Origin of the sequence: Castellaniella sp. (assembly GCF_041675725.1) — a bacterium.
In the GTDB taxonomy this organism is placed as follows: Bacteria; Pseudomonadota; Gammaproteobacteria; order Burkholderiales; family Burkholderiaceae_B; genus Castellaniella.
Genome location: NZ_JBAYTI010000025.1, coordinates 1 through 40,410, shown reverse-complemented (window position 1 = coordinate 40,410; position 40,410 = coordinate 1). Strand labels below are relative to the sequence as shown.

Below are 40,410 nucleotides of genomic sequence, written 5' to 3'. Positions count from 1 at the left end.
TCGTGGAAATCATTGGATGCAAGGCAGTCCAATTATTTCAAAGCCCCGGCCCAAGCCGCTGATATTGAAAGGATTAGAGTGTATACGATCCAATCCTTTCAAAGCTATGGTGCCGTCGGCGAGAGTCGAACTCGCACAGCTTTCGCCACTACCCCCTCAAGATAGCGTGTCTACCAATTCCACCACGACGGCGTGCTGCAGTGTTGTGCCGCACGAAAGACAGCGATTGTAGCACTGATCCGATCAGTTTTCAGCGGGCTGAGCCGCGCCGTCTGGCGCCGGCACCACGGGTACCGAAGCCTCTGTGGAGGCGCCAGCTGGCGCCGCCCCCAGCGACGGTACACTGGCATCCCCGCCGGCCGATGCGCCACCTTGGGTACCGGCGGCTTCGGGCACTGCAGGGACCGACGCCCCGAGATCAGGAACAGCGGCACCCGCAGGCACCGTATCGGCCGGCGCCGACGAGGTGAAGCCCTGCATGATGCCGGAATCCAATGGCGAGCCTGATGGATGGTGCGCGATCCAGGCCAGGCCGCCTGTTGTAACGAAAAAGATGATGGCTGCCCATTTGGTGGCACGCGACAGGAAATTGGCTGCGCCGGCCGCCCCGAACACGCTGCCGGCCGAACCACTGCCGAATGCGGCCCCCATGTCGGCGCCCTTGCCCTGCTGCAGCAGAACCAGCCCGATGACCAGCAGTGAAGACAGAACCTGCAGGGTTTGCAGTATCGTGGAAAACAAATGCATGAATGAATACTCCGCCGAATAGGTGGGTGCCCGGATCAGGACACGGCCGCCGCAATGCCAAGGAAACTGTCGGCCTGCAACGAGGCGCCACCGACCAGGGCCCCGTCGATGTCGCTCTGCGCGAACAGGGCTGCGGCATTGTCGGGCTTCACGCTGCCACCATACAAGATACGTGTGTCGGCCGCCCCATGCCGGCCCAGGCTGGCACGGATCAGCGCATGCACTTCTTGGGCCTGCTCGGGCGTCGCGCTGCGCCCGGTACCGATGGCCCAGACCGGCTCGTAGGCAATGACCAGGCGGGATAGCGCATCGGCCCCCAGGGCCAGAACGGGATCGAGCTGGTCGCCGATGACGCATTCGGTGTCACCGGCTTCGCGATCCGCCAGGGTTTCGCCCACGCAGACCACCGGCGTAAGCCCGGCTGCGAGCGCGCCCGCTGCCTTGGCCGCAACCAGGGCACTGCTTTCGCCATGCAGCGCCCGCCGCTCGGAATGCCCGCACAGCACCCACCGGCAGCCGAACTCTGCCAGCATGGCGGCGGAGACTTCGCCAGTATAGGCGCCGTGATCGTGGACGCTGAGATCTTGCGCCCCCCAGCCCACGGCTGAATCGGCCAAGACCGCCTGGACTTGCGCCAGATAGACATAAGGCACGCAGACTGCCAGCTCGGGCTGACCACGCAAGCTGGCCGCCCCCTGCCGAATGCCGGCCAGCAGCGCTGCGTTGCCGGCCAGGCTGCCATGCATTTTCCAGTTGCCCATGACCAAGGGCCGCCGCGTCGCCATGCCAATACCACCATGAGAAAATCGTGAACCCTGCATTGTAGCGTTTTTGAGGCGTATCATGAACCCAGACCCTGTTACTTATTTCAGGAGGAAAGACATGGCCATTTATACCGTCACACTCGCCGGGAAAAAACAGGTCGCCGAAGGCACCTTCGAATTTCTGCTGAGCAAGCCCGAAGGCTTCAAATACCGCGCCGGGCAGTTTTTCGACATTCTGCTCGAACCCGTGGCAAATGCCCCCAAAAGCAGCTATGTCCATGGATTCTCATTTGCCAGTGCACCTTTTGAACCCAATCTGGCGGCCGCCACCCGGATGCGCGATACGGCGTTCAAAAACGCCATACGGAACCTACCCGATGGCACAGAAGTCAAAATCGACGCCTGCTTTGGCAGCTTCACGCTGCCGAAGCAAACCGACACACCCGTGGCCTTCCTGATCGGCGGCATCGGCATCACGCCGGTACGCAGCATGATTGCGCAAGCCAGCCACGATCAATCCGCACAGGCGATCACCCTGCTTTATGCCAACAAGACGCCGGATCTTGCGGCCTTCACCCAAGACCTGCGCGCCTACTCGCAACACAACACACACTTCACGTTCGTACCCGTCTACACGGACCCTGGCCAGCAGGTGGACGGCGCCGAAAGTGGCGTGATCGACGCGGCCATGATTCGCCGCCACGTGACCCGCATCCCGGACACCCTCTTCTACCTGTCAGGGCCTGCCGGCATGGTGCGGGCCATGCGCGCCATCCTGATGGACGAATTGCACGTAGACGAGGACAATATCCGCACTGAAGAATTTGATGGTTATTGATACCCCGTGAGCGAGGACCCCCAGGATTTCAGCCTGCGAAAGATTGCTGTCGCCGCATTCGGGCCCTCGTTGCTGTTTGGCATCGGCGAAGGGGCGATATTTCCTGTGGTGGCGCTCAGTGCCCGCGACGTGGGCGCCTCGACCGCCTGGGCGGGTTTTATCGTCGCCCTGCTCGGTCTCGGGGCACTGGTCGCCAACATCCCCGCCGCTGCCCTGACCACCCGTTTCGGCGAGCGCCGGGCCATGGTCGGCGCCGCCGCTTTCAGCCTGGTGGGCCTGGCATTGTGCCTATTGGCTGTCGAACCGGTCGTACTGGCGCTCGGCGTGCTGATGGTCGGCATGGCCAGCGCCGTATTCCTGCTGGCCCGACAGACATGGCTGATCGAAGCGGTGCCCCTGCCGCTGCGCGCACGCGCCATGTCGACCTTGGGCGGTATCAGGCGGATCGGAATGTTCGCCGGGCCGTTCATCGCGGCGCTGTTCATCCAGCTGCTCGGCCTGCGCGGGGCCTATTGGGTGGCGACGGTGGCCATTCTGGCCGCCGGCCTGCTGTCGCTGCTGGTGCCGGACTTGCCCAGCAGCCAGCAGAAACGGGCCACTGGCCGGCGCCCATCGATGCGCGAGCTGCTGGGCCTGCACGCGCATGTCCTGCTGACGCTGGGGATCGCGTGCAGCCTGGTCTCGGCCCTGCGGGCCTGCCGCCAGATCGTGATCCCGCTGTGGGCCGACCAGATCGGCCTGGACGCCACCAGCACGGCCCTGATCTACGGCCTGATGGGTGGCGTGGACATGCTGCTGTTCTATCCCGCCGGGATGGTCATGGACAAACGGGGCCGGCTGTGGATCGCACTGCCCTCTATATTGATCATGGCCGGCAGCCTGACGCTCATGCCGCTGACCACCGGATTCGCCAGCCTGCTGCTGCTGAGCGTGGTCTTGGGCCTGGGCAACGGCATCGGTTCGGGCATTGTCATGACCATCGGCGCGGATGCCTCGCCCACCCAGGGCCGCACCCATTTTCTGGGCGCCTGGCGCACCATCGCCGACCTGGGCGGGGGCACCGGCCCCCTGCTGCTTTCCGGGATCACGGCGCTGGCCTCGCTGGCCTGGGGCATCGTCGCCATCAGCACCATCGGCTACCTGGCCGCCTGGATGTTCTGGCGCTGGCTGCCGCGCGGCGAACCCGTGGTGCAGGTGCGTTCATGAGTCGTCGTCGGCGCCCCGGTAGCGCCGATAGGGCATGTTGTTCCAGGTCCGCGCCTGCAGACGGTGATCGCTGACCGTCGGGGGCACGTCATCCAGGAGCCCGCGTGCCGCATCCAGCTCGCGCCCGACCTCGGCCCGGTCTTGGTACATGAACCCGTCCGACGCCTTTTCCGGTGCCTGGGCCAGCTTGCCCTCGAGATCACCGATCAGGTCTTGCTGATATCCGGCCAAAGCCCCACGGGCCTCTTCAATCCAACTGGGCTGCACGTTCCGGTTGCCATCGAGCAACGCACTGTATTCACGGTAAATATCGCCATAGAGGCGCGAGGCGTGATCACGGACGTCGCGCGTGGCGATCTCGAGATCGGCCACGTCCAGGTCTTCTTCCTTTAGGGGCGTGGCCCGGGCCTGCCCCCCGAGAGACGTGTATTTCATGTAGTACGGATACATTTTCCGGATGACCCCGCCCACATGCATGGTGCCGACGTTTCGTTCGTCCACCCCCTTGGGCTGCACCCCCTGCATGGCTGGAAGCGCCGACTCGGGCCGCACCACTTCTTTGGGCGGAATAATGCCAAAGCGCAGCATTTCCCGAATCGCCGTACCCGAGATGTTGAGATGATGGCGTTCGTCGTGCGGGCACGTGCGTTCGGTGGCATGGCTTGCGCAGCGCATGCAATAGAACACCTCGTGGAACAGCCGCACCGAAATCCCGAGTTCCTGCGGATCGTATTCATCGAAAATACTGTGTCCCGCGTATTTGTCATAAAAGCTGCCGATGCCCGCATGATCGCGCCCGATGAGCGCGTGCGTGCAGCCGTAGTTTTTCATGATCAGGGCGTGCAGAACCGCCTCGCGCGGGCCCGCAAAAATGTAAGTGACGCGCAGCGGCGAGAGAATGGCCCGCTCTTTGGGGTAATACGCGTTTAGCACGTTGCGGTAGGCCCGCACCCGATACTCGGGACGCACGAACTCGCGCTTGGCCATCTCGACCAGCGGCTGCAAAAAAACGCCATCCACTTCTTCGAGCGCATTGCGATGAATGTACTCATGCCCGCGATGCAAGGGGTTGGCGCCCGTGATGAACCCAGCCACCGACCTGAATTGACGCTCTTCGTAGAACAGGCGCCAGATGTCCCGGGGTTCGCGCCGCAGGGCCTCGAAAGGCCCCCAATCGACCCGATTGAGCAGGAACAGGTCGCCGCCGATGGACAGGTCGCCCATGCGGTCGAAAATAGACGCCACACCCGGGTGGCTTCGATCCGTGGTGCCGAACAAATGCTTTGCCCGGTGTTCACGGTCGTAGTCGAACAGGTCGTTGACCTCGAGCCGGGCCACGGGCTCGCCCTGGTGGTCGACCAGCGCCACGTGGTCGCCCACCGACAGTTTTCTGATGACCTCGGTGTTGCGCCGCCCAATCGGGGCAAAGCTCAGGGGGACCGGCCAAATGGTGCCATCTGCCAGCCGCCCGTTCTCGAGGCTGGACAGATAATCGGCGCGATTCATGAAACCTTTGTTGGGGGACAGCACACCCGTGCAAATCATCTCGATGGTGATGACGGCCTGCAAGTCGACCATGATGGCCGGAAGGCTGCGCGCCCGTTCGATTTCCGCGGCGCGCCGGTCGGGCGGCACCACCTGGTCGACCAGGTGCCCGCCGTGGGGTTTCTGTGGATAATTTTCAAATGGCAACTCGATCGGATCATGCATCGTTGTCTCCTGGTTTCTTTTGGCAATGCCGAGGCGAAGGATGCCCGAATGGTAGCAGATCGGCCCACCCGGAAGATTCGGTACACTGGCACTCGATCGAGCACCCCACTGTCCCCTTCATTTCCGCCGCGAGGCCTGCATGGACACACAAAAATGGCTCGTCGCCGTCGCGTTACCGCAAGAATTCGAGCATACGGCCCTGGCCCACGACATCCCGGTCGTCTATACCGGCGTGGGCAAATTGAACGCCGCCCTGGCGCTGATGGACGCCATCGAGCGCCATCAACCCGATTGCCTGATCAATTACGGCACGGCCGGTACGCTGGCGGGCCGGGCCAGCGGCCTGGTGGAGGTCGCCGAAGTCATCCAGCGGGACATGAACACCGAGCCCCTGTGCCCCCGCGGCGTCACGCCATTCGATGACACGCCCCCCCTGTTCCGTTCCGGCTCGGCCGGGCTGCGTTGCGCCACCGGCGACAGTTTCCTGCAGACCACCGACCCCTGGCTGCTCGAGCAGGGCGTGGATCTCGTCGACATGGAGCTGTTCGCGCTGGCGGCCGTCTGCCATCGCAAGCACCTGCGCTGGCGCGCATTCAAGTTCATCACGGACAACACGGACGGCCAGTCGGAAACGGACTGGACCGCGCGTGTGCACTTGGGGCAGGCCCTGTTTATGGCCCGGCTGGACGAGCTGCTGATGGGCCGCTGACAGTTGGTGCCCGAGACCGGAATCGAACCGGTACGATCAAAGATCGAGGGATTTTCTTACCACTACGGCTTTCGCCGCCAGCACATAGGCTGTTTGTAGTCTGGAGCACGCCTTCACCATAGTCTTGCGACCGTAGGTGCCCACCGTCTGCTCTCTACACCTTCCCGGTTTAAAAACCGGGCTTGGCTCGGCGTTGGCTCGGATATCGAAATATCCAGGGCGTTCGCCGAATTTGACGGGCTTCACATCGGGCGTTTCCCCCCGAAGGCTCAAATTGTTCAAGTCCCTTGTGTCTACCTATTCCACCACTCGGGCAATGCATTAAATCTGACCGTTTCTGCTGGTACCCACCTGGCTCCCAGCTGGTTGGCCACGCAACTGGATGCTATGGCCGGCCCCTATTTTAGCGTAAGTATCTGCCTGGTCAGCCACCCCCGTACGCCAGGCCCGACCGCATCGGACCCACGCCGAACTCATGCCGGCAGCATGCTCTGGCCCAATAGCCCGGCCAACGTCATCACCCCCAGCAGCACGAACGCCTCGATCGCGAGTATCCGGACGAAGCCGTGTCCGGCCACGCTATCGCCGGCGGCCAGGCGCGGCATCCAGAACCAGCGGTTGCGCAGGCCCAACGCAATGGCCAGAACCATGAGCCCGACCTTGACCAACAGGATCCACGCATAGGCCGTGCTACCCCAATGGGCCGCCGGGCCCAGGGTGCGCCAACCATCGAGCAGCCCGGTCAGGATCAACAAAGGAACGGCCACGGTGGCCGCCCGCGAAAGACGGTGCGCCTGGGCACTGGCCTCGGACGGCGTCAGATCCCCCCAGCCTGGATGCAATAGACGCGACACCCAGACGGGTCCCGCCCAGGCGCCGGCCGCAAGAATGTGTACCGCATGAACCCCGGCGGCCAGGCTGAACAGGCCGTGATCCGCGGCATGCCCTGTGGCGGCCCGGGTGTACGACAGCAGCAGAAGAAAGAAGACCGCGACCCCATGACCGGGCGACCGGCCCGCAGACGCATCAGCCGGCGGCACACTGCGGCGGCGCCCTGCCATCATCCAACCAGCCACCAGCCACGAGACCGACCACAGAGCCGACAGGGTGACCGTGGTGCCGAACATCGTGTGCAGGACAGTCAGCCGAACCGCGTCCAGCCACGGCCACCACCCGGTCGGTTCGGCCATCCGGTAAGCGCCATTGAACAGAAATGCCAGCTGAAGCCACAGCAGGCCCCACAAGAACCGCCGTTGCAGGCGAAGCAGGCGCTTTCCCTGAAGGGCCGCGGTGGCGCCGGCCATGAGCGTGCAACCCACCAGGCCGGCAAGCAGGATATCCTGCCCGGCTGCCAACAACGGTTGCACTAGGTCGACCAGGCCCGGCACCCCGCGCAGGATCAGCGCACGCTGAAAGAATAGGTGCCCTGCATGCGATGGCCATCACTGGCCACCGCCACCCAGCGCCCTTCGTAGTCGCCGGGCTGCAGCTCGGGCAGGCTGGCGCAGAGCACGTGGCCATCATTGCGAAGCACTGCCTGAGTGGAATCTACCTGGGTACCCTGGGCGTCGTGGACCTGCAGCGTACTGAAGGCGGCCTCGAGCGGGCTGTCGAATTCGACGCAGGTTTCGGCCGGGCTGGGCACTGCAGCGCCTGCGGCCGGTGTCTGTGAGACGACGTGCGCGTGCGCCCACGCTTGACCCATGCCGGCCAGGGCCAGCGCCCCGGCCAAAAACACTTTGCGTACCCGTGTGCTGTAAGTGTACGACATTGATACCAAATCCTTGATTGAGGCTTAATGCAATGAGGCCAGTTTAACGTCTTTCTGGCCAAGCGCCTGCGCCACGTCGTACATGGCCTGGTTCAGGATGCGGTGGGTAAGCTCATCGGCGCCATGCCCCGCCTGCACTTCGATGTCGGCCATGACCTGATTGTGCAAGCCATGTGACAAGGCCTTATCGAATAAGAAGCCCGACCACCAGGTGCCGTCATCCGTTGTGCCAGCCTGCACCAAAACCAGCGCCAATTTCTGGCCTTTTAGATCAGCGGGTGCCGGCGGCAGCGTCACGCCCGCCTCGGTGGCCCGCTTCAGGCCATCGTTCACGGCGAACGTCATCCCATTGATGAATTGCTTGACCTGATCCGCGCCATACTGCTTGTTGAGCTTGGCGACCTCGGCGTTGACCGTATCTTCGCCCAACATGGCGACCAGCGCGTTGGCAAAGGAAAAGTTGTCCGCGCCACCACCGGCCTCGACCAGGGCGGCGGTGACTTCGAGTGCCGGCTCGCCCATGTAGGCGGGGCCGCCGAACCAATTCATGGTGTGGGTCGTGATGGTGGACTGTGGCGCCGCATGCGTGTTGACGGTGGCCAGGGTGCCGCCGAGGGCAAGGCCCAATGACGCGGCCAGCACCCAGCTGCCGCGTGCCATGGTTGATGGGATCTTCATGATGATGCTCCTTCAGAAAAGGCCGCAGTGCCGTCATCCACCCTGGACGCCGGGGCGCTGAGACCCGACAGATTGGCGGGCAACCCCCCGTCGGGGTACAACGCAGCCAAAGCCTGCACGTCCGGCTCTGACATCAAGGTGTCGATCCGTGACCCGAGGGCCTGGCTGAGAGTCGCCAGCAGCAGCTGCTGGCGAATGAAATCGGCCGCCAGCTGCACGACGGCGGGCTGGCGCGTGGTCAATCCGTGGCTGGCGCGCGCCTGGCCGCCAACCCCATGCACCTGGCCGATCACGGCCGTTTCGTCATCCGCCACCAGAATCAGCCGATCGGACCCGGTTTCGGTGGCGACCGCCCGCCGATAGACCACCCCCTGGCAAGCGCCACACGCCGCATCGCATGCGGCCAGGCACAGCGTGGCCATGTGCACGCCGCGTTCGTCTGCCATGCGCAAGGCATCGGCCAGGAACGCGGCTGCCTCTGGGTGCAGGGCGAGCAGCAGCCGGTGCTGACAGGCATCGATCAGCTGGCGCGCGTGGGCCAGGAATTCCTGGCCTTGCAGGTTGAGCACGGCGACAGACTCTGCACCGCTGCCGCGACGCTCGAACGCCTGGCGCGCAGCCTGCAGGGCCCGCTGGTGCTGAGCCTGCAGGCTGCGCAATAGCGGCTCGGGCGCGAGAGCGACATAACGGCGCCCCCCGGCGTGCTCGGCGGGCAATACCGCGCCGCGTTCGACCAGGCGGGCCGCCACGGCATAAATGTTTGCGCGCGGGATGCCGGTTTTCTTGGCCAGTTCATAGCCGTTCATTTCGCCGCCGGCCACCAGTGCCGCATAAGCCCGGGCTTCGTACTCGGTGAACCCCAGCTGCTGCAAGGTGAGTGTCGTATCCATCCAACTGATGATATAAGTAGTTGCTCGTATAGCTACTAATATAAACCCAATCTGATGGAAGTCAATATTTGCGACATATCAGGGTTTTGACTAACACCGGCCACCGGATACGATCCGTATAATTTTTCTACGGAGCCTACGCGCCACCGACATTCATTCCATCCAGGGCGAGATCGACATCTACGTGGATCTCGCCTGCCCGTTGCAGGAGTCCCCTTTTGTCTTCTTCCTCTACAACCCCCCAATCCAACGCGCCTGCCATCACCCGAATCAGCGTCATTGGGGCCGGCACCATAGGCGCCAGCTGGGCCGCCCTGTTCCTGGCGCATGGCCTGAAAGTCACCCTGCATGACCCCGGGCCCGACGCCGAATCCATCGCCAGGACCCTCATTACGCAAGCCTGGCCGGCGCTGGTGACGCTGGGCACCGCAGCGCCCGACATCCCCTGGGGCGCGCTGCAGTTCGAAGCCGATCTCGAACAGGCGGTGGCCCAGGCCGATTTCGTCCAGGAAAACGCCCCCGAGCGCGAGGCATTCAAAATCGACCTGTACAAGCGCATGGATGCCGCTGCCCCAGAGCACACCATCCTGGCCTCCAGCACCTCCGGGCTGCACATGACCCGCCTGCAGAGCCAGTGCGCGCACCCCGAACGCTGCGTGGTCGGCCATCCGTTCAACCCGCCCCACCTGATCCCACTGGTCGAGGTGATCGGCGGCCGGCAAACGTCCAACGACACCATCGAACGCACCATGGCGTTTTATCGCCAGACCGGCAAACGGCCCATTCGCATCCACAAAGAAATCAGCGGGCACGTGGCCAACCGCCTGCAGGCCGCCCTCTGGCGCGAGGCCGTCTACCTGGCCGCCCAGGGGGTCGCCTCGGTCGAAGACATCGATACCGCCATCACCGAAGGCCCGGGCTTGCGCTGGGCCGTTTTCGGGCCTCACATGACCTTCAACCTGGGGGGCGGGCAAGGGGGCATGGCGCGGTTTCTCGACCACTTCTCCGGGCCCATAAAAAGCTGGTGGGATGATCTGGGCGAAGCCCCGCTCGACGACGCCACCCGTGCAATATTGCTCGAGGGGCTGACCCAGGAGAGCGACGGGCGTACCATAGAGGCCCTGGCCCACGAACGCGACGAGATGTTGCTGCGGGTCCTTGAAGCCAAGCGCCGCCATACGGAGTAATCACACATGAAACAAGCCAAGAAAGTCATCATTACCTGTGCCGTCACGGGCTCCATCCATACGCCCACCATGTCGCCCTATCTGCCCATCACCCCCGAGGAAATCGCGCGTGACGCAGTGGCGGCGGCACAGGCGGGGGCCGCCATGGTGCACTTGCATGCCCGCGATCCAGAAACCGGGCAGCCGCGCCAGGATCCCAAGCTGTTTGCGCAATTTCTGCCCGTCATCAAGAGCCAGACAGACGCCATCATCAACATCACCACCGGTGGCGGCCTGGGCATGACGCTCGACGAGCGTCTGGCCCCCGCCAAAGCAGCGCAACCCGAAATCGCGTCCATGAACATGGGCTCGTTCAATTTCAACATTTCGGGCGCCGCGGCCAAGATCGGCCAGTTCAAGTTCGACTGGGAAAAGCCCTATCTCGAAATGACCAAAGACCTGATCCTGTCGAACACTTTCTCGCAGATCGAGCGCGGTGTCGCCGAACTGTCCGCGCAGGGCACCCGGTTCGAATTCGAATGCTACGACGTCGGCCACCTGTACAACGTCGCCCACTTTGCCGACCGCGGCCTCATCAAGCCGCCCTTCTTCCTGCAATGCATTTTCGGTATTTCCGGCGGCATCGGGGCGCACCACGAAAACCTGCTGCACATGCGCACGATCGCCGACAAGCTCCTGGGCAATGACTACTACCTGTCGGTACTGGCGGCGGGCCGCCATCAAATGCCCTTCGTAACCCTCAGCGCCATTCTTGGGGGCAACGTACGCGTCGGCCTGGAAGACAGCCTGTACCTGTCCAAGGGCCAGCTGGCGCCCTCGAATGCCGACCAGGTCGCAAAAATCCGGCGCATCCTCGAAGAACTTTCGCTCGAGATCGCCACCCCCGACGAAGCCCGCGAAATGCTGCAGACCAAAGGCAAGGACAACGTGGCCTTCTGATACCGTGCATCACCCCGTCTACCCGATCCATCCCGGCCCGCGAGCCGTTTTTCCTACGAGGAACTCATGAAAATTCGCACCCTAGCGCTGGCCCTGGCCACTCTTGGCCTGGGCTTTGCCGGCCCCACACAGGCCGCCGGCTTTTCCGATGACGTCATCCGCGTTGGCTTCATCACAGACCTGTCCAGCGTATATGCCGACGTCGATGGCAAGGCGGGGGCCGACGTGATCCAGATGGCCATCGATGACATCGGTGGCGAAATCAACGGCACCAAGGTCGAACTGCTCGTCGCCGATCACCAGATGAAGGCCGACGTGGCTTCCACGCGCGCGCGCGAGTGGTTCGACCAGCAGAACATGGACATGCTGATCGGCGGGACCAACTCGGCCACCGGCCTGGCGATGGCCGCCGTGGCCGCCGAGAAGAAAAAGCCGTTCATTGCCGTGGGCCCGGGTGCCACGCAGCTCACCAATGAACAATGCACCCCCTATACGGTGCACTATGCCTACAACACCGAGGCCCTGGCGCGCGGCACGGGCATGGCCGTGGTCGAGCAAGGCGGCAAGACCTGGTATTTCCTGACGGCCGATTACGCGTTTGGCCACTCTCTCGAACAGAACACCGCGAAAGTGGTCAAAGAAGCCGGCGGCAAGGTGCTCGGCCAGGTGCGCGCACCGCTGTCCACGTCAGACTTCTCCTCGTACCTGCTGCAGGCCCAGCAATCCGGGGCCGAGGTCCTGGGGCTCGCCAATGCGGGCGGCGACACCATCAATTCCATCAAGACCGCCAAAGAATTCGGCGTTACCGACACCATGAAGCTCGCCGGCCTGCTGATGTTCGTCACCGACATCAACTCGCTTGGGCTCGAAAACGCGGCAGGCCTCTACCTCACCGCGCCCTGGTACTGGAACCAGAACGACGAGGCCAAGGCATGGTCGCAGCGCTTCATCGACAAAAACGGCCGCGCGCCCACCTGGATCCAGGCGGCTGACTACTCGGCGGCACGCACCTACCTCGAAGCCGTCAAGGCCACCGGCACAGATGATGGCGACACCATCATGCAGTACCTGAAATCGCACAAGATCAACGACATGTTCGTCAAGGACGGTACCATCCGGCCCGATGGCCTGATGATGCACGACATGATGCTGGTGCAGGTCAAGACGCCGGCCGAATCCACCGGCCCCTGGGACTACTACAAAACAGTCCGCAGCCTCTCGGCCGAATCGGTGTTTGGCCCCGAGTCCTCATCCACCTGTGCCCTGGTCAAGAAATAAAGGAGTCCTCGATGTTCGACAAGACATGCATGCAGGGGCGCAAGGTACTGATCACCGCCGGCGCGAGCGGCCTGGGCCTTGAAATGGCCCGGTTGTTCTCTTCCACGGGGGCCCAGGTCTTCATTTGCGATGTCGACGAAAAAGCCCTCGAAAAGGCCCACGCCGAGATCCCCGGGGCCTGGACCATGGTCGCCGACGTATCCGACGAAGCCAGCGTCGCACGCCTGTTCGAGCAGGTCGCAACGCAAATGGGCGGGCTGGACGTCCTCATCAACAATGCAGGCATCGCAGGCCCCACCGGCTTTGTGGAAACCCTCAGCAAAAAAGACTGGGATCGCACGCTCGCGGTCAACATCACCGGGCAGTTTCTGTGCGTACGTCAGGCGGTCCCCCTGCTCAAGGCCTCCAAGGCCGGGGTCATCATCAACCTGTCGTCAGCGGCCGGCCATCTGGGCTTTGCCGGCCGGGCGCCCTATTCGGCCTCGAAATGGGCTGTTGTGGGCTTCACCAAGACGCTGGCCATCGAACTGGGCAAGTTTGGCATCCGGGCCAATGCCATCCTGCCCGGTGCGGTCGATGGGGATCGCATCCGCGCGGTGATCAAGGCCAAGGCCGAGACCCTGGGCGTACCGGTCGACGACATGACCCGTACCTACACCAACCTGGCCTCTTTGGGGCGCATGGTCACGGCAAGCGATATAGCCAACATGGCCTTGTTCGTGGCCAGCGATGCCGCAATCAACATCAGCGGCCAGGCCCTGGCCGTCGACGGCCATACCCAGGCGCTCACCTGACCGCCTGGCCCCCCGGGCCCACCCTGCCCATTCTGGCGGCATGCCGCCAGAATGGGCAACGGGCAGCACAACCCATCCGGGATCAGGCCCGAAGACGCCTGTTCAGCCATTCGAACAGCCCCATGCCCAGCAGCAGGGCAACGAAGAACACCGCAGGCTTGAGCTGCCCCGTCCCCAGGTCGACCAGGGCTGGCCCGGGGCACAGGCCCGCGATGCCCCAACCCACGCCAAACAACAGGCTGCCGACGACCAGGCGTGCATCGATCTGCCGGTTGGTGGGCAGTTTGATTTCAAAACCGAGGGCGCTGCGCGGGCGCTTGCGTGCAATGGCGAAGGCGATCGAGCCAGCGGCAATGGCGCCCACCATGACCAGCCCCAGCGACGGATCCCAGTGCCCCGCCAAATCCAGAAAACCCAGAACCTTGGCTGGAAAGATCATGCCGGAGACGACCAGGCCCACACCAAAGATGACGCCGGCCAACAGCGCGGTAAAAAGAGGCATGGCAGATTCCTTACAGACCCAGAAGATGACGAACGACGAAAGTCGTGGCAAAGCCGGCCAGCATGAACAGGGCGGTGGCCACCAAAGAGCGTGGAGACAGGCGCGAGATGCCGCAGACCCCGTGCCCCGAGGTACACCCTGAACCCAGGCGCGTACCCAGGCCGACCAGCAGGCCAGCCAATATCAGGGCGCCATAGCCCGACTCGATGGGCACGACCTGCGGCCGCCCCGCAAGCATGAAAAGCAGCGGTGTGACAAGCAGGCCGATGAGAAAGGCCAGACGCCAGCCGACGTCGCCGGAGCGCGGCTGAAGCAACCCGCCCAACACCCCACTGATGCCCGCGATGCGGCCGTTGACCAGCAGAAACACAGCGGCCGCCAGGCCGATGAGAACCCCGCCCCCGAGCGCGGACCAGGGTGTAAAGACAGTCCAATCGATGTTCATGGTCATTCCTTGGGGCAGTACAAGGTGTAGAGCAAAGCCAGTACCTGCAGCAGGCCTTCATCGGCCACACGATAATAAATGTACTTGCCGCAGCGGCGTGTCTGGACCACGTCATCGTGGCGCAAGACCGCCAACTGCTGGGACAGGGTGGGCTGCCGGATATCGAGAACCTCTTCGAGCTCGCTGACGCAGCACTCTCCTTGGGACAGATGACACAGGATCAGCAGGCGATCGGGGTTGGCCAGAACCTTGAGCTTTTCGACCACGTCGACAGCCGCGTGGCGCATGAGCTGCGCTGGAAGAACAGTGGGTATTTGGGTCATTTCAAGCTTGGACAATTGTCTATTTGCCAATATTATATAGAATGATATATTATTCATCAACAAATTGACTGCCCCCTGGAATCATCACTATGACACGCACCATACAGGCATTCTTCGACACCGATACCGGCACGATCAGTTATGTGCTGCACGATGGCCGGCATGCAGCCATCATCGATCCCGTGCTGGACTACGATCCGGCCGCGGCCCGTACCAGCACGCACATGGCCGATCAGATCGTCGACTACGTCACCGAGCAGAAGCTGACCGTTCAATGGCTGCTCGAGACCCACGCGCACGCCGACCACCTGTCAGCCGCGGCCTACCTGAAATCCCGCCTGGGCGGGCGTATTGCCATCGGCGAGCATATCCTGCAAGTTCAGGAAATCTTCAAAACGCTCTATAACCTGGACCGCGAATTTTTGCCCAACGGCAGCCAGTTCGATCAGTTGCTGAAAGAAGGCGAGACCATACAGATCGGCACGTTGTCGATGAACATCCTGTGGGTGCCCGGCCACACCTTGGCCGACCTGGCTTTTCAGGTGGATGACGTGATCTTCGTGGGTGACACCTTGTTCATGCCGGACGTCGGCACCGCCCGTACAGATTTCCCCGGCGGCAGTGCCCGATCCTTGTACCGCTCGATTCGCAAGCTGTTGGCCCTGCCCGAGAACACCCTGCTGATGCACTGCCACGACTACCCGCCGGCGGGGCGTGACCCGCTTTGGGCCAGTACCGTCGCCCAGCAGCGCGCCGAAAATATCCACGTCCATGATGGCATCAGCGAAGACGAATTCGTCGCCATGCGCGAAGCCCGCGATGCCACGCTGGCGCCGCCGCGCCTGATCCTGCCGTCCCTGCAGGTGAATATCCGTGCCGGGCAACTGCCGCCCGCCGAAGACAACGGCACCCATTACCTGAAAATCCCGCTCAACAAGCTGGCAATCGGGTAGCGCGCCGGGTCAGACGCCGATGTCTTCGTTCCAGAGGTCGGGGTGGGCGCGGATGAACGCCTGCATCAGGGCCACGCATGCGGCATCCTGCAGCACCTCGACCTGCACGCCACGCTCGCGCAACAAGGTTTCTTCGCCCATGAAGCTCTGGTTTTCGCCAATCACCACCCGCGGGATGCCATACAGCAGAATCGCTCCGGTGCACATGGCACAAGGCGACAGCGTGGTATAGAGCACCGATTCGCGATAGGTCTGGGCCGCGAGGCGGCCGGCGTTTTCAAGCGCGTCCATCTCGCCGTGCAAAATGGCACTGCCCTGTTGCACGCGGCGATTATGCCCACGGCCAATGACGCGGCCATCGTGCACCAGGACCGAACCAATCGGGATCCCGCCTTCGGCCAGGCCCTGGCGGGCTTCATCGATGGCTGCCTGCATATAAGAATCCATAGACTCTCCGGATTGCGCGCTGGACAGGATTCAGGCCCCCGCCTGCGCAATAATGCGACGGGCCCGCGAAATGACGGGCTGGTCTACCATCTGGCCATCGAGCTGGAAAGCCAGCGAACCGGTTTGCTGGTGGTGCGCCAGCACGCGCCGCGCCCAGGCCTGTTCGGCCTCTGACACGGCATGAACGGCATGCACCACGGGCACCTGCCTGGGGTGGATGCACAGCATGCCGCCAAAGCCCAGGTCACGGGCATCTTGCGCAAAAGCCTGCAAGCCGACCGTGTCTGAAAAGTCAGGATACACCGTATCCAAAGGATCAGCCAGACCCTGCCTGCGGCTGGCCAGCAGCACCTTGAAGCGCAGTGTCTGCAGGACCGCCTGCGCCGCCGCCGTCTGCGGCCGAGTGCCCAGCGCCTCCATGAAATCCAGAATACCGAAGCACAGACGCTGCACGCCCGACGTGGCTGCAATCGCGTTGAGCTCGTCGACGCCCGCAGGGGTTTCAACGAGCGCCATCACGGGCAGCCCGGTGGCGGTGGCCCGGCTCAGCGCCGCGTCGTGCTCGGCCTTGGGCAAGACCAGGCCCGCCAAGCCCGCCTGCGCCCGACAGACCGCGAGATCGGCTTCGAACTCATCCGTGTCTCCGGCATTGATGCGCACCCAGACGGGCCGGGGCGCATCTTGCAGATAGCCCACCAACTGTTGGCGCGCCGTATCCTTGGCATCCGGTGCAACCGCGTCTTCGAGATCGACGATGACCGCGTCGGCGCCACTGGCCCATGCCTTGGCCACGCGATCCAGCCGCGTCGCCGGCACAAACAGCGCACTGCGCATTAAAGAGAAACCCATAGAACCTACCTTTACACCCTAATTTCTGGGACGTCTGGAACGTGCGCGCACCCGCGTGCGCGCCGCGATACGTTGCTGCCACTCGCGCGGCCCGCTGCGATGCACGGATTCCCCCCGGGCGTCGACGGCCACCGTGACTGGCATGTCGCAGACATCGAACTCGTGAATGGCCTCCATGCCCAGGTCTTCGAAGGCGACCACGCGCGCGCTGCGAATGGCCTTCGATACCAGGTAGGCCGCCCCCCCGACCGCCACCAGGTAGGCCGCCCGATGGCGCTGGATGGACTCGGTGGCCTGATCCCCCCTTTCGGCCTTGCCCACCATCGCCAGCAGGCCCGCCTGACCCAGCATCATGTCCGTGTAGGCATCCATGCGCGTGGCCGTGGTTGGGCCGGCCGGGCCAACGGCCTCATCGCGCACGGCCTTGACCGGCCCGACGTAGTAGATGACCCGGTCGCGGAAATCGACCGGCAAGGTTTCGCCCCGCGCCAGCATGTCTTGAATACGCTGATGGGCCGCATCGCGCCCCGTGAGCATGCGACCCGTCAGCAGCAGGCGCTCGCCCGGCTTCCAGGAAGCCACCTCGGCGCGGCTGAGGCGGCCCAGATCCACCCGCCGGGCGGCTTTGAAGTCGGGCGCCCAGTGCATATCCGGCCAATCGGACAGCGCGGGCGGATGAAGCGCGGCGGGACCCTGACCATCGAGCACGAAATGCACGTGGCGGGTGGCGGCACAGTTGGGGATCATCGCCACCGGCTTGGAGGCGGCATGGGTGGGGCACGTACGGATCTTGACGTCCAGCACGGTGCTCAGGCCGCCCAGGCCCTGCGCCCCGATACCCAGGGCATTGACCTTGTCGTACAGATCGATGCGCAGTGCCTCGAGCGACGTCTGCGGCCCGCGCGCGCGCAATTGCGCCATGTCGATGGGCTCCATCAGCACCTGCTTGGCCATCAGCATCGCCTTTTCGGCCGTCCCGCCGACCCCAATGCCGAGCATGCCGGGCGGACACCAGCCGGCCCCCATGGCGGGCACGGTGTTCAACACCCATTCTTCGAGTGATTGATTGGGATTGAGCATGGCGAACTGGGCCTTGTTCTCGGACCCGCCCCCCTTGGCCGCGACCTCGATTTCTACGGTATGGCCGGGCACCAGCTCGACGTGCAGCATGCACGGCGTGTTGTCGCCCGTATTGCGGCGGTCGAACAGCGGGTCGGCCACCATCGAGGCTCTCAAGGGATTGTCGGCATCCAGATAGCCGCGCCGCACCCCTTCGTCGCAAAGGGCCTGCAGGCTGCGGGCCGTATCGAAACGCACCCCCATGCCCACCCGCATGAACACGTTCACGATGCCGGTATCCTGGCAGATTGGCCGCTGCCCTTCGGCGCATAATCTTGAATTGGTGAGGATTTGCGCGATCGCATCGCGGATCGATTGAATCAGGTGTTCTTCGGCAATGAGCGTGGTCATGGCAGGTTGGTCGTCGGGCGGCGGTGTTCTGGATCCTACCCGCACAGTACGCGCAAAGTGCCGCTCAAAGCAAACGGCCCAATGTCGGGATGTCTTCGAGCCCCCAGACCTGGGCAATCAGGCGATCGACCTGAGCTTCGGACACCGCCTTTTGCACCGCCGCCAGGCGGCGCACCTTGTCTTCGATTTCGGGGCGCGACAAGGTATTGGCAGGATCCCCCTTGGGGACGTCGACGCGCCCCTGGAATACCTGGCCCGAGCGGGTGCGCACGCTGACGCGCCCCAGCCAGCGTGCAGGATAGGCGGCATCGACTTCGGGATCGAGCTCCATGCGCACGCGCGCCTCGAACGCCCGGATGTCCGGGTCGTTCAGGCCATTGTCAAAATCGGCCAGCCCCGCCTGGCGATGCTTGGCGATCAGCCCCAGCACGGTCGACATGGAGAACTTGGACTGGTGCACGGTGACTGGCGCGACCACCGGACCCAGCACGTCGATGGCGCCCTGGTGCACGTGGGCCACCACGGATTCGATGTCATCGATGGACAGATCGTGTTCAGTGACCACCTGCAGCAAAGCATCCGCCGCCGGATGCGTATGCCGGCAGGAGGCGTGGTATTTGAATGAGGTCTCGAGCACGGCCCAGCGGCTGCCCAGGCCATCGACCAGCCGGGCCGGATCGGCATCCTGCGACATGCCCGCCGCCATGCCCTGGCGCCCCTCGAGGATGTGGCTTGCCCCGGTGAAGCCATCGTGCGCCAACCAGGCGGCCATCAGGCCGTTGGCGGCGGCCTTGGCGGTATGCAGCTGCTTGGAATCCGCCCCGTCGCGCAGGAACTCCCAGAGGCCGGCCGCCTGGGTGCCGGCTGAACCGAGGGCGTGGAGCATCTGGCGGGCATCGAGGTGAAGCAGCCGGCCAGTGGCCACGGCGGCCGCGAGCGTACCCGCGGTACCGGTGGTATGGAAAACCCGGTAGTGGCTGCGCCCCAGGTACTCGCCGATGCGGATGCCTGCTTCGTACCCGGCCACGGCCGCCACCAGGACGTCGCGCCCCGATCGCCCCAGGGCCTGAGCCGTCGCGAGGGCGGGCGGGAACACCACCGCCGCAGGATGAAAGACCGAACCATTGTGCACGTCGTCCTGCTCGACCATATGGGCAGCCGCCGCATTGACCAGGGCCGCGAACAGCGGACTGGTAGCGGACTGATCGACCAGGCTTTCACTGGGCCCGTCGGCCGGACCCATGATGCGTGCATAGCGGGCCATGGACTGCACCGGCCTCTGGGCGGCTCCGGCTAAAATGGAGCCCAGGCCGTCGAGCAGCAGATCTTCTATGCGCCGCAACACGGGGGTGGGAATATCACCATACTGTAGTTCGGCCACGAATCGGGACAAGGTCGCACTGAGATCCTGCATGGTTGTTCCTGTCAATCTGATTTGTATGGATTCTGCATCGGCCGACCCGATTTGCCTATTCTTGTTTGCTTAGGGGCGGCTTCAAGCATTTCAAAGGAGAAAGGCCGGTATGGCGACACACATAGACCTCACGGACATGCAACTGATGGTGCATGTGGCCAGCGCCCGGAGCCTGACCAAAGGGGCCGAACGCACCCACCTGTCTCTGCCGGCAGCCAGTAACCGGGTCAAGAACATGGAAGCCCATCTGGGCACCCAGCTGCTGTATCGCACCAGCCAGGGGGTCAGCCTGACGCCTTCGGGCGAGGCCCTGGTCAAACACGCCCGGGTCGTGTTGCGCCAGATCGAGCACCTGCGGGGCGACATGCGCGAATTTGCCAGCGGTATCAAGGGGCGGGTGCGGGTCTATGCCAACACCACGGCGATGAATGAATTCCTGCCCGCCGCACTGGAGCGCTATCTGGTGGCCCATCCAGACGTCAACATCGAACTGCGCGAACGGCTCAGCCACGAAGTGGTGCGCGCCGTGGCCGAAGGCGTGGCCGACATCGGCCTGACGGCGCAGGCCAGTGGCGGCGCCGGCGTGCGCTTCCTGCCCTACCGCACCGATCGTCTGGTTCTGGTCACGCACGCCCGCCACGCATTGGCGCAGCAGAGCTGCCACCCGTTTGCCAGCCTGCTCGATTACGATTTCATATGCCTGTTCGAGGCCAGCGCCATCCATTCCTTCCTGCTGCAGGCAGCCGAAGACCAGGGCCGCCTGCTCAAAAAGCGGGTCGAGGTCAGCAATTTCGAAACGTGCTGCCGCCTGATCGCAGCCCAGGTCGGTATCGGCGTGATCCCGGAATCGGCCGCCTTGCGCTACGCGGACTCGATGCCCATTGCCATCCTGACCCTGGAAGACGCCTGGGCGCTGCGAAAATTGCACATCTGCGTTCAAGAAACCACTGAACTGCCGGCCTTTGCACGCGAGCTGGTCGACCTGCTGGTTGCCGATGCCGCGGCCGCGCGGCTGCCCCCACAACCCTCTTAATTGCAATCAAAGTCGACGTTTGCCAAATACAGATTGTCGCCACTACCGGATTGCCGCACCCTTAAACAATCTTGAAGATTGCCATACCCTTAAACTTTGCCCTGTAGCTTGGCCGAGGAAAACATGCACCAAAACGCTGACAAATACCAGGACATCCGTGAAGCCATCCGCGACTTGTGCGCACAATTCGGCGATGCGTATTTCCGCGAAATCGATCTGCAACGAGGCTATCCCGCCGAATTTGTCGACGCCCTGACCCATGCCGGCTGGCTGGCGGCCCTGATCCCCGAAGCATACGGCGGCTCGGGGCTGGGGCTGACCGAAGCCTCGGTCATCATGGAAGAAATCAACCGCTCGGGCGGCAATTCCGGGGCTTGTCACGGCCAGATGTACAACATGGGCACGGTGCTGCGCCACGGGTCCGAGCGCCAGAAACAAGAATGGCTGCCCAAGATCGCCAGCGGTGAACTGCGCCTGCAGTCCATGGGCGTCACAGAGCCCACGACCGGCACCGATACCACCCGCATCAAGACCACGGCCGTCAAGAAAGACGGCCGCTACGTCATCAACGGGCAGAAGGTCTGGATCTCGCGCATCCAGCATTCCGACCTGATGGTGCTGCTGGCGCGCACCACCCCCCTGGAGCAAGTCACCAAAAAATCCGAGGGCATGTCGATCTTCATGGTCGACCTGCGCACCGCCATCGGCCAGGGCCTGACCGTGCGCCCGATCCTGAACATGGTCAACCATGAAACCAACGAACTATTCTTCGAGAATCTCGAAATCCCCGAAGAAAACCTGATCGGCGAAGAAGGCAAGGGGTTCAAATACATTCTCGACGGGCTGAATGCCGAACGCACGCTGATCGCCGCCGAATGCATCGGCGATGGCTATTGGTTCGTCGATCGGGCCAGCAAATACGCCAGCGAACGCATTGTCTTCGATCGGCCCATCGGCCAGAACCAGGGCGTTCAGTTCCCCATCGCCCGGGCCTGGGTCAACGTGGAAGCGGCCAGCCTCATGCGCTACGAGGCAGCGGCCCGCTTCGACGCCCGGCAAGACTGCGGGGCGCAGGCCAACATGGCCAAGCTGCTGGCGGCCGATGCGTCCTGGGAAGCCGGCAACGCCTGCCTGCAGACGCACGGCGGTTTCGGTTTTGCGTGCGAATACGACATCGAACGCAAGTTTCGCGAAACCCGCCTCTATCAGGTCGCCCCGATTTCCACCAATCTGATTCTTTCTTACGTGGCCCAGCACGTCCTGGGCATGCCCCGGTCATTCTGAAACGAGTACAACCATGCGTCCCCTCGAAGGCATCACCGTCGTCACCCTGGAGCATGCCATCGCGGCCCCCTTCTGCACGCGCCAGCTGGCAGACCAGGGCGCCCGCGTCATCAAGATCGAGCGCCCCGGGGTGGGTGATTTCGCGCGTGGCTATGACCAGCGCACCCATGGCCTGTCCTCGCACTTCGTCTGGGTCAACCGCTCCAAGGAAAGCCTGGCGCTCGACCTGAAGGCCGCGCAATCCGCCACCGTGCTCGAGCGCCTGCTGCACAAAGCCGACGTCCTGGTGCAAAACCTGGCGCCCGGTGCCGCAGCCCGCCTCGGGCTGTCCTTCGAGGCCTTGCACGAGCGCTTCCCACGCCTGATCGTGTGCGATATTTCAGGCTATGGCAATGATGGCCCCTACCGCGACCGCAAGGCCTACGATCTCCTCATTCAGAGCGAGGCCGGATTTCTGTCGGTCTCGGGGACCCCGGACGAGCCAGCCAAGGCCGGCTGCTCGATCGCCGACATCGCGGCGGGCATGTACGCCTACTCGAACATCCTCGCCGCCCTGATCGAACGCGGCAAAACCGGTCGCGGCCGGCACATCGATATCTCGATGCTCGAATCCATGGTCGAATGGATGTCGTATCCACTGTACTACAGCTACGATGACGCTCCCCCGCCCCCGCGCAGTGGCGCCTCGCATTCCACCATCTATCCCTACGGCCCATTTCCCGCCGGCGACGGCAAGACGGTGATGCTGGGCCTGCAGAATGAACGCGAATGGCATGCATTCTGCGGTCAGGTCCTGCAGCAGCCCGCCTTGGCCGATGATCCGCGCTTCGACAGCAATTTCAAGCGCTCAGCAGCACGCACCGAACTGCGCGCCGTCATCGTGCAGGCTTTTGCCACCCTGACGGCCCACCAGGTCATCGAGCGCCTCGACGCGGCCGACATCGCCAACGCGCACGTCAATGACATGCACGGTGTGTGGCACCATCCCCAACTACGGGCCCGCAACCGATGGACGACCGTGGCCAGCCCGGCGGGCGATCTGCCGGCCCTGTTGCCACCCGGCATCCGTTACGCGGCAGACGCACGGATGGATCCCATCCCCGCGCTGGGCGAGCACACCCAAGCCATCCTGGCCGAACTCGGCCTGGAACCTGGCCCAGACCTCGGCTCGGAACCCGGCTCGCAACCCGCGCCGCTGGCGCCTGGCCAGGATCGCCGTCCAGACAGCCCCTGAGCGCCCCGGCTCGCGCCCCGACTCTTATGATTACGGAGACCCCGATATGCACGACAATGATCTCAACGCCTGGATAGGCCACACCGATACCTGCACGGACAGCCTCGATGCTCTGCACGCGGCGCGCGTTGCCCTGAGCATCGGCGATGACCCCAGCCAGCTGGGCCCGCACCTGCCCTTGCTCTGGCACTGGGCCTTTTTTGTGTCGGGCCAGCCCTATGCCCTGTTGGGCCACGACGGGCATCCGGCTCAGGGGGGACCACTGCCCCCAACCGCAGAAAATCGACGCCGCATGTGGGCGGGCGGCCGCGTACAGTTCCATGAGCCGCTGCGGATCGGAACGCCGGCGCAGCGCACGTCCGCCATCACCTCGGTGACCGAAAAACAAGGGCGCACCGGCGCCCTGACCTTCGTGACGGCCCACCACGAATACCGGCAAGATGGCCAAATCTGCATCACCGAAGAGCAGGACATCGTGTACCGGGCACCGGCCGCGCCACGGCTGCAGGGCTCATTGCCCATTCCCGACGGCGGCTGGCGGCAAACGATACAACCCGATCCTGTCATGCTGTTTCGGTACTCGGCCGTGACCTTCAATGGGCATCGGATCCACTACGACCTGCCCTACGCACGCGACGTCGAAGGCTACCCAGGCCTGGTCGTGCATGGCCCCATGATCGCCACCCTGATGGTGCGGGCCTTCAAGCAGGCCCATCCCGATCGCACCGTACGAACCCTCTCGTACCAGGGCTTGCGGCCCTTGATCGCACCACGGCCATTCGAAGTGGGCGGCGTCATGCTGGAAGACGGCAAAGCCCAGCTCTGGGCTGGGCAAGAAGGCACCCTGGCGCACCAGGGTGAAATCGGATTCTGACGATTCCAGAGAATCAGGCCTCCAGCATGATGCAATCACGCAATCCAGAACCTGATGCAAGATGATCAAAGCCTTCGTTGATCTGATCCAGGGTGAACACCTGGCCCAGTAATTTGTTCACGGGCAGCTTGCCGCCCAGATACAAGTCGATATAGCGGGCAATATCGACGGCTGGCACGCCCGAGCCCAGATAGCTGCCGCGGATATCGCGCTCTTCACCCACGAGCTGTGCCAATGGCAGGGAAAAGGCCGCTTTCGGATGCGGCAGGCCCGACGTGATGGTGGTGCCCCCGCGCGCCGTCAGGCGATAGGCCGTTTCGAAGGCCGCCACGGCGCCGGCCATGTCGAAGCCGAAGTCTACCGCGCCACCGGCCGCCTCGAGGCGGTCGGCATCAGTGGTGACGTGCCTGGGGTTGATGACATGGGTGGCGCCGAGCGTCTTGGCCAGCGCCAGCTTTTCATCGCTGAGATCGACCGCCACGATCCGCCGGGCGCCAGCGGCCACGGCGGCCAGCAAGGCACTGAGGCCCACGCCCCCCAGGCCCACAATGGCCGCTGTCTGGCCCGCCTTGATACGCGCCCGATTGATCACCGCCCCCGCGCCGGTGAGCACGGCGCAGCCGAACAGCGCCGCTTCGCGATGCGAGAGCTCGCGCAGAACCTTGATACACGAATAGCGCGAGACCACGGCATAATCGGCAAAGCACGACACCCCCAAGTGATGATTCAAGGGCTCGCCCTGCCGCTGCAGGCGGCGCCCACCCCCCAGCAGAACACCTTGCGCATTGGCCTGCGCCCCCGGCTCGCACAGGGCCGGGCGGCCCTGGCTGCAAGGCGTGCAGTGCCCGCAAATAGGCACGAAGTCGGTGACGACGTGATCCCCTACTTTGAGGTCGTCGACGCCGGCACCGAGCTCGGCCACCTCGGCTGAAGATTCGTGCCCCAGCACCATGGGCATGCCACGCGGCCTGTCGCCATTGATGACGGACAGGTCGGAATGACAGAGCCCGGCCACCTTGATCTTGAGCAGCACCTCGCCGGGCCCGGGCGGATCCAGCTCGACGTCTTCGATCTGCACCGGGCGGCTTTGGGCATACGGGCTGGCAAGCCCCATCTGACGCAATACGGCAGCACGAATTTTCATGGCTTTTCCTGCGGGATGAGATTGGACAATGGCTTCAAATGGTGCGCCCCCCATCGACGGGGAATTCGACACCCGTGATGAATTCGGCCGCATCGCTGGCCAGGAATGTGGCCACGGCGGCAATGTCGGATGGTTTGCTGAAGCGCCCGAGAGGGATCGTGGACACGAACTTGGCGCGATTTTCCGGTGTGTCCGGCAGGCCCATGAAGGCTTCGAACAAGCCCGTTACGCCCATGACGGGGCAAATGGCATTGACCCGGATCCTGTCGGGCGCCAATTCGATGGCCATGGAGCGCGACAGCAGATTGACCGCGCCCTTTGAAGCGTTGTACCAGGTCAGCCCCGGGCGCGGCCGGATCCCCGCGGTGGATCCCACGTTGAGGATCACCCCCCCGCCCTGTTTGCGCATCACGGGCACGATGGCTTTGGAGATCAGGTAAATGGACTTGACGTTGACGTTGAATACGCGGTCGAACGTCTGCTCGTCCACATCCAGCATGGGCTGATTCTTGTGGGTGGTACCGGCATTGTTGACGATGATGTCAATGCGGCCGAATTTTTCGAGTGTCTTGGCGACCATGTCGGCCACTTCGGCCGACGACGTAATGTCGACCTTGACGGCAAGCGCCTGCGGGCCAATGGCGGATGCCACCCGCTCGGCGCCCTGCTGGTTGATGTCGGCCACGACGACCTGGGCGCCTTCCTGCGCATACATATGCGCGATTCCTTCGCCAAAACCACCCCCTGCCCCGGTGACAATGGCAACTTTACCGCTGAGTTGATTTCCAGACATGCTTGGGCTCCTGTGAAAATCCTGACCGAGTCGCAAATGCGCCCGTGTGTCCATGATAATGGTATCGCTCTGGTATCGCTCGCTAGCGGCTTCTTCATGGTAGAAATACACGCCAGGATCCGTCAATTCACTTTTTATTAAGCGGCGCTTCATCAAAAGCATATCGGTAGTAACCCGATGGCACCGCCCGAAGTGCGCCGAACCGCCCGGTGGCTCAGGGCTGGCGTTCCAGCACCAGCAAGGGATCGATGCGTACGTCGAACCAGGTCATGCCCCAGTGCACGTGCGGGCCGGTGGCCCGGCCCGTGGCCCCCGCCCGGCCGATGACCTGACCCTGGGCGACGACATCGCCGACCGCCACATCAAGCCTGGAGAGATGCAGGAAGTTGGACCCGATGCCATAGCCATGGTCGATCAGGACCGTACCGCCCGTCAAGTACAGATCGGGCTCGGCGAAGACGATCCGGCCGCTGGCTGGCGCCTTCACGGGCGTGCCGCTGGGGACGGCAATGTCCATGCCGGAATGGGCAGCGCCCGGTACGCCGTTATAGATGCGCTGATTGCCGAACCGCCCCGAAATCCGCCCCTGGACGGGCCAGATGAAAGCCTGGGCAAAACCGGTGTCGTGGCTGCTGGTCGCCCGTGCGTGGGCGACCCGCGCCTGCTCGCGGCGAATGCGTTCGGCAATGTGCGGCGGCGGCGCTACGGTCTTGGGCGGCACCCCGTTGACCCGCTCGACAGGCCAGTCGCGCGGCACAATGGCGATATCCACCGAATGCGGCTGACCACCCGGTGGCGTGATGGTGAGCCTCGCAGGACGGTCGGCATCACGGGCCACGCCCAGCACCACCGTGCCATAGCCCGTGACGTCGAGCGCCCGGTCGCCATAGCGGACCTGACTGCCAGGCGGCACCTTGCCGATGACCATGGCCCCCTGCTGCACCTGTATGGGAAAGATGATTTCGGCGTCCGCGGCCCATGCTGCGCCAAACCCTATCAGCCATGCATACGCCAACGCGCAGAGCGCAAAGCGTCGCGCCAGACGCCAGATGAAACCGATACGACGCATGGGCTGCCCCCGATCCAGGAACGACTGCCTTTCAGTGTACCTTGCGCCGATCGTCGATCAGCTTGCCGTCCGTGGCCAGCTGCGCCGCGCCCACGATCTCGACCTCGCACCGCAATTTGGTGAATTCGCGCACGGCCGCGGCCAGGCGGGTATCCAGGCCGTCTGTGTGCGCATGGGGCAGAACCTGAAGCACCATGCGGTCCTTGCCGATTTCGCCGGTGATCACCAGGCTCGCGCGCGACACTTCGGGGAAGCGCGACAGTACGTCACGGATCTGTTCGGGCCGGATGAACAGGCCCCGCACCTTGGTCGCCTGATCGGCACGCCCCATCCACCCCTGGATGCGGACATTCGTGCGTCCGCTCGGGCAGGCGCCCGACATGATCGCCGAGAGGTCTCCCGTGCCCAGGCGAATCAGCGGGTAGACCGGGTTCAGGACGCTGACCACCAGCTCGCCAACCTGCCCGTCGGGCACGGGCTGGCGCGTATCCGGATCCACGATCTCGATGAGGACGTGTTCATCGGCCACCATGCCCTCGCGCGGCCCGGTTTCATAGGCAATGAGCCCGGCCTCGGCCGTTGCGTAGCATTGATAGGCATCCACCCCACGGGTCGCCAGCCAGGCGCGCAAGTCGGCTGGAAAGGGTTCGCCCCCCACCATGGCCTTGCCCAGGCTGCCGATGTCCACTTGAGCGTCGTTTGCGCGTTCGACCAGCAGCCGCAGATGGCTGGGTGTGCCGATATAGCCATTGGGCTGCAGGTCGGCAATCGCCTGCAGCTGGAGCTCGGTTTGGCCGACGCCCGCCGGAAATACCGTGCAGCCCAGCTGGGCTGCGCCGCCATCCATCATGAATGCGCCCGGCGTCATGTGGTAGCTGAGCGCATTGTGCACCAGGTCGCCGGCCCGAAACCCCGCCGCAAACAAGGACCGGGCCATACGCCAATGGTCGGTATTGCGCCCCTGTGGTTCGTAGATCGGCCCCGGGCTGGCAAACACGCGGGCCAGTGCGGGACCCCGAGCGACCGTTGCAAAGCCGCCCAGCGCATCACCGCCCTGCCTGCGCGCCTGCTGCTGCCATTGCAGCAACTGTGTTTTGCGCACCACCGGCAGCTGCGCCAATGCATGCCGATCCGACACGTCGGCCGGTTCCACCCCTTCGAGCACGCCCGCCCACCCGGCGCTCGCATTCTTTGCGTGACCGATCAACTCTGCAAGCGCCTTGAACAGGCGCGCTTCCCGCTGCTCGGGCGCCTCGGTCTCGAGCGCATCGTAAAACGGCGTCATGTATCGGCCCCCTTGTCGGCCGCCCCCTTGGGTGCCGCCGGTTGCACAAAGGTGAAGTCCAGGAAGTAGTCGATGGCCTGGGGATTGCTCATGGCGTCGCGGTTGACCACGGTCTCTGGCGCCACCCCCATCAGCAGCTTGCGGATCGGCACTTCCATCTTCTTGCCGGTGAGCGTATAGGGCACGGCCGGGACCGCATGGATTTCGTCGGGCACGTGCCGCGGGCTGGCCTCGTCGCGCAGCTTTGCCATAATGCGCTTTTTCAGGGCATCATCGAGCGTGATCCCCGGTCGGGTCACCACGAACAAAGGCATCACGAACCGCCCGCCCGGCAGCTCGCAGCAGACGATGAGGCTGTCGGCGATCTCGGGCATTTTTTCGACCGTCTGGTAGATCTCGGCCGTACCGATACGGACCCCGTAGCGGTTCAGGGTAGAGTCCGAGCGTCCGTAGATGAAGCAGCCGCCCCGCGAATTGACCTTGATGAAATCGCCATGTCGCCAGACGCCTGGGAACACGTCGAAGTAGGCCTGGTGATAACGCTGTCCGTCGGCGTCGTTCCAGAAGAACAGCGGCATGGAGGGAAACGGCTTGCGGATCACCAGCTCACCCACTTCGTCGATGACCTCGTGGCCGTGGTCATCCCAGGCCTGAAGATCGATACCCAGCGCCCGCGCCTGGATTTCGCCGGCATGCACGGGCAGCAGCGGCACCGACGTCACCAGGCAGCTGCAGGTTTCCGTGCCGCCCGATTGCGAGCTGAACCAGCAATCCGGCGACACGTTGTCGTAGAACCATTCGTAGAGCTCGGGCCCGACGGGCGAGCCGGCGATCATGGTTGCCTCGATTTTCAGCTGGAAACGATCCCGGGGCACCATGCCGCTCTTGCGCATCAGGTGGATGAAGGCCGCACTGGAGCCCAGGTAGGTGACGCCCGCATCCTGTGCCAGCTGCCAGACCCGGTCGGCATCCGGGAAGGTCGGGCTGCCGTCGTACAGCACCACGGCGCCGCCGCCCAGCAGCGAGGACAAGGTCAGGTTCCACACCATCCACCCGGTGGAGGAGTAAAAGAACATCACCGAATCGGGCCCCAGATTCATGTGCAGGCAAATCAGTTTGTAGTGCTCGAGCACAATGCCCACGTGACTGTGCACGATGGCCTTGGGCAGACCCGTCGTGCCTGACGAAAACAGGACCCACAAGGGGTGGTCAAAGGCGACGCGCGCATATTCGAAATGCTCGCGGGCAATGGCCGGGCCTTCGAGCAGGGACGCCCACATGTGGCCGATCGGGACGATTGGATCGGTACGCGCCGCATCCAGCACCGGTACGCACACGACGTGCTCGAGCGTGGGCAGCCTGCGCACGATCTCCTCGACGTGGCGCTCGCGCGGCCAGGCCTTGCCATTGAACCGATACCCATCGCAGGTAAACAACAGCACCGGTTCGATCTGCCCGAAGCGATCCACGACCGTCTCGACACCGAATTCGGGGGATGCCGCCGACCAGACGGCACCGACGGCCATGCAGGCCAACGCCGCCACCATGGCCTCGGGTACGTTCGGCAAGTAGGCCGCCACCCGGTCGCCCGGCTTCAGGCCCAAGGCCCGCAGGCGCGTGGCCAGGCCCATGACCTGTTGCTCCAGTTCCTGCCAGGTGAGCGTCGCCAGCTCGGATTGCTCGGACGCGTAGTGAATGGCCACCTTGCCCGGCGCGGCGTCGCGGGCGGGCCGCAGCACATGCTCGGCATAATTGACGCGCGAGCCTTCGAACCAGCGCCCCCCTGGCATGTCCAGCGTATCGACCACCCCGTCGGGAGCCGAATCCGAGATCACGGAGAAATAATCCCAAAGAGATTGCCAGAACGCCGTCAGGTCATCGATGGACCAGCGGCGCAGCGACTCGTAGTCATCAAACTGGAGGCCGCGCTCGCGGGCCAGCCAGCGCATGTAATCCGCTATCCGCGTCTGCCCGGCCCAGCGAGGATCGGGTGTCCACAATAAATCGCCTTCATTTGCCATGTGTCTGCCCTCTGTGGCGGCGGTCTGATGAAGCAATCCAGGCTGGCCGGCGCTTCTCCAGGAAGCTCGAGATCCCTTCCACCGCCTCTTCGGAATCCCACATCTGCACGGCCTGATCGGTCGAGTAGGCCAGCGAGCCCTCGAGCCCGAGATGAGCCACTTGCGCAATCAGGTGCTTGACCTTGCCAACGGCCCCTGGGGCACACTGCAGCACGAGTTCGATTTCCTCTTCAACTGCCGCATCCAGTGTACCTGCACTTTCCACGCGATCAAGAAAGCCCATAGCCAGGGCTTCGGCCGCATTGAAACGCTGGCCGGTCAGAAAAAACCGGCGCGCCTTGGCGACCCCCAGCCGGCGCACCACGAACGGTGAAATCATGGCCGGCTGCAGGCCCAGCCGCGCCTCGGTAATGGCAAACGTGAGCGTGTCGACCCCAATGGCCAGATCGCAGACCGAGATCAGGCCCAGGCCGCCCGCATACGCTGGACCTTGGATGCGCGCGATCACGGGCTTGGGGAGGGTGTCGAGCGCCTGCAGCCAGCGCATGAACGTGTCTGCGTGGGCGATCTTTTCGGCGGTACTGGCCTTGCGCTGGGCCAGCTGGAACTTTAGATCGCCGCCCGAGCAGAAGCTCTTGCCCGACCCCGTGAGCACGACGGCCCGTACGGATGCGTCCTCGGCCAGCCGCTGCGTGGCCTCCAGGCCTTCGGCCCACATCCGGCCATCCATCGCATTGTGCACGTCTGGCCGACACAGAACCAGCGAGGCCACACCCCGTGCATCGACATCCACCGCAATTGTTTCGTATCCCATTTCCCACTTGCCATAAAAAAATGACGGATGGCCTGCCGGGGTCGCAGGCCATCGCGTCAATCAGCTCATCAAAACCCCGTCATGACGACAAATCATTGACCCGTCCGCGCGAACTCGGCCGACTGTTCCTGCACGAGTTCGTTGACCACGTCGGTATAGGCGGCGAACCAATCGGACTGCGGCACCCACTGGGTCCCATCCCACATGTCCACGCGGGTCTTGCCGCCACCGCCGTGATCCTGCGCGGTGACCGTGACGGGCGCCATGAAGCCGTTTGCATCGAAGTCGCGCAGGCTCTCCAGGCCCGCTTTGATCTTCGCCGGGGTCAGAGGCCAGCCCTCATTGCGGATCGCCTGCTTGACGCCCTCGAACACGACCGAATACGTCGCCAGGCCGTTGTTGTAGTAGATGTCGTCGAGCGTCTTCACGTCGCCATTGCCCTTGCCGGCGTCATAGACTTCTTTGATGATGCGCTGCATCATCGGGTGATCCCGCCCGCCCACGACATTGGTGCCGCGCCGTAACCCCTTGGCCTCTGCCGCGCCGATGTTGTTGATATCGACCTCGTTGAGCCAGTTGACGGTGATCAGCTTGTCCATCGGAATCCCGTTGCGCTTCATTTCACGGGCCGCCACGACGTGCATGGCCGACAGGTTCCAGGAAATGACGTAGTCTGGATTGAAGCGCCGGATCTGCGTCCAGACCGAAGCCTGGTCGCGGCCCGGCAGCGGATTCGGGAACAGCTGCAGGTCGAAGCCCTCTTTTTCCGCCAGCGTCTTCAGGACCGGAATGGGTTCCTGGCCAAAGGCGTAATCCGGATAGATGAAGGCGATCTTGACGCCCTTCAAATTGCCGTCCTGCAAAGTCTTGATGTACTGGACGTCGTTGGCCACCTGCCCCCAGTACGTGGGCCCCACCGGGAACACCCACTGGAACACCTCGCCGTTCACGGCATCGCCCCGCCCGACGAAGGACTGCAGCATGATGTTGCCGTCTTCCATCTGCCTGGGCAGCACGGCACGGGATACCGGCGTGGACATGTAGTCGAACACCATGACCCCGTCACGTTTGAGTTTTTCGTAGCATTCGATGCCCCGTTGCGGCTCGTTGCCCGTATCCTGGACAATCACCTCGATCTTCTTGCCCTCGATGCCGCCGTCCTGGTTGAGCAGGGTGGCGTAATCCTGGGCGGCCTGCGCCATCTGCGGTACGGCAAAGCTGTAGGCTTTGCTCAGGTCGTAGCAGAGCCCGAACTTGATGGTGTCCCCGGTCTGCGCCTGGGCACCGCCCGATAGGCACGCCAGTGCAGAAAATGCGAAAAATGTCTGTAGTATCTTGGCCTTTTTCATTCCATGTCTCCCATACAGGTGTGTTTCAGCTGAGCCAGCGCTTGCGCCGGCGATAATGCTTGATTGCTCCAAAATCCTTGTTGTCCGAACCTCCAAGATAAAATTCCTGAATATCAGGATTGCGCTTCATGGCCTGTGCGCTGTCATGCATCACAATCCGGCCGTTCTCTATCAGGTAGCCATGCGACACGACCTCGAGCGCGGCGATGGCATTTTGTTCGACCAGCAGCACCGACAGCCCCTCTTTGGCATTGATGCTCTGCACGATGCTGAAGATTTCCGCCACCAGAAGCGGGGCCAGCCCGAGGCTGGGCTCGTCGAGCATCAGCAAGCGCGGATTGGTCATCAGCGCCCGGCCGATCGCGAGCATTTGCTGCTCGCCCCCCGAGAGCAGCCCGGCCAGTGCGGTACGCCGCTGGTGCAGGCGGGGGAAATAGCCATAGACCATGTCCCGGTTGCGGGCGGTCTCGTGCCGGCTGGTTCGCGCCACCGCCGAAGCGGCGATCAGGTTTTCATCGGCACTGAGGTGTTCGAAGACCCGCCGGCCCTCGAGCACCTGCACGATGCCAAGGCGCACGCGCTGCTGCGGTGAAAGCGCGGAGATATCCTGGGCATCGAAATGCAGCGTGCCGCGCGTGACTTCGCCGCGCTCGGGCCTGAGCAGCCCGCTGATCGCCTTCAGCGCCGTGCTCTTGCCCGCGCCGTTGGCCCCCAGCAGCGCCACCATGCCGCCCGCGGGCACCTGGATGGACACCCCCTTGATGGCCAGCGCGATCCGGTCATAAATGACCTCGATATTCTCCACGTCCAGGATGGGTCGAGTGGTCTCGCTCATGTCAGCCTCTATTTGCGCAGGTAGCCATAAGGCCAGACCATCAGGTAATTGCGCACGTTCCGGTACATTTTCCCCAACCCCATGGGTTCGATGAGCAGCACCAGAATGATGGCGGCGCCATAAATCACGTGGGGAATATGGGACAAGGTCTCGGGCCCGATCGGCAGGCTGAATGTCTGGGCGATCCAGGTCATCAGGGTGTTGATCTGCCCTGGCAGCAAGAGGATGAAGGCGGCGCCGAAGAAACTGCCGATGATGCTGCCCAGGCCGCCGATGATGGTCATGGCCAACAGCTGAATCGAGACCTCGATCGAAAACTGCTCGGCCGTGATCGCCCTGTAGAAGCAGAAAATGAGAATGGCGCCGCTCACCCCGCCAATGAACGCAGACACGGCAAAGGCGACCAGCTTGTAGTAGAAGCTTTGTACGCCGATCACGGCGGCGGCAAAGTCCTTTTCACGCACGGCGATGAACGCGCGCCCCAAGGCGCTGCGGCGCAGATTCAACATGAACAGCGTGACCAGCACCACCCAGGCCAGTACGATGTAATACAGACCGGCCTCTGACGTGATCGTCTGGCCCAGCAGCTTGATGGGCGGCGATTGCAGGGTGGCCGAAACGCCGCCGCTGACCGCCGGCACGTGCGAGATGACCCAATCCATCACGAACTGCATGGCCAGGGTCGACAGCGCAAGATACAGACCTTTGACCCGCAGCGCCGCAAAGGCAAAGACCATGCCGATGACGCTGGCGGCAATGCCGCCCAGCACGATGGCGAACTCCCAGGGCACGCCGTTTCTTGTGGCATGGACGCTGGCATAGGCGCCGATGCCCATGATGGCCGCATAGCCAAAATGGAACTGCCCGGCCCAGCCCAGAATCAGGTTCAGCCCCAGCACGGCCGAGGTCCAGATCAGCCAGGGCTGGACATAGCTGACCAGCACCAGCGAATCCAGCACATAGGGCGCCACGAGCGCAAGCGCCAGAATGAGCCACATGGCGCGGCGCTCGAACCGGATCGGGAACAGCGATGAGTCGGAAGCATAATCGGTGTGGAAGACACCCGCCTGTCGGTAGAACATCGTCTAGATCCTCTCGATATCGTGCTTGCCAAACAGGCCGAACGGCCGAATCATGATGGTCAGGATCAGTACCAGCGCCACGACCAGCTCGCGGGTCCCGCCCCCCAGCAGCGGATCGAGATACCCTGCCAGGATGTTTTCCACAATCCCCAGCAGCAGCCCGGCGAGCACGGCCCCGCCGATCGAATCCAGCCCGCCGAGCACGGCGACCGTCAGGCCCTTGAGCAGCAGCAGCGACAAGCCCTGGTCGACCGTCTGCACCGAGCCCCACAAGGCGCCGGCTGCCGTGGCCGTCAGGGACGAAAGTGCCCAGGACAGCGCCACGCCGTGCTCCACTGAAATCCCCACGGACCACGAGGCCACGTAATCATCCGCGATGGCCCGCAACAAAATGCCGCGACGCGTGCGAAAAAAGAACCGAAAGATGGCAAAGAACACCAGTGCCACGACCGCACCCACCAGATACGCGCGGTTGATGAGCAGCGGGCCGATGAACAGGGGGGTGTCGGGAATCCCCAGTTGCAGAGTCCGGGCGCTACCCCCCCAGAATGTCAGCGTGATGGCGCGTATGAAGATGTCCAGGCCCAGGGTCATCATCAGGACCATCACGATGGGCCAACCCGCCAGCCGGCGCAAGGCCACCCTCTCGATCAGCATCCCCGCCAGGAACATCGCCAACGCGGCCAACGGGATGGCCAGCAGCGGCGCGATACCCAGGGCGTCCGAGAACGCAAGGACAATGTAGGCCGCAGCCATGGTCAGGGCCCCCTGTGCCAGGTTGGGCACCGAGGAGGACTTGTAGATCAGCACGATGCCCATGGCAACCAGGGCGTACATCAGGCCGCCCATCGCACCATTGACGGCGAGCTCGAGATAGTAGATCAGGTCCATGCCACGTCCTCGATCAGCAGGGCGCGCTCGATGAACCCCTTCTCGCCCGTTTCGTAGATCACTGGAATACGCACGCCCACCTCCGATTGGGTGCTGTAGATGGCTTCGATCACCGTGGTATAGCGCTCTTCGACCACATTGCGGCGCAACTTCCGGTTGCGCGTGATCTCGCCGTCATCGGCATCGAACTCCTTGGGCAGGTTTACGATGCGGCGCACCCGAAGCGCCTCGGGCAGTTTCGTGTTGACCCGCTGCACCGCCGCCTTGATCAGCTCGATCACCGGCGGTTTCTGCGACAGGTCGGCATACGAAATATAGGAAATCCCCTGCACCTCGGCCCAATGCCCCACGGTCTCCAGGTCGATGCAGACCAGGGCCGCCAGCGTTGACCGGCCACGGCCCAGCACCGCCACGTCCTTGATGTACGGGCTGAACTTCAGCTGGTTCTCGATGTAGTTCGGGATGTAGCGTTCCCCTTCGGCCGTGTGCACCACTTCGGAGATCCGGCCCAAGACGACCAGGTGCCCGTCGGGTTCGACATAGCCCGCATCGCCCGTATGCAGCCAACCGGACTCGAGCGTTTTGACGGTGGCGTCCGGGTTGTCGTGGTAGCCGGAAAATATGCTGTCGGCCTGCAACAGGATCTCTCCCTGGTCATCGATCTTCACGGCGATGCCCGGCAGCGGCCGCCCCACCGTGTGCAGCTGTACCTCGTCGACCGCCTGCATGGCGACCAGCGCACTGCTCTCGGTCTGACCGTACAGCTGGCGCAGATTGATACCCAGCGCCCGATAGAAGACGAAGGTATCCTCGCCAATCGCCTCGCCGCCGGTAAAGGCGTTGCGCAATTGCGTCATGCCCAGTTGATCTTTGATCGGCCCCATCACCAGCCATTCGCCCACTTGGCGCTTGACGCGGCCCAGCACGGACGGCGCCTGCCCCGCCAGCTTCCTGCGTTCGTCGGCAATGGCGGACTCCATGAAATACCGGTAGGCGAACCGCTTCAGCCGGGTGGAGTCTTCCATGCGCACCTGGATGCCGGTCAGCATCCCATCCCAGCTGCGCGGGGCCGCCAGATAGAAGCTGGGCGCGATCTCGCGCAGGTCCTGCATGACGGTCTCGGCGTCCTCGGGCACGTTGATGGTGAAGCGCAAGGCCAGACCGGCGCACAGCGTGAGCACGAAATCCCCCACCCAGGCCATGGGCAGGTAGGCCAGGACGGACTCGTTGAACTCGTAGGCCCCCGCCCGATAGGCACTGTGCACCGCCGACAGCACGTTGCGATGCGAGAGCACCAGCCCCTTGGGCTTGCCGGTGGTACCCGAGGAATGAATGAGCACCGCGGGATCCTGCGGCCCGCTGGCCTGAAGCAGCGTCTGGGCCCGGATGCCGTCCGCCGCCAGCTGCGCCCGGCCGTGCGCCAGCAACTGCGTCCAGGGCATCAGCCCCGGCGGCGTATAGCCCGACAAGCCGCGCGGATTGTCGTAGATGATCGTATCGATGCGCGCGCCCCGTTCACGCAATTCGAGCGCCTTGTCGACCTGCTCCTGGTCTTCGGCGAACACGAACCGGAACGGAATGTCGCCGTGGATGAGCAGGATCTCATCGACCGATGCGCTCGGATACAAAGGCATCGCATAGGCTTTCAGCGCGCTGGCCGCCACCATGCTCATGTACAGGTTCGGCCGGTTGTCGCCCAGCACGAGCACCCCCTCGTGGGCACGCAAACCGGCTTCCTGCAAGCCTGCGGCACAGCACAGGACGGCGTCATAGGCTTCCTGCCAGCGGGTCTGGTGCCAAATACCCTTGTCTTTCTCGCGAAAAGCGATCCCGTCCGGATGCGAGCCCGCGTTCGCCGCAAGCAGGCGGATCAGGCTTGCATCGGCCGGCAAACCGAGCTCAGGCCGCTGCATGGGCACCTCCGAGGTAGGCCTGGACCACCCGTGGATCGGACATGACCTCGCGCGGGGCACCCGAGCTGATCACCTCGCCGTAGCTGAGCACCAGGATCCGGTCGCAGATGCCGGTGATGATGTCCATGTGATGCTCGATGATGAGCACGGTCACGCCTTGTTCGTCGCGCGCATCCAGGATGAAGCGCGCCATGTATTCTTTTTCTTCCTGGTTCATGCCGGCCATGGGCTCGTCCAGGATCAGGAAAGAAGGTTCCGCCGCCAGGGCCCGGGCCAGTTCCACGCGTTTCTTCAGCCCCAGGGGCAGGGATTCGACTGGTGTATGGCGCACGCTTTGCAATTGCATGAAATCGATGATGTCTTCGACCAGGGCCCGGTTCGCGACCTCTTCGGGCAGGGCCAGCCAGGGGTACAGAAAGGTGCGCCAGACGCCGGGATGCATGTGCACATGGCGCCCAAGCAGGATGTTCTCCAGCACCGTCATGCCGTTGAACAAGGCCAGGTTCTGAAAGGTCCGGGCCACGCCGCGACGGGCCACCCGATGGGGCGCAAATCCGGTGATGTCTTCGCCGTTGAGCAGAATCCGGCCCTTCTGGGGCGGGTAGAAGCCCGTGATGGCATTGGTCATCGTCGTCTTGCCACTGCCATTGGGACCGATCAATCCGAAAATCTCGCCCCGGTCGACCTGCAGATCGACCCCACTGACAGCGACCAGGCCCCCGAAGCGGCGTTCTACGTTCCGACACTCCAGGACATGCTCGTTGCTCACCATATGGATAGCCCTTTCATTCTCGTGCGCATCAGAGCAGGTCGCGAACCATCTCGCGCCCGATCAGCATACGGCGAATCTCGGACGTGCCGGCGCCGATTTCATACAGCTTGGCATCGCGCAGAAGCCGGCCGGCATCGTATTCGCTTGTATAGCCGTTGCCCCCCAGGCATTGAATGGCGTCCAGTGCCGACTGCGTCGCCGACTCGGCCGCAAACAGAATGACACTGGCCGACTCTTTGCGCAGCGCTTCGCCCCGGTCGGCCCGTTCGGCCATCACTTCGAGATAGGATCGACTGGCGCCCAGGCGAGTGTACATGTCGGCCAACTTGGCCTGGATGAGCTGGAATTCACCGATGGGCCGGCCGAACTGCCGGCGTTCGACGACATACGGCAACACGATGTCCAGCGCGGCCTGCATCAGGCCGACACACGCCGATGAGGCAATGAGCCGTTCGTAGTCGAGCCCCCGCATGAGTACGCGAACGCCGCCGTTGAGCGTACCCAGGATGTTCGTCGCCGGTACACGGCAGCGATCGAACACCAGCTCGCACGTGCCGGAGCCGCGCATGCCGAGCTTGTCGAGGTGCTGCCGGGTTTCGAACCCCGGAAAGCCGCGCTCGACGATGAAGGCGGTGATGCCCCGCTTGCCCGCATCGGGCTCGGTCTTGGCATACACCACGAAGGTATCGGCATACCAGCCGTTGGTGGTCCACATCTTGGACCCGGTCAGCACGAAGTCATCGCCATCGCGCTCGGCTCTCAGGCGCATGGAGACCACATCCGAGCCGGCCTCGGCCTCGCTCATGGCAAGCGCCCCCAGGGCCTCGCCGCTGAGCAGCGGCGGCAGGTATCGTTTTTTTTGTGCGTCAGTGCCATGCAGCTGGATCTGATTGACGCACAAATTCGAGTGCGCCACGTAGGAAATGCCGACGGACCCCGACACCCGCGAGATTTCCTCTGAAATGGCGGCATGTTCCCGATAACCGAGCCCAGGCCCGCCATAGGCTTCCGGGACGGTCGGACCCAGTACGCCCAGCGCCCCCAACTCGGGCCAGAGCTGCCGGGGGAACCAGTTTTCCTGGTCGACCCGACGTGCCAAGGGCGCAATTTCCGTCAGCGCAAAACCCCTGACGGCTTCACGCAGCGCATTGATTTCGATCTTGCCAGACGCACTCACTGGACAGCCTCTCAGTCCACCAGCGGGCATCCGCCCTGTTCGAGCGGGCGAAATGCCTCTTCGGCGGGAATGGTTTTCTTCAGTTTGTAATAGTCAAAAGGCCCTGTGGATTCTTCAGGGCTCTTGACCTCGAACAAATAGACTGGGTGGATCTTGCGCCCATCTGCGCGGATTTCCCCCTTGCCGAACAAGGGATCATCGGTGGGCAGTGCTTTCATCTGCGCCACCACCGTTGTGCCATCATCCGTGCCGGCGGCATCGACCGCTTTCAGGTAGTGAAGCACGCCGGCATAAACCCCGGCATGATCCGAGGAAGGATAGACCCCCTTGTTCTGTGCGGCAAAACGCTGGCTCCAGGCGCGCGTATCGTCATTCAGATCCCAGTAGAAGGGTTCGGTGATATTCAGCCCTTGCGCTTTTTCGACCCCCAGGCCGTGGACGTCGGGCAGGAAGACCAGCAGCCCGGCCAGCTTCTGCCCGCCCTTGACGATGCCGAACTCGGCTGCCTGCTTGATCGAATTGGTGGTGTCGGACCCTGCGTTGGCCAGGCCGATGATTTTGGCGCCGGACGCCTGCGCTTGAATCAGGAACGAGGAAAAGTCTTGCGTGTTCATGGGAATGCGAACGCTGCCCAGTACGGTTCCACCCGCATTTTTTACCACCTCGCCCGTATCCTGCTCGAGGGCATGGCCGAAAGCGTAGTCGGCCGTCAGGAAAAACCAGCTGTCGCCCCCGGTTTCGACGATGGCACGCCCGGTGCTGTTGGCCAGCATCCACGTATCGAACAGCCAGTGTACCGTGTTGGGCGAGCAGTCCTTGCCCGTCAGGTTGGGCGAGCCTGCGCCTGTATTGATGTAGGCCTTGCCCTTTTCCCGGGCCAGCTGATTGATGGCCAGCGCCACCGAAGACACGGGTACGTCGATGAT

Annotated in this window: 40 protein-coding genes and 1 tRNA gene; 12 read left to right on the top strand and 29 right to left on the bottom strand. The window is 63.5% G+C overall.

Annotated features, from left to right (window positions below):
* Positions 1-107: 107 nt before the first annotated feature.
* The 3 genes from WCZ84_RS07055 to tpiA form a co-directional block, all read right to left on the bottom strand.
* Positions 108-192 (bottom strand) — tRNA-Leu (locus WCZ84_RS07055).
* Between the two features lie 51 nt (positions 193-243).
* Positions 244-747 (bottom strand): preprotein translocase subunit SecG, encoded by a 504-nt coding sequence (gene secG, locus WCZ84_RS07050; protein WP_372685557.1) that lies wholly within the window; start codon positions 745-747, stop codon positions 244-246.
* Positions 748-782: 35 nt separating this feature from the next.
* A complete protein-coding gene (tpiA, locus tag WCZ84_RS07045) occupies positions 783-1,532 on the bottom strand; it encodes a triose-phosphate isomerase (RefSeq protein ID WP_372685556.1) in 750 nt (249 codons plus the stop codon).
* A gap of 97 nt (positions 1,533-1,629) precedes the next feature.
* On the opposite strand from tpiA, the gene WCZ84_RS07040 reads away from it, so the two are divergent.
* Both WCZ84_RS07040 and WCZ84_RS07035 read left to right on the top strand, forming a co-directional pair.
* Positions 1,630-2,349, top strand: coding sequence for an FAD-dependent oxidoreductase (locus tag WCZ84_RS07040; protein ID WP_372685555.1), 720 nt, complete (start codon positions 1,630-1,632; stop codon positions 2,347-2,349).
* 6 nt (positions 2,350-2,355) lie between these two features.
* Positions 2,356-3,555, top strand: coding sequence for an MFS transporter (locus WCZ84_RS07035; protein ID WP_372685554.1), 1,200 nt, complete (start codon positions 2,356-2,358; stop codon positions 3,553-3,555).
* Here the strand turns inward: WCZ84_RS07035 and WCZ84_RS07030 are convergent.
* Positions 3,550-5,265 (bottom strand): sulfate adenylyltransferase, encoded by a 1,716-nt coding sequence (locus tag WCZ84_RS07030; RefSeq protein WP_372685553.1) that lies wholly within the window; start codon positions 5,263-5,265, stop codon positions 3,550-3,552. The genes WCZ84_RS07035 and WCZ84_RS07030 overlap by 6 nt on opposite strands.
* Positions 5,266-5,404: 139 nt before the next feature.
* Between WCZ84_RS07030 and WCZ84_RS07025 the strand changes: the two genes are divergently transcribed.
* The gene (locus tag WCZ84_RS07025) at positions 5,405-5,974 is read left to right on the top strand and encodes a 5'-methylthioadenosine nucleosidase (RefSeq protein ID WP_372685552.1); all 570 of its coding nucleotides are present in this window, start codon (positions 5,405-5,407) and stop codon (positions 5,972-5,974) included.
* A 473-nt stretch (positions 5,975-6,447) separates the two neighbouring features.
* Here the strand turns inward: WCZ84_RS07025 and WCZ84_RS07020 are convergent, their stop codons facing one another.
* From WCZ84_RS07020 to WCZ84_RS07005, 4 genes are read right to left on the bottom strand one after another with little or no spacing between them, the layout of a single operon-like run.
* Positions 6,448-7,341 (bottom strand): copper resistance D family protein, encoded by an 894-nt coding sequence (locus tag WCZ84_RS07020; RefSeq protein ID WP_372685551.1) that lies wholly within the window; start codon positions 7,339-7,341, stop codon positions 6,448-6,450.
* A 32-nt stretch (positions 7,342-7,373) separates the two neighbouring features.
* Complete coding sequence (locus WCZ84_RS07015) at positions 7,374-7,745, bottom strand: copper resistance protein CopC (RefSeq protein WP_372685550.1); 372 nt, start codon at positions 7,743-7,745, stop codon at positions 7,374-7,376.
* Positions 7,746-7,769: 24 nt separating this feature from the next.
* Positions 7,770-8,423 (bottom strand): hypothetical protein, encoded by a 654-nt coding sequence (locus tag WCZ84_RS07010; RefSeq protein WP_372685549.1) that lies wholly within the window; start codon positions 8,421-8,423, stop codon positions 7,770-7,772.
* A complete protein-coding gene (locus WCZ84_RS07005; RefSeq protein WP_372685548.1) occupies positions 8,420-9,313 on the bottom strand; it encodes a TrmB family transcriptional regulator in 894 nt (297 codons plus the stop codon). Before WCZ84_RS07005 ends, WCZ84_RS07010 begins: the two co-directional genes overlap by 4 nt.
* Positions 9,314-9,531: 218 nt before the next feature.
* Here WCZ84_RS07005 and WCZ84_RS07000 point away from each other — a divergent pair, with 218 nt between their 5' ends.
* From WCZ84_RS07000 to WCZ84_RS06985, 4 genes are all read left to right on the top strand, one after another.
* Positions 9,532-10,500, top strand: coding sequence for a 3-hydroxyacyl-CoA dehydrogenase NAD-binding domain-containing protein (locus tag WCZ84_RS07000; RefSeq protein ID WP_372685547.1), 969 nt, complete (start codon positions 9,532-9,534; stop codon positions 10,498-10,500).
* 6 nt (positions 10,501-10,506) lie between these two features.
* Positions 10,507-11,439 (top strand): 3-keto-5-aminohexanoate cleavage protein, encoded by a 933-nt coding sequence (locus WCZ84_RS06995; protein ID WP_372685546.1) that lies wholly within the window; start codon positions 10,507-10,509, stop codon positions 11,437-11,439.
* Positions 11,440-11,505: 66 nt separating this feature from the next.
* Positions 11,506-12,717: an ABC transporter substrate-binding protein gene (locus WCZ84_RS06990; RefSeq protein WP_372685545.1), complete on the top strand. Its 1,212-nt coding sequence runs from the start codon at positions 11,506-11,508 to the stop codon at positions 12,715-12,717.
* 11 nt (positions 12,718-12,728) lie between these two features.
* Entirely contained in the window at positions 12,729-13,511 is a 783-nt protein-coding gene (locus tag WCZ84_RS06985) for an SDR family oxidoreductase (RefSeq protein WP_372685544.1), read from the top strand.
* A gap of 82 nt (positions 13,512-13,593) precedes the next feature.
* Here the strand turns inward: WCZ84_RS06985 and WCZ84_RS06980 are convergent, their stop codons facing one another.
* From WCZ84_RS06980 to WCZ84_RS06970, 3 genes are read right to left on the bottom strand one after another with little or no spacing between them, the layout of a single operon-like run.
* Positions 13,594-14,013 carry a DUF6691 family protein gene (locus tag WCZ84_RS06980; protein ID WP_372685543.1) on the bottom strand — a complete coding sequence of 140 codons (420 nt, stop codon included), beginning with the start codon at positions 14,011-14,013 and terminating at the stop codon, positions 13,594-13,596.
* A 10-nt stretch (positions 14,014-14,023) separates the two neighbouring features.
* Positions 14,024-14,458 (bottom strand): YeeE/YedE family protein, encoded by a 435-nt coding sequence (locus tag WCZ84_RS06975; RefSeq protein ID WP_372685542.1) that lies wholly within the window; start codon positions 14,456-14,458, stop codon positions 14,024-14,026.
* Positions 14,459-14,460: 2 nt separating this feature from the next.
* Positions 14,461-14,745 (bottom strand): ArsR/SmtB family transcription factor, encoded by a 285-nt coding sequence (locus WCZ84_RS06970; protein WP_372685541.1) that lies wholly within the window; start codon positions 14,743-14,745, stop codon positions 14,461-14,463.
* Between the two features lie 125 nt (positions 14,746-14,870).
* Here WCZ84_RS06970 and WCZ84_RS06965 point away from each other — a divergent pair, with 125 nt between their 5' ends.
* Positions 14,871-15,734, top strand: coding sequence for an MBL fold metallo-hydrolase (locus WCZ84_RS06965; RefSeq protein WP_372685540.1), 864 nt, complete (start codon positions 14,871-14,873; stop codon positions 15,732-15,734).
* Between the two features lie 9 nt (positions 15,735-15,743).
* Here the strand turns inward: WCZ84_RS06965 and WCZ84_RS06960 are convergent, their stop codons facing one another.
* The 4 genes from WCZ84_RS06960 to WCZ84_RS06945 are packed head-to-tail and all read right to left on the bottom strand — an operon-like array spanning position 15,744 to position 19,914.
* Positions 15,744-16,181 (bottom strand): nucleoside deaminase, encoded by a 438-nt coding sequence (locus tag WCZ84_RS06960; RefSeq protein WP_372685539.1) that lies wholly within the window; start codon positions 16,179-16,181, stop codon positions 15,744-15,746.
* Positions 16,182-16,211: 30 nt separating this feature from the next.
* The gene (locus WCZ84_RS06955; protein ID WP_372685538.1) at positions 16,212-17,030 is read right to left on the bottom strand and encodes a CoA ester lyase; all 819 of its coding nucleotides are present in this window, start codon (positions 17,028-17,030) and stop codon (positions 16,212-16,214) included.
* An 18-nt stretch (positions 17,031-17,048) separates the two neighbouring features.
* Complete coding sequence (locus tag WCZ84_RS06950; RefSeq protein WP_372685537.1) at positions 17,049-18,545, bottom strand: fumarate hydratase; 1,497 nt, start codon at positions 18,543-18,545, stop codon at positions 17,049-17,051.
* 19 nt (positions 18,546-18,564) lie between these two features.
* Positions 18,565-19,914, bottom strand: a complete 1,350-nt coding sequence (locus tag WCZ84_RS06945) for an MmgE/PrpD family protein (RefSeq protein WP_372685536.1) — start codon at positions 19,912-19,914, stop codon at positions 18,565-18,567.
* Positions 19,915-20,023: 109 nt separating this feature from the next.
* On the opposite strand from WCZ84_RS06945, the gene WCZ84_RS06940 reads away from it, so the two are divergent.
* The 4 genes from WCZ84_RS06940 (at position 20,024) to WCZ84_RS06925 (ending at position 24,339) form a co-directional block, all read left to right on the top strand.
* Complete coding sequence (locus WCZ84_RS06940) at positions 20,024-20,947, top strand: LysR family transcriptional regulator (protein ID WP_372685535.1); 924 nt, start codon at positions 20,024-20,026, stop codon at positions 20,945-20,947.
* Between the two features lie 123 nt (positions 20,948-21,070).
* Positions 21,071-22,231, top strand: coding sequence for an acyl-CoA dehydrogenase family protein (locus tag WCZ84_RS06935; protein WP_372685534.1), 1,161 nt, complete (start codon positions 21,071-21,073; stop codon positions 22,229-22,231).
* A 13-nt stretch (positions 22,232-22,244) separates the two neighbouring features.
* Positions 22,245-23,465: a CaiB/BaiF CoA transferase family protein gene (locus WCZ84_RS06930; RefSeq protein ID WP_372685533.1), complete on the top strand. Its 1,221-nt coding sequence runs from the start codon at positions 22,245-22,247 to the stop codon at positions 23,463-23,465.
* 46 nt (positions 23,466-23,511) lie between these two features.
* Positions 23,512-24,339 (top strand): MaoC family dehydratase N-terminal domain-containing protein, encoded by an 828-nt coding sequence (locus tag WCZ84_RS06925; RefSeq protein WP_372685532.1) that lies wholly within the window; start codon positions 23,512-23,514, stop codon positions 24,337-24,339.
* 13 nt (positions 24,340-24,352) lie between these two features.
* On the opposite strand, the gene WCZ84_RS06920 is transcribed toward WCZ84_RS06925, so the two are convergent.
* The 14 genes from WCZ84_RS06920 to WCZ84_RS06855 all read right to left on the bottom strand — a co-directional run.
* Complete coding sequence (locus WCZ84_RS06920) at positions 24,353-25,483, bottom strand: zinc-dependent alcohol dehydrogenase family protein (RefSeq protein WP_372685531.1); 1,131 nt, start codon at positions 25,481-25,483, stop codon at positions 24,353-24,355.
* A gap of 34 nt (positions 25,484-25,517) precedes the next feature.
* Positions 25,518-26,276, bottom strand: coding sequence for a glucose 1-dehydrogenase (locus WCZ84_RS06915; RefSeq protein ID WP_372685530.1), 759 nt, complete (start codon positions 26,274-26,276; stop codon positions 25,518-25,520).
* Positions 26,277-26,490: 214 nt separating this feature from the next.
* Positions 26,491-27,345, bottom strand: a complete 855-nt coding sequence (locus WCZ84_RS06910; RefSeq protein ID WP_372685529.1) for a M23 family metallopeptidase — start codon at positions 27,343-27,345, stop codon at positions 26,491-26,493.
* 31 nt (positions 27,346-27,376) lie between these two features.
* Positions 27,377-28,630 carry a phenylacetate--CoA ligase family protein gene (locus tag WCZ84_RS06905; protein WP_372685528.1) on the bottom strand — a complete coding sequence of 418 codons (1,254 nt, stop codon included), beginning with the start codon at positions 28,628-28,630 and terminating at the stop codon, positions 27,377-27,379.
* Entirely contained in the window at positions 28,627-30,651 is a 2,025-nt protein-coding gene (locus tag WCZ84_RS06900; protein ID WP_372685527.1) for an acetoacetate--CoA ligase, read from the bottom strand. Before WCZ84_RS06900 ends, WCZ84_RS06905 begins: the two co-directional genes overlap by 4 nt.
* Positions 30,641-31,465, bottom strand: coding sequence for an enoyl-CoA hydratase-related protein (locus WCZ84_RS06895; protein WP_372685526.1), 825 nt, complete (start codon positions 31,463-31,465; stop codon positions 30,641-30,643). Before WCZ84_RS06895 ends, WCZ84_RS06900 begins: the two co-directional genes overlap by 11 nt.
* Positions 31,466-31,557: 92 nt before the next feature.
* Entirely contained in the window at positions 31,558-32,814 is a 1,257-nt protein-coding gene (locus WCZ84_RS06890) for an ABC transporter substrate-binding protein (RefSeq protein ID WP_372685525.1), read from the bottom strand.
* A gap of 25 nt (positions 32,815-32,839) precedes the next feature.
* Positions 32,840-33,649 carry an ABC transporter ATP-binding protein gene (locus tag WCZ84_RS06885; RefSeq protein ID WP_372685524.1) on the bottom strand — a complete coding sequence of 270 codons (810 nt, stop codon included), beginning with the start codon at positions 33,647-33,649 and terminating at the stop codon, positions 32,840-32,842.
* Between the two features lie 8 nt (positions 33,650-33,657).
* Positions 33,658-34,731 carry a branched-chain amino acid ABC transporter permease gene (locus tag WCZ84_RS06880; RefSeq protein WP_372685523.1) on the bottom strand — a complete coding sequence of 358 codons (1,074 nt, stop codon included), beginning with the start codon at positions 34,729-34,731 and terminating at the stop codon, positions 33,658-33,660.
* Positions 34,732-34,734: 3 nt separating this feature from the next.
* On the bottom strand, positions 34,735-35,622 hold the full coding sequence (locus WCZ84_RS06875; RefSeq protein ID WP_372685522.1) for a branched-chain amino acid ABC transporter permease: 888 nt from the start codon (positions 35,620-35,622) through the stop codon (positions 34,735-34,737).
* Positions 35,613-37,535 (bottom strand): long-chain fatty acid--CoA ligase, encoded by a 1,923-nt coding sequence (locus WCZ84_RS06870; protein WP_372685521.1) that lies wholly within the window; start codon positions 37,533-37,535, stop codon positions 35,613-35,615. Before WCZ84_RS06870 ends, WCZ84_RS06875 begins: the two co-directional genes overlap by 10 nt.
* A complete protein-coding gene (locus tag WCZ84_RS06865; protein ID WP_372685520.1) occupies positions 37,522-38,307 on the bottom strand; it encodes an ABC transporter ATP-binding protein in 786 nt (261 codons plus the stop codon). The genes WCZ84_RS06870 and WCZ84_RS06865 overlap by 14 nt, the downstream gene beginning before the upstream one ends.
* A gap of 28 nt (positions 38,308-38,335) precedes the next feature.
* Positions 38,336-39,484, bottom strand: a complete 1,149-nt coding sequence (locus WCZ84_RS06860) for an acyl-CoA dehydrogenase family protein (RefSeq protein ID WP_372685519.1) — start codon at positions 39,482-39,484, stop codon at positions 38,336-38,338.
* 11 nt (positions 39,485-39,495) lie between these two features.
* A partial coding sequence (locus tag WCZ84_RS06855; RefSeq protein WP_372685518.1) for an ABC transporter substrate-binding protein occupies positions 39,496-40,410 on the bottom strand: 915 nt, incomplete at its 5' end.

Bases quoted from the DNA above. Each gene is read 5' to 3' on its own strand.
- secG (WP_372685557.1), bottom strand. From the start codon at position 747: ATGCATTTGTTTTCCACGATACTGCAAACCCTGCAGGTTCTGTCTTCA.
- WCZ84_RS06970 (WP_372685541.1), bottom strand. From the start codon at position 14,745: ATGCGCCACGCGGCTGTCGACGTGGTCGAAAAGCTCAAGGTTCTGGCC.
- WCZ84_RS06945 (WP_372685536.1), bottom strand. From the start codon at position 19,914: ATGCAGGATCTCAGTGCGACCTTGTCCCGATTCGTGGCCGAACTACAG.
- WCZ84_RS06965 (WP_372685540.1), top strand. From the start codon at position 14,871: ATGACACGCACCATACAGGCATTCTTCGACACCGATACCGGCACGATC.
- WCZ84_RS06875 (WP_372685522.1), bottom strand. From the start codon at position 35,622: ATGGACCTGATCTACTATCTCGAGCTCGCCGTCAATGGTGCGATGGGC.
- WCZ84_RS06955 (WP_372685538.1), bottom strand. From the start codon at position 17,030: ATGGGTTTCTCTTTAATGCGCAGTGCGCTGTTTGTGCCGGCGACGCGG.
- WCZ84_RS06985 (WP_372685544.1), top strand. From the start codon at position 12,729: ATGTTCGACAAGACATGCATGCAGGGGCGCAAGGTACTGATCACCGCC.
- WCZ84_RS06930 (WP_372685533.1), top strand. From the start codon at position 22,245: ATGCGTCCCCTCGAAGGCATCACCGTCGTCACCCTGGAGCATGCCATC.
- WCZ84_RS06865 (WP_372685520.1), bottom strand. From the start codon at position 38,307: ATGGTGAGCAACGAGCATGTCCTGGAGTGTCGGAACGTAGAACGCCGC.
- WCZ84_RS07005 (WP_372685548.1), bottom strand. From the start codon at position 9,313: ATGGATACGACACTCACCTTGCAGCAGCTGGGGTTCACCGAGTACGAA.
- WCZ84_RS06905 (WP_372685528.1), bottom strand. From the start codon at position 28,630: ATGACGCCGTTTTACGATGCGCTCGAGACCGAGGCGCCCGAGCAGCGG.
- WCZ84_RS07040 (WP_372685555.1), top strand. From the start codon at position 1,630: ATGGCCATTTATACCGTCACACTCGCCGGGAAAAAACAGGTCGCCGAA.
- WCZ84_RS07025 (WP_372685552.1), top strand. From the start codon at position 5,405: ATGGACACACAAAAATGGCTCGTCGCCGTCGCGTTACCGCAAGAATTC.
- WCZ84_RS06980 (WP_372685543.1), bottom strand. From the start codon at position 14,013: ATGCCTCTTTTTACCGCGCTGTTGGCCGGCGTCATCTTTGGTGTGGGC.
- WCZ84_RS07015 (WP_372685550.1), bottom strand. From the start codon at position 7,745: ATGTCGTACACTTACAGCACACGGGTACGCAAAGTGTTTTTGGCCGGG.
- WCZ84_RS06920 (WP_372685531.1), bottom strand. From the start codon at position 25,483: ATGAAAATTCGTGCTGCCGTATTGCGTCAGATGGGGCTTGCCAGCCCG.
- WCZ84_RS06915 (WP_372685530.1), bottom strand. From the start codon at position 26,276: ATGTCTGGAAATCAACTCAGCGGTAAAGTTGCCATTGTCACCGGGGCA.
- WCZ84_RS06975 (WP_372685542.1), bottom strand. From the start codon at position 14,458: ATGAACATCGATTGGACTGTCTTTACACCCTGGTCCGCGCTCGGGGGC.
- WCZ84_RS06925 (WP_372685532.1), top strand. From the start codon at position 23,512: ATGCACGACAATGATCTCAACGCCTGGATAGGCCACACCGATACCTGC.
- WCZ84_RS06885 (WP_372685524.1), bottom strand. From the start codon at position 33,649: ATGAGCGAGACCACTCGACCCATCCTGGACGTGGAGAATATCGAGGTC.
- WCZ84_RS06995 (WP_372685546.1), top strand. From the start codon at position 10,507: ATGAAACAAGCCAAGAAAGTCATCATTACCTGTGCCGTCACGGGCTCC.
- tpiA (WP_372685556.1), bottom strand. From the start codon at position 1,532: ATGGCGACGCGGCGGCCCTTGGTCATGGGCAACTGGAAAATGCATGGC.
- WCZ84_RS06910 (WP_372685529.1), bottom strand. From the start codon at position 27,345: ATGCGTCGTATCGGTTTCATCTGGCGTCTGGCGCGACGCTTTGCGCTC.
- WCZ84_RS06880 (WP_372685523.1), bottom strand. From the start codon at position 34,731: ATGTTCTACCGACAGGCGGGTGTCTTCCACACCGATTATGCTTCCGAC.
- WCZ84_RS06900 (WP_372685527.1), bottom strand. From the start codon at position 30,651: ATGGCAAATGAAGGCGATTTATTGTGGACACCCGATCCTCGCTGGGCC.
- WCZ84_RS07030 (WP_372685553.1), bottom strand. From the start codon at position 5,265: ATGCATGATCCGATCGAGTTGCCATTTGAAAATTATCCACAGAAACCC.
- WCZ84_RS06940 (WP_372685535.1), top strand. From the start codon at position 20,024: ATGGCGACACACATAGACCTCACGGACATGCAACTGATGGTGCATGTG.
- WCZ84_RS06895 (WP_372685526.1), bottom strand. From the start codon at position 31,465: ATGGGATACGAAACAATTGCGGTGGATGTCGATGCACGGGGTGTGGCC.
- WCZ84_RS06990 (WP_372685545.1), top strand. From the start codon at position 11,506: ATGAAAATTCGCACCCTAGCGCTGGCCCTGGCCACTCTTGGCCTGGGC.
- WCZ84_RS06890 (WP_372685525.1), bottom strand. From the start codon at position 32,814: ATGAAAAAGGCCAAGATACTACAGACATTTTTCGCATTTTCTGCACTG.
- WCZ84_RS06935 (WP_372685534.1), top strand. From the start codon at position 21,071: ATGCACCAAAACGCTGACAAATACCAGGACATCCGTGAAGCCATCCGC.
- WCZ84_RS06870 (WP_372685521.1), bottom strand. From the start codon at position 37,535: ATGCAGCGGCCTGAGCTCGGTTTGCCGGCCGATGCAAGCCTGATCCGC.
- WCZ84_RS07010 (WP_372685549.1), bottom strand. From the start codon at position 8,423: ATGAAGATCCCATCAACCATGGCACGCGGCAGCTGGGTGCTGGCCGCG.
- WCZ84_RS06960 (WP_372685539.1), bottom strand. From the start codon at position 16,181: ATGGATTCTTATATGCAGGCAGCCATCGATGAAGCCCGCCAGGGCCTG.